53 protein-coding genes, 1 pseudogene and 1 riboswitch (1 of these 55 cut by a window edge) are annotated in these 56,611 nt (G+C 64.0%); of the genes and pseudogenes, 29 read left to right on the forward strand and 25 right to left on the reverse strand.

The annotated features are described in order from the left end of the window. A partial coding sequence (locus AB3G45_RS29105; protein WP_367834014.1) for a cbb3-type cytochrome c oxidase subunit I occupies positions 1–827 on the forward strand: 827 nt, incomplete at its 5' end. Positions 828–852: 25 nt separating this feature from the next. Here the strand turns inward: AB3G45_RS29105 and AB3G45_RS29110 are convergent. The 3 genes from AB3G45_RS29110 to AB3G45_RS29120 form a co-directional block, all read right to left on the reverse strand. Beyond that, positions 853–1,290, reverse strand: a complete 438-nt coding sequence (locus AB3G45_RS29110) for a CopD family copper resistance protein (RefSeq protein WP_367834015.1) — start codon at positions 1,288–1,290, stop codon at positions 853–855. 23 nt (positions 1,291–1,313) lie between these two features. After that, complete coding sequence (ilvD, locus tag AB3G45_RS29115) at positions 1,314–2,987, reverse strand: dihydroxy-acid dehydratase (RefSeq protein WP_367834016.1); 1,674 nt, start codon at positions 2,985–2,987, stop codon at positions 1,314–1,316. Positions 2,988–3,158: 171 nt separating this feature from the next. Beyond that, positions 3,159–3,350, reverse strand: coding sequence for a hypothetical protein (locus AB3G45_RS29120; RefSeq protein WP_367834017.1), 192 nt, complete (start codon positions 3,348–3,350; stop codon positions 3,159–3,161). Between the two features lie 120 nt (positions 3,351–3,470). Here AB3G45_RS29120 and AB3G45_RS29125 point away from each other — a divergent pair, with 120 nt between their 5' ends. The 3 genes from AB3G45_RS29125 to AB3G45_RS29135 all read left to right on the forward strand — a co-directional run bounded on the left by AB3G45_RS29125 (position 3,471) and on the right by AB3G45_RS29135 (position 7,172). Next, on the forward strand, positions 3,471–3,899 hold the full coding sequence (locus AB3G45_RS29125; protein WP_367834018.1) for an Rrf2 family transcriptional regulator: 429 nt from the start codon (positions 3,471–3,473) through the stop codon (positions 3,897–3,899). A gap of 334 nt (positions 3,900–4,233) precedes the next feature. Beyond that, on the forward strand, positions 4,234–4,482 hold the full coding sequence (locus AB3G45_RS29130; RefSeq protein WP_367834019.1) for a hypothetical protein: 249 nt from the start codon (positions 4,234–4,236) through the stop codon (positions 4,480–4,482). Between the two features lie 266 nt (positions 4,483–4,748). Next, complete coding sequence (locus tag AB3G45_RS29135; protein ID WP_367834020.1) at positions 4,749–7,172, forward strand: glucose/quinate/shikimate family membrane-bound PQQ-dependent dehydrogenase; 2,424 nt, start codon at positions 4,749–4,751, stop codon at positions 7,170–7,172. Positions 7,173–7,260: 88 nt separating this feature from the next. Here AB3G45_RS29135 and AB3G45_RS29140 read toward each other — a convergent pair whose 3' ends face one another. The 12 genes from AB3G45_RS29140 to AB3G45_RS29195 all read right to left on the reverse strand — a co-directional run bounded on the left by AB3G45_RS29140 (position 7,261) and on the right by AB3G45_RS29195 (position 21,285). Next, positions 7,261–7,953: an adenosylcobinamide amidohydrolase gene (locus tag AB3G45_RS29140; protein WP_367834021.1), complete on the reverse strand. Its 693-nt coding sequence runs from the start codon at positions 7,951–7,953 to the stop codon at positions 7,261–7,263. Continuing rightward, positions 7,937–8,971 (reverse strand): hypothetical protein, encoded by a 1,035-nt coding sequence (locus tag AB3G45_RS29145; protein WP_367834022.1) that lies wholly within the window; start codon positions 8,969–8,971, stop codon positions 7,937–7,939. The genes AB3G45_RS29140 and AB3G45_RS29145 overlap by 17 nt, the downstream gene beginning before the upstream one ends. Beyond that, a complete protein-coding gene (locus tag AB3G45_RS29150; RefSeq protein ID WP_367834023.1) occupies positions 8,964–9,761 on the reverse strand; it encodes an ABC transporter ATP-binding protein in 798 nt (265 codons plus the stop codon). The genes AB3G45_RS29145 and AB3G45_RS29150 overlap by 8 nt, the downstream gene beginning before the upstream one ends. Then, positions 9,758–10,759: a FecCD family ABC transporter permease gene (locus tag AB3G45_RS29155; RefSeq protein WP_367834024.1), complete on the reverse strand. Its 1,002-nt coding sequence runs from the start codon at positions 10,757–10,759 to the stop codon at positions 9,758–9,760. The genes AB3G45_RS29150 and AB3G45_RS29155 overlap by 4 nt, the downstream gene beginning before the upstream one ends. Continuing rightward, positions 10,756–11,604: an ABC transporter substrate-binding protein gene (locus AB3G45_RS29160; RefSeq protein WP_367834025.1), complete on the reverse strand. Its 849-nt coding sequence runs from the start codon at positions 11,602–11,604 to the stop codon at positions 10,756–10,758. The genes AB3G45_RS29155 and AB3G45_RS29160 overlap by 4 nt, the downstream gene beginning before the upstream one ends. Then, entirely contained in the window at positions 11,604–13,523 is a 1,920-nt protein-coding gene (locus AB3G45_RS29165) for a TonB-dependent receptor plug domain-containing protein (RefSeq protein WP_367834026.1), read from the reverse strand. The genes AB3G45_RS29160 and AB3G45_RS29165 overlap by 1 nt, the downstream gene beginning before the upstream one ends. Positions 13,524–13,682: 159 nt before the next feature. After that, positions 13,683–13,887: riboswitch (cobalamin riboswitch) on the reverse strand. Between the two features lie 228 nt (positions 13,888–14,115). Further along, the gene (locus AB3G45_RS29170; RefSeq protein WP_367834027.1) at positions 14,116–15,273 is read right to left on the reverse strand and encodes a sialidase family protein; all 1,158 of its coding nucleotides are present in this window, start codon (positions 15,271–15,273) and stop codon (positions 14,116–14,118) included. A gap of 190 nt (positions 15,274–15,463) precedes the next feature. Beyond that, complete coding sequence (locus AB3G45_RS29175) at positions 15,464–16,666, reverse strand: mandelate racemase/muconate lactonizing enzyme family protein (protein WP_367834028.1); 1,203 nt, start codon at positions 16,664–16,666, stop codon at positions 15,464–15,466. Further along, positions 16,666–17,592, reverse strand: a complete 927-nt coding sequence (locus AB3G45_RS29180) for a D-2-hydroxyacid dehydrogenase (protein ID WP_367834029.1) — start codon at positions 17,590–17,592, stop codon at positions 16,666–16,668. Before AB3G45_RS29180 ends, AB3G45_RS29175 begins: the two co-directional genes overlap by 1 nt. Further along, positions 17,589–19,085 carry an aldehyde dehydrogenase gene (locus AB3G45_RS29185; RefSeq protein ID WP_367834030.1) on the reverse strand — a complete coding sequence of 499 codons (1,497 nt, stop codon included), beginning with the start codon at positions 19,083–19,085 and terminating at the stop codon, positions 17,589–17,591. Before AB3G45_RS29185 ends, AB3G45_RS29180 begins: the two co-directional genes overlap by 4 nt. Positions 19,086–19,140: 55 nt before the next feature. Next, complete coding sequence (locus AB3G45_RS29190; protein ID WP_367834031.1) at positions 19,141–20,106, reverse strand: dihydrodipicolinate synthase family protein; 966 nt, start codon at positions 20,104–20,106, stop codon at positions 19,141–19,143. Between the two features lie 138 nt (positions 20,107–20,244). After that, a complete protein-coding gene (locus tag AB3G45_RS29195) occupies positions 20,245–21,285 on the reverse strand; it encodes a GlxA family transcriptional regulator (protein WP_367834032.1) in 1,041 nt (346 codons plus the stop codon). 308 nt (positions 21,286–21,593) lie between these two features. Here AB3G45_RS29195 and AB3G45_RS29200 point away from each other — a divergent pair, with 308 nt between their 5' ends. From AB3G45_RS29200 to AB3G45_RS29250, 11 genes and pseudogenes are all read left to right on the forward strand, one after another. After that, positions 21,594–22,925, forward strand: a complete 1,332-nt coding sequence (locus AB3G45_RS29200; protein ID WP_367834033.1) for an extracellular solute-binding protein — start codon at positions 21,594–21,596, stop codon at positions 22,923–22,925. Between the two features lie 109 nt (positions 22,926–23,034). Continuing rightward, the gene (locus tag AB3G45_RS29205) at positions 23,035–23,919 is read left to right on the forward strand and encodes a carbohydrate ABC transporter permease (RefSeq protein WP_367834034.1); all 885 of its coding nucleotides are present in this window, start codon (positions 23,035–23,037) and stop codon (positions 23,917–23,919) included. A 2-nt stretch (positions 23,920–23,921) separates the two neighbouring features. Next, on the forward strand, positions 23,922–24,797 hold the full coding sequence (locus tag AB3G45_RS29210; RefSeq protein ID WP_367834035.1) for a carbohydrate ABC transporter permease: 876 nt from the start codon (positions 23,922–23,924) through the stop codon (positions 24,795–24,797). Between the two features lie 15 nt (positions 24,798–24,812). Next, on the forward strand, positions 24,813–26,258 hold the full coding sequence (locus AB3G45_RS29215; RefSeq protein ID WP_367834036.1) for an aldehyde dehydrogenase: 1,446 nt from the start codon (positions 24,813–24,815) through the stop codon (positions 26,256–26,258). 40 nt (positions 26,259–26,298) lie between these two features. Then, a complete protein-coding gene (locus AB3G45_RS29220; RefSeq protein WP_367834037.1) occupies positions 26,299–27,513 on the forward strand; it encodes a sialidase family protein in 1,215 nt (404 codons plus the stop codon). A 109-nt stretch (positions 27,514–27,622) separates the two neighbouring features. After that, positions 27,623–28,750 (forward strand): ABC transporter ATP-binding protein, encoded by a 1,128-nt coding sequence (locus AB3G45_RS29225; protein WP_367834038.1) that lies wholly within the window; start codon positions 27,623–27,625, stop codon positions 28,748–28,750. Positions 28,751–29,075: 325 nt separating this feature from the next. Beyond that, positions 29,076–29,186 (forward strand): annotated as a pseudogene (locus tag AB3G45_RS29230) (IS6 family transposase); the annotation flags it as partial. Between the two features lie 207 nt (positions 29,187–29,393). Beyond that, a complete protein-coding gene (locus AB3G45_RS29235) occupies positions 29,394–30,431 on the forward strand; it encodes a transporter substrate-binding domain-containing protein (RefSeq protein WP_367834039.1) in 1,038 nt (345 codons plus the stop codon). 27 nt (positions 30,432–30,458) lie between these two features. Continuing rightward, positions 30,459–31,205, forward strand: coding sequence for an amino acid ABC transporter ATP-binding protein (locus AB3G45_RS29240; protein WP_367834040.1), 747 nt, complete (start codon positions 30,459–30,461; stop codon positions 31,203–31,205). 12 nt (positions 31,206–31,217) lie between these two features. Next, complete coding sequence (locus tag AB3G45_RS29245) at positions 31,218–31,883, forward strand: amino acid ABC transporter permease (protein ID WP_367834041.1); 666 nt, start codon at positions 31,218–31,220, stop codon at positions 31,881–31,883. A gap of 9 nt (positions 31,884–31,892) precedes the next feature. Continuing rightward, positions 31,893–32,546 carry an amino acid ABC transporter permease gene (locus AB3G45_RS29250; protein WP_367834042.1) on the forward strand — a complete coding sequence of 218 codons (654 nt, stop codon included), beginning with the start codon at positions 31,893–31,895 and terminating at the stop codon, positions 32,544–32,546. Between the two features lie 41 nt (positions 32,547–32,587). On the opposite strand, the gene AB3G45_RS29255 is transcribed toward AB3G45_RS29250, so the two are convergent. Next, on the reverse strand, positions 32,588–33,583 hold the full coding sequence (locus tag AB3G45_RS29255; RefSeq protein WP_367834097.1) for a LacI family DNA-binding transcriptional regulator: 996 nt from the start codon (positions 33,581–33,583) through the stop codon (positions 32,588–32,590). A 116-nt stretch (positions 33,584–33,699) separates the two neighbouring features. Then, entirely contained in the window at positions 33,700–35,052 is a 1,353-nt protein-coding gene (locus AB3G45_RS29260) for an acyclic terpene utilization AtuA family protein (protein ID WP_367834043.1), read from the reverse strand. 226 nt (positions 35,053–35,278) lie between these two features. On the opposite strand from AB3G45_RS29260, the gene AB3G45_RS29265 reads away from it, so the two are divergent. Beyond that, the gene (locus tag AB3G45_RS29265) at positions 35,279–35,641 is read left to right on the forward strand and encodes a hypothetical protein (RefSeq protein ID WP_367834044.1); all 363 of its coding nucleotides are present in this window, start codon (positions 35,279–35,281) and stop codon (positions 35,639–35,641) included. Between the two features lie 179 nt (positions 35,642–35,820). Here the strand turns inward: AB3G45_RS29265 and AB3G45_RS29270 are convergent, their stop codons facing one another. Continuing rightward, positions 35,821–37,404, reverse strand: coding sequence for a winged helix-turn-helix domain-containing tetratricopeptide repeat protein (locus tag AB3G45_RS29270; protein WP_367834098.1), 1,584 nt, complete (start codon positions 37,402–37,404; stop codon positions 35,821–35,823). Between the two features lie 207 nt (positions 37,405–37,611). Here AB3G45_RS29270 and AB3G45_RS29275 point away from each other — a divergent pair, with 207 nt between their 5' ends. Genes AB3G45_RS29275 through AB3G45_RS29285 form a run of 3 tightly spaced genes read left to right on the forward strand, consistent with a single transcriptional unit; the run spans position 37,612 to position 41,040 of the window. Further along, entirely contained in the window at positions 37,612–38,376 is a 765-nt protein-coding gene (locus tag AB3G45_RS29275) for an SDR family oxidoreductase (protein ID WP_367834045.1), read from the forward strand. A 52-nt stretch (positions 38,377–38,428) separates the two neighbouring features. Further along, complete coding sequence (locus AB3G45_RS29280; RefSeq protein WP_367834046.1) at positions 38,429–39,463, forward strand: HlyD family secretion protein; 1,035 nt, start codon at positions 38,429–38,431, stop codon at positions 39,461–39,463. After that, complete coding sequence (locus tag AB3G45_RS29285) at positions 39,460–41,040, forward strand: DHA2 family efflux MFS transporter permease subunit (protein WP_367834047.1); 1,581 nt, start codon at positions 39,460–39,462, stop codon at positions 41,038–41,040. The genes AB3G45_RS29280 and AB3G45_RS29285 overlap by 4 nt, the downstream gene beginning before the upstream one ends. Positions 41,041–41,049: 9 nt before the next feature. On the opposite strand, the gene AB3G45_RS29290 is transcribed toward AB3G45_RS29285, so the two are convergent. Then, the gene (locus tag AB3G45_RS29290) at positions 41,050–41,832 is read right to left on the reverse strand and encodes a pyrroline-5-carboxylate reductase (protein WP_367834048.1); all 783 of its coding nucleotides are present in this window, start codon (positions 41,830–41,832) and stop codon (positions 41,050–41,052) included. Positions 41,833–41,834: 2 nt separating this feature from the next. Further along, entirely contained in the window at positions 41,835–42,554 is a 720-nt protein-coding gene (locus AB3G45_RS29295) for a GntR family transcriptional regulator (RefSeq protein WP_367834049.1), read from the reverse strand. A gap of 202 nt (positions 42,555–42,756) precedes the next feature. On the opposite strand from AB3G45_RS29295, the gene AB3G45_RS29300 reads away from it, so the two are divergent. The 10 genes from AB3G45_RS29300 to AB3G45_RS29345 all read left to right on the forward strand — a co-directional run bounded on the left by AB3G45_RS29300 (position 42,757) and on the right by AB3G45_RS29345 (position 51,992). Next, the gene (locus AB3G45_RS29300) at positions 42,757–43,590 is read left to right on the forward strand and encodes a substrate-binding periplasmic protein (RefSeq protein WP_367834050.1); all 834 of its coding nucleotides are present in this window, start codon (positions 42,757–42,759) and stop codon (positions 43,588–43,590) included. Between the two features lie 75 nt (positions 43,591–43,665). Then, positions 43,666–44,433 carry an amino acid ABC transporter ATP-binding protein gene (locus AB3G45_RS29305; RefSeq protein WP_367834051.1) on the forward strand — a complete coding sequence of 256 codons (768 nt, stop codon included), beginning with the start codon at positions 43,666–43,668 and terminating at the stop codon, positions 44,431–44,433. 10 nt (positions 44,434–44,443) lie between these two features. Then, complete coding sequence (locus tag AB3G45_RS29310) at positions 44,444–45,112, forward strand: amino acid ABC transporter permease (RefSeq protein WP_367834052.1); 669 nt, start codon at positions 44,444–44,446, stop codon at positions 45,110–45,112. Positions 45,113–45,122: 10 nt separating this feature from the next. Then, entirely contained in the window at positions 45,123–45,788 is a 666-nt protein-coding gene (locus AB3G45_RS29315) for an amino acid ABC transporter permease (RefSeq protein ID WP_367834053.1), read from the forward strand. 36 nt (positions 45,789–45,824) lie between these two features. Next, positions 45,825–46,703 carry a dihydrodipicolinate synthase family protein gene (locus tag AB3G45_RS29320; RefSeq protein WP_367834054.1) on the forward strand — a complete coding sequence of 293 codons (879 nt, stop codon included), beginning with the start codon at positions 45,825–45,827 and terminating at the stop codon, positions 46,701–46,703. Between the two features lie 32 nt (positions 46,704–46,735). After that, positions 46,736–47,968 (forward strand): NAD(P)/FAD-dependent oxidoreductase, encoded by a 1,233-nt coding sequence (locus AB3G45_RS29325; RefSeq protein WP_367834055.1) that lies wholly within the window; start codon positions 46,736–46,738, stop codon positions 47,966–47,968. 18 nt (positions 47,969–47,986) lie between these two features. After that, positions 47,987–49,456 (forward strand): aldehyde dehydrogenase family protein, encoded by a 1,470-nt coding sequence (locus AB3G45_RS29330; protein ID WP_367834056.1) that lies wholly within the window; start codon positions 47,987–47,989, stop codon positions 49,454–49,456. Next, complete coding sequence (locus AB3G45_RS29335) at positions 49,453–50,484, forward strand: proline racemase family protein (RefSeq protein ID WP_367834099.1); 1,032 nt, start codon at positions 49,453–49,455, stop codon at positions 50,482–50,484. Before AB3G45_RS29330 ends, AB3G45_RS29335 begins: the two co-directional genes overlap by 4 nt. Continuing rightward, complete coding sequence (locus AB3G45_RS29340; RefSeq protein WP_367834057.1) at positions 50,481–51,233, forward strand: SDR family NAD(P)-dependent oxidoreductase; 753 nt, start codon at positions 50,481–50,483, stop codon at positions 51,231–51,233. The genes AB3G45_RS29335 and AB3G45_RS29340 overlap by 4 nt, the downstream gene beginning before the upstream one ends. Before the next feature lie 6 nt (positions 51,234–51,239). Next, entirely contained in the window at positions 51,240–51,992 is a 753-nt protein-coding gene (locus AB3G45_RS29345) for an SDR family NAD(P)-dependent oxidoreductase (protein ID WP_367834058.1), read from the forward strand. A 9-nt stretch (positions 51,993–52,001) separates the two neighbouring features. Here the strand turns inward: AB3G45_RS29345 and AB3G45_RS29350 are convergent, their stop codons facing one another. The 5 genes from AB3G45_RS29350 to fdhF all read right to left on the reverse strand — a co-directional run. Further along, a complete protein-coding gene (locus tag AB3G45_RS29350; protein ID WP_367834059.1) occupies positions 52,002–53,078 on the reverse strand; it encodes a substrate-binding domain-containing protein in 1,077 nt (358 codons plus the stop codon). Between the two features lie 153 nt (positions 53,079–53,231). Beyond that, positions 53,232–53,357 (reverse strand): hypothetical protein, encoded by a 126-nt coding sequence (locus AB3G45_RS29355; protein WP_367834060.1) that lies wholly within the window; start codon positions 53,355–53,357, stop codon positions 53,232–53,234. A gap of 13 nt (positions 53,358–53,370) precedes the next feature. Beyond that, complete coding sequence (locus AB3G45_RS29360) at positions 53,371–54,804, reverse strand: OFA family MFS transporter (protein ID WP_367834061.1); 1,434 nt, start codon at positions 54,802–54,804, stop codon at positions 53,371–53,373. A 78-nt stretch (positions 54,805–54,882) separates the two neighbouring features. Beyond that, positions 54,883–55,119: a formate dehydrogenase subunit delta gene (locus tag AB3G45_RS29365; protein WP_367834062.1), complete on the reverse strand. Its 237-nt coding sequence runs from the start codon at positions 55,117–55,119 to the stop codon at positions 54,883–54,885. Positions 55,120–55,137: 18 nt separating this feature from the next. Next, positions 55,138–56,611 carry the 3' portion of a formate dehydrogenase subunit alpha gene (gene fdhF / locus AB3G45_RS29370; protein WP_367834063.1) on the reverse strand. The gene runs 1,391 nt beyond the window's last position, so 1,474 of the gene's 2,865 nt are visible here — the last part of the coding sequence; the start codon falls outside the window, past its right edge — the gene reads right to left on this strand; the stop codon is at positions 55,138–55,140.

Consider the following 56,611-nt stretch of genomic DNA (forward strand, 5'->3'; position numbering starts at 1 on the left):
GCCATCCGGAGGTCTACATCATGATCCTGCCGGCCTTCGGCATCGTCAGCCACGTCATCTCGACCTTCTCGAAAAAGCCGATCTTCGGCTACCTCGGCATGGCCTATGCCATGGTGGCGATCAGCGCGATTGGCTTCGTCGTCTGGGCCCACCACATGTTCACCGTCGGTCTCTCGCTGGATTCGCAACGCTATTTCGCCTTCGCCTCGATGGTCATCGCCGTGCCGACGGGCATCAAGGTCTTTTCATGGCTGGCGACGATGTGGGGCGGATCGATCCGCTTCGCCACGCCCATGCTTTGGGCGATGGGCTTCGTGCTGCTCTTCACCATCGGCGGCGTCACCGGCGTGGTGCTCGCCAATCCGGGCATCGACCGCGTGCTGCACGATACCTACTACGTCATCGCGCATTTCCACTACGTGCTGTCGCTTGGCGCAGCCTTCGCCATCTTTGCCGCCTGGTACTACTGGTTCCCCAAAATGAGCGGCTACACGATGAGCGAGACGCTCGGCAGGCTGCATTTCTGGCTGACCTTCGTCGGCGTCAACCTCGTCTTCTTCCCGCAGCATTTCCTGGGGCTTGCCGGCATGCCGCGTCGTTATGCGGACTATCCGGATGCCTTCGCCGGCTGGAACTTCGTCTCCTCGATCGGCTCCTACATCTCGGCCGCCGGCCTTGCCGTCTTCTTCTTCGCGGTCGCGGAAGCCTTCGCGAGCAAGCGTATTGCCGGGGACAATCCCTGGGGCGCCGGAGCGACCACGCTCGAATGGACCCTCTCTTCTCCACCGCCCTTCCACCAGTTCACGGCACTGCCGCTGATCCGGTAGGAGGGGCGGTGCGGGGGCACCGCCATCAGGCCAGGTGGAACATCGCCTTTGCCAGGAAGACGATCAGGACGACGTGGAAGAACACGCTGAGATGGATGAAGCGGACATGTCTGGACCTGAGCTTGCCGCGCGATCCCAGCGTGACGGCGGTGATGAAATGCACCAGAACGCTAAGCGCAAGCACGATCTTGATCGAAAGCAGCATCGCAAAGCTGCTGGCCAAGGGACGGGCGAGGTCTTCGCGGTACTGCCAGGCCATGAGGGCGCCCGCTGAATAGAGGACCACGATGACGAACGGCATCAGGCGGCGGGCGCGGCGACCGACCTCGGTTTCCACCGTTCGCATGACGTCTCGCCCGACGGGCTTGCGGATGCCTTCGAGGATGAGGACCTCGAAGAAGACGGTTCCGACGAACATGATCGCGGCGAAAAGATGCAGCGTGACGAGAGCGAAATGGGCCATGGCGGGCGAGGTCTCCTGCGTTCCTAGCCTGTGATCGCGCCTTCGTTGGCCGGGCGGGCAAGGGTGGCGAATTTCGCGAGCACGCCGCGCCTGTAGCGGGGTTCGGGCTGCTTCCAGGCGGCGCGGCGTCGTGCGATCTCGGCTGCGTCCACCTCCAGCCGCAGGAGGAGCTTTCGCGCGTCGATGGTGACGATGTCGCCTTCCTCGACGAGCGCGATGGTGCCGCCGACAAAGGCTTCCGGCGCGACATGGCCCACCACCATGCCCCAGGTGCCGCCGGAAAAACGCCCGTCGGTGATGAGGCCGACGCTTTCGCCGAGCCCGCGCCCGACCAGCGCGGCGGTTGGCGCCAGCATTTCCGGCATGCCGGGCCCGCCCCGGGGGCCGAGATAGCGCAACACCAGCACGTCGCCCGGCCTGATCCTGTCGGAGAGGATCGCTTCCATCGCCGACGGCTCGTCGTCGAACACCCGGGCGGGGCCGGTGATGACAGGGCTTTTGAGGCCGGTGATCTTGGCGACGGCCCCGTCCTCGGCGAGATTGCCCTTCAGGATGGCCAGGTGCCCCTCGCGATAGAGCGCCCTGTCGATCGGCATGATGATGTCCTGGTCGGCGCGCGGCGCATCCGGCACGCCGGCAAGCTCCTCGGCCAGCGTCCTGCCGGTGATCGTCAGGCAGTCGCCATGGAGGAGCCCCGCCTTCAGAAGGATCTTCAGCACTTGCGGGATGCCGCCCGCCGCGTGCAGGTCGACCGCCATGTAGCGGCCGGAGGGCTTCAGGTCGCACAGGACCGGGACCTTCCGGCGCACGCGCTCGAAATCGTCCAGCGTCCAGTCGATTCCGGCGGCATGGGCGATGGCGAGATAATGCAGCACCGCATTGGTGGAGCCGCCGATCGCCATGACGAGCGCCACCGCGTTCTCGATCGATCTGCGGGTGACGATGTCGAGGGGCTTGATGCCCTTCTTCACCGCCTCGACCAGAACGCGGCCGGACTGCGCCGCGCTGTCGCGTTTCTCGCGGTCGGGAGCGGCCATGGTGGAGGAATGGAGCAGCGACATGCCGAGCGCCTCGAAGGAGGAGCTCATCGTGTTGGCGGTGTACATCCCGCCGCACGAACCGTTGCAGGGACAGGCGTTGCGTTCGATGCCTTCGAAGTCCTCCTCGCTCATCGAGCCCGCCATGAAGGCACCGACGGCCTCGAAGGCCGAGACGATGGAGAGCTCCTCGCCCTTCCACCGGCCCGGCTTGATCGTGCCGCCATAGACGAAGATCGCCGGCGCGTTGACGCGCAGAATGCCGATCATCCCGCCGGGCATGTTCTTGTCGCAGCCGCCGATGGCAAGGACGCCGTCCATCCATTGGCCCTGTGCGCAGGTCTCGATGCAGTCGGCGATGACCTCGCGCGAGACCAGCGAGTATTTCATGCCTTCCGTCCCCATCGACATGCCGTCGGAGATCGTCGGCGTGCCGAACATCTGCGGGTTGGCGCCCGCCGCCTTGATGGCCGCGGCCGCCGCGTCGGCCAGCGGCTGGAGCCCGGCATTGCAGGGCGTGATGGTGGAATAGCCGTTGGCGATGCCGATCATCGGCTTGTCGAAGTCGGCCTTCTCGTAGCCGAGCGCGTAATACATCGCCCGGTTGGGCGAGCGTGCGACCCCTTGCGTGATGTGCTTCGAGCGTTCGTTGAAAGGCATGGGGAAACCTCGGGAGGAAGACGTGCACCGTTTCGTCGACCGGCGGTGCTGGCGGCCTGCATCCGGTCCTGGAGCATTTCCAGGCGAAGCGAAATCGCTTCGGCGTCGGATAATGCGGCAAAAACAAGAATCTAGAGCATTTCCGGTGAACCGGAGTTCACCGGAAATGCTCTAGGAGGGCGCGCGCTTCGTGACCGGCCGATCGCGATGCGGCAGGTTGATCCAGCCGGGAGGATCGCTGGCCGGAAAGGATTCCCACGACGCCTGCGCGACGGCGTCCCATCCCGGTTCCGGCCCTTCGGTTTCGCTCACGTCGTCGTCCGCGATCTTTGCACGCCGGCGGGTATCCTTCTGCCTGGCCATGACGCTTCTCCTTGTCATTCGGGCGTAAAGATATATTCTATATGTATGTTATTCCTCTGCCGGAAGGAATGCAACGGCGAAAGCCTCTTTCCATCCTTGAAGACCGGGAGAAGCCGCCGGATGCGACTGACCAACTTTTCAGACTACGCGCTGCGCGTCCTGATGCTCGCGGCCGCGCGGGCCGACCGGCTGATCACCATCGAGGAAACCGCCGCCGTCTACGGGATCTCGCGCGCGCATCTGATGAAGGTGGTCAACCAACTCACGCGGGCCGGTTTTCTCAAGGCGGTTCGCGGCCGTTCCGGCGGGCTGACGCTCGCCAGGGCTCCCGGACAGATCAATCTCGGCGACGTCCTGCGTGCGACGGAGCCGGATTTTGCGCTGGTGGAGTGCTTTACCGCCGACAACCATTGCATGCTGACGCCGCGCTGCCGCCTGCGCGGCGTTCTCCACGAAGCGCTTTCGGCATTCATCGTCACCGTCGAGCGCTATACGCTCGCCGACCTCGTCCTCAGCCCCGAGGATTTCGGCCTCCAGCCGGCGGCGTGAGGCGAAAGGCATGGCAGGCGGCTCAACTCGCAGCCGCGACAAAATTGCCCTTGTTTCCCCTCCATAAAAGATACATTCTAAATATATCTTTTATGGAGGCAGACATGGTGCCGGCAAGCGAAGTCGCTGACGGCCGGGTTGGGGCAGGAACGCCTGACCGCGCGGAACGTCTCGAGATGCTCTTTGCGATCTGGAGTCAAGGCCTCGGGACTTGCCCGGCCTGGTTGGTCACGGAACTCGGGGAGTGCGAACGCGCGGACCGTGCGCCCGTCATAAATGAGGACGGGCGCGCCATGGATGATATCCCCACAAAGATCGAGCAGAGGTGAGCTTCATGCCGCGCAACTTCCAGGAATACGTCCGCCCCAGGGACGATGCCGAACGTGTCCGTCTGGAATCGCTCGTGCGCGCGGATTACGACCGCTCTCATCCGGGCGACACCTTCGACGACATGAAGCGGCGCGCCGTCTTCGCCCGGGAGGACAGGGGCCTTTACCGGGACTGGCTCGCCATCGCGGCGGCCCGCTCGGCCGGACTTTCCGCGCGAGCCGCCGCGAATGAATTTCCGATCGCTGCGGAATAGGCGCAACCACCTCGAAGCGCGGGCGTTGGCTCGATATGCAGGCGGAAATGGATAGCGTCGCGGAAAAGCTGCGCGCCGAGGTTTTCTCGGCGGTAGTGCTCTGTGGAAGGCGCAGTTGCAAGCCTTCTGTGGTACGCATGATGATATGTCGAATTTTGCAACAGAATCTGGCCCCTCGTAGATAGTCGAAGAGAATTTCGCAAGCCCTCTTGCCGAACGTCATGTGCGGTCTGCATGTTGAGGGCCGATGAACATAGGAGGCGCCCATGTCGAGCACGATGCAGATAGGTTCCCTGGCGAGAGCTTGGCTTGTTTTGCTGGGAGCGATCATCGTTGCCGCAGGGCTTTTCTTCACCGTCGCGGGCGGCAGGCTCGCATCGCTTGGTGGCAGTTTCTATTTCGTTGTCGCGGGCGTTTTCCTTCTCTCCTCCGGCTTTCTCATCGCTCGCCGCAGGCCGTCCGGCGCCCTGCTGTTCGGCCTCGTTTTCCTTGTGACGGTCGCGTGGGCGCTGTGGGACGTTGGCCTTACCTTTTGGCCGTTGAACTCGCGCCTCCTGGCGCTTTGCGTCGGCGCCACCGTGGTGGCGCTCTCCTATCCGGCGCTGAGGCTGTCGGTGGGCCTCTCGCCGGTCCGGGGGCCGTCTCTCGCGCTCGCCGCGGTGCTGGCGCTCGCCTCCGCCGGCGGCATGGCCGGCATGTTCGTGCCGCATCCGCCCGTCGCCTTCTCCGGCACGCCGGAAGCGCTCACCAAGGTCGATCCAACGAACGAACAGAAGAACTGGGAGGCCTATGGCAATACGTCCGGCGGCAGCCGGTTCGTCGCCCTCGACCAGATCACCCGGGACAATATCGCCGATCTCAAGGTCGCCTGGACCTACCATACCGGCGACACGCCGATCAGCCCCGACGCCAACGGCGCGGAAGACCAGCAGACCCCCTTGCAGGTGGGCGAGCGCGTCTTCCTCTGCACGCCGCACAACAACGTCATCGCGCTTGATGCCGATACGGGCAAGGAGATCTGGAAAACCGAGATCAACGCCAAGTCGTCGGTCTGGATGCGTTGCCGCGGCCTTGCCTATTTCGATGCGACCCGGCCGCTCGTCCAGCCGACGGCGGCGGGCGCAACACCGGTGACGGACGTCACCGTTGCCGAAGGCGCGCTTTGCCAGCGCCGCATCCTTATGAACACGATCACCGCCGAACTGATCGCGCTCGACGCCGACACCGGCGCGTTCTGCACGGGTTTCGGCACCAACGGCCGCGTCGACCTGAAGATTGGCCTCGGCGACGCGCCCGATCCGAGCTACGTGCTGACCTCCGCCCCCACGCTCGCCGGCACCACCCTTGTGGTCGGCGGCCGTATCGCCGACAATGTGCAGGTCGACATGCCGGGTGGCGTCATGCGCGGCTTCGACGTCGTGACAGGCGAGCTGCGCTGGGCCTTCGACCCCGGCAATCCTGATATCAACACGTTGCCGGCGGAAGGCCGGACCTATACGCGCTCGACGCCGAACGTCTGGGCCTCCATGTCCTACGATCCGGCATCCAACACCGTATTCATGCCGGTCGGCAGCCCCTCCGTCGACCTTTACGGGGCGACCCGTACGGAACTCGACCACAAATACGGCGCCTCGATGCTGGCGCTCGACGCCACGACAGGCCGCGAAAAATGGGTCTACCAGACTGTTCACAACGACCTCTGGGACTTCGACGTGCCGATGCAACCCTCCTTCATAGACTTCCCGAAGGCGGACGGAACGACGGTTCCCGCGCTGGTGTTCGGCACCAAGGCGGGGCAAATCTATGTCCTCGATCGCGCCACCGGCCAAGCTCTTACCAAGGTCGAGGACGTGCCGGTCAAGCCGGGCACGATCCCGAACGAGCCCTATTCCGCCACGCAGAAGCTTTCGGTCGGCATGCCGCAGATCGGCGCTCAGACGCTGACGGAGAGCGACATGTGGGGCGCCACGCCGTTCGACCAGCTCCTGTGCCGCATCGCCTTCAAAAGCATGCGTTATGACGGCGTCTACACCGTGCCGGGGACGGATCTTGCGCTGAACTTTCCCGGCTCCCTCGGCGGCATGAACTGGGGCGGCATCTCCACCGATCCCGTGACCAATACGATCTTCGTCAACGACATGCGCTTGGGCCTGTGGATCCGGATGGTGGAAGCAGCACCCAGCGAGGCGGTCGCCAGCGGCGGTGAATCGGTCAATACCGGCATGGGCGTCGTGCCGATGAAGGGCACGCCCTATGCGGTCGACAAGAACCGGTTCCTCTCGGCGCTCGGTATCCCTTGCCAGGCACCGCCCTTCGGAACGATCACCGCGATCGACATGAAGACTCAAGGCATCAAGTGGCAGGTGCCTGTCGGCACGGTCGAGGACACGGGCCCGCTCGGCATCAAGATGGGCCTGCCCATCCCGATCGGGATGCCGACGCTCGGCGGCACGCTCGCCACGCAAGGCGGTCTCGTTTTCATCGCGGGAACCCAGGATTACTATCTGCGCGCCTTCGATAGCGCGACAGGCAGGGAGGTGTGGAAAGCACGCCTGCCCGTGGGCAGCCAGGGCGGACCGATGAGCTACAAGTCGCCGAAGACCGGCAAGCAGTATATCGTCATCTCCGCTGGCGGCGCGCGCCAGTCCCCCGACCGCGGCGACTATGTGATCGCCTATGCCTTGCCGTGATCTGTCCCGGGAGTCTGACGGCCCTTTCCATGCTGCTTCCGGCTCTGGGATCCGTCCTCTTGTCCGTCGGGTTTGGAGGCATCGCTTCTTATACCCCGGATCGCTCCGCAAGCCAGCGCAGGCCTCCCTCGGTAACAGCATCGTAGACTGCCCGCCCCAGGGAGAGGCCAATATCGGTATGAAGTCCGGCGAACGGCATCTTCGTGCCTTCGCAAGGGTACGCGACAACGATGCAATCGGTTCCTGTGCCGGTCACGATGCGCCCGCTGCGCACGAGACCGAGATCCATCACGGCGGCGGTGCGGGCCTCGGTGGCGATCGAAAGCGCCTCCAATTGTGCTGCTTCGGACAAGGACGCATCGACATGGGCGAGTAGGTTGATCGTGCCGATGGGGGTGCTGCTATCGAAGGGCTCGCCGATCCGGCCGGCATTGGAAAGGCCGACCGTGGCAAGGCACGAAGATGTAATGTCGCCCGCGGCGGCGCTCGCCAGATGATGATGGGCGAGATCGCGCGATGTCATGAGATGCACGGCCTCGGCGTGTCCTTCTTGGCTCATGCGTTCGCGCAAGAGTTCGACGGGATCGACATAGAGAGGCAAATCCCCGTCCCGAACCTCGAGCCAAACCACGGAACGCGAGACGACGAACCCCGGACGGGTCAGCGACCAGCTCAGCATGGTCTGCGGCGCATCGAAAGCCGCAACGAGAAAAGGGGGATGCCTGCGGATCGAGAAGGCGTGGTTCCGCGCGTTGCCCACCGTTTCAATGACCGGGTGCATCGTCGTCTGCTGTCGCTGTGTCGGACACCTTGTCGAAAACCTCGCGCCACAGGACGACCAGCTCGCCATAGGCATGGCTGGCGAACCGCTCGGCCAGACGATGCTGCTGGCGCAGCGTCAGGCGCAACGTCGCGCGGCCGAAGCGGTCCGACGGCGCGGTGAACGCGGCCGGCTCCAGCTTGCGGCCTAGCGCATCCAGCACGGCCTTGCGCAGCAGGGGCAGGTCGGGCCGGGCGAATTGGTCGTAGAGCGCCTGAAAGCGGGCATGGTCGTCGATGTCGAATTCCGTGTCTTCCCCCATGCCGTCCATGACCGGATTGGCCGGATGAAGATAGCCGAGCGGCACCAGATGGTCCGGGATTGGCGTGTTGGCCGAGTGGGTACGGCCCGATTTCAGGAGTTGCGGCAGGAGATGGGTGTGCGGGCCGGGCGGCGAGACGCCGCCGGTATCCGGCCCGCCGATCTTCTGGAACACCTCCACGCGGCCGATCCGCGTCAGCGCCACGCGGTGCGGATGGGCCTTGAGGATCGCGCCGCCGGCCGGGTTCGCCGGGTCGAACAGGCTGCGCCCGGCATTTTCGCGCAGGAGGGCGAGGAGATCGGGGTCCTCGGTGCGGATGCAGAAATCGCATTGCGGCAAGGCAAGGCCCATGTCGAAGAGAACCGCCTTGCGATCCGCAGGACGAACCGCCTCCTCGTCCGACCCGAGTTCCGCAAGGGTGTCGCGCCGGTTTCCGGCAGCTTCCCTGGGGGGCAGGCAGAGCGCGAGGGCATGGCTCCAGCGATGCGCTTTCGGGCTCAGCGTCTCGTAGGCGACGGGTTCGATGCGGTCCACCGTCGCTGCATTCAGGCGGATCGCGCCGCGGCGGGTCGCGCGCGCGAAGAGCCCTGGTGCATCCGCCTCCAGGTATTCGCCCTTTTCCTGATGGAACTCCGCGACGGCGCCGAAGGAGCCCATGCTCCAGCTCGCCCTCTCGTCGACGAGGTGGCTTTGCAGAATATCCCGGAGCTCAGCCATGGTCGTTTTCATCCTTCTTCTGCGACAGGTCGACAGGCTGCACGATCAGGCCGCTGGCGGCGGCGCCGATGAACGCCTCGACCGAATAGACATCTTCCAGAGTTCGGGCCGTCAGCACGGCCTCCGGCAGGCCTGTGGCATGGCCGCGGCCGCCATGCAGCAGGAGCAAGCAGTCGCACCAGCGTGCGGCGAGCGTCAGGTCGTGCATCGACGCAATGACGATGCGGCCTTCCGCAGCCAGTTCCCTGAAGAGCCGCATCAGGGCGATCTGGTGGTGCGGATCGAGCCCGGCCAGCGGTTCGTCCGCAAGCAGCACCGGCGTTTCCTGGGCAAGCGCCCGGGCAATGAGGACGCGTGCCCGCTCGCCGCCGGAAAGGCTGGTGACGGCGCGGTGGCGGAAGGGGATGAGGTCCATGCGCACGAGCGCTGCCTCGATCGCTGCTTCGTCGCGCTGCGAGGGCGCGGCGAAGCGCGCGTGATGCGGCAGCCGCCCGAGCGCCACCACGGCCTCTACGCTCATCGCCCAGGCGGTCTCACGTTCTTGTGGCAGGTAGGCGAGGTGGCGAGCTCGCTCGGATGGCTTGAGAGCGGTAAGATTGACGCCGTCGAGATGGAGGGTGCCGCTTGCCGGGACAAGGCCGAGGCAGGCGCGCAGGAACGTCGATTTGCCGGCACCGTTCGGGCCGATGAGGCCGGTGACGCTGCCTTTGCCGACCACAAGCGACACGCCGTCCACGACCCGCTTGCCAGAAAGCGTCGCTGACAGGTTTGCGACGGTGAGAACGCTCACAGCGCGGTCCTCCTGTGCGACCAGACGAGCCAGAAGAAGAACGGTGCGCCGACGACAGCCGTCAGCACGCCGAGCTTGATGTCGCGATCCGGCGCGATGACACGCACGAGAATGTCGGCGGCAAGCAGCAGGGCAGCACCGCCCAGCGCGCTTGCCGGCAGAAGTCGTGACGGTTGTGAACCGACGAGGGGACGCAGCACATGCGGCACGACGAGGCCGACGAAGCCGATGGCGCCCGAAACCGCGGTAGCGGCCCCAACCGAGAGTGCCGTGCCGACGATCGCAAGCCATTGCACGCGCCTGAGATCGACACCCATGCTCGCAGCGGCGTCGGGGCCGAGGGCGAGCGCATCGAGCGCCCGGCCGAGGCGAAGCAGCAGCAGCCAGCCGATCGCCGTAAAGGGCAGCATTAGCCAGACATGGGGCATCGAGCGGTCGGTGAGAGAGCCGAGCATCCAGAACATGATTTCCATTGCCGCGAAGGGATTGGGCGAGAGGTTCAGCACCAGCGAGGTCGTCGCGCCGGCAAGACTGGAAATGGCGATGCCGGTGAGAATGACGACCAGAGGCCGTCCATTCCCACCCGCCATTGCGGTGAGGACGAGAACGGCCAGCATCGCGCCCGCGAGCGCCATGAGCGGCAGAGCGAGCACGAAAAGCGCGGAAAGGCCGGTATAGATGGCGATGACGGCGCCAAGCGAAGCCGAGGCGCTGACGCCGATCAGCCCCGGTTCGGCCAGTGGATTGCGCAGATACCCCTGCAGCGCCGCCCCGGAAAGGCCGAGCGTCGCGCCGACCAGCAAGCCGAGCACGGCGCGGGGCAGGCGGATTTCGCGCATCACCAGAACCAGCAACTCTTCGCCGCCACCGAAGAGCGCGCGAAAGCTGTCGGAAAAGCTGACATCGGCCGGACCGATGGTGAGCGAGAGGAGAAAGAGTGCGAGGGTCACCGCCGCCAGGACAGCAATGGTGGTGCGGTAATGGGAGTGGATCGTCATGGCGCTGTTTCCTTAGTCCGGCGCGCGGCGTCCTGGAGCATACGGGCGGCCTCAAGGGTGAACGGCCCGCCACAGACGGTCAGCCGGTTTTCGAGCGGCGCCTCGGCGATGGCGGAAACGAGCGCGCGATAGGCCGGATGGGCAAAGTTCTGCTCGGCGAGAGCAGGCCCTTCGGCCTCCGAGCGACCGCCGGCCATCAGTTCGGGGTTGGAGAGCACAAGCAATTCCAGCGGCAGGCGGGCGGTTCCCGCCATGCCCAGCGTCTCAGCAATGTTGTCGAGGCCGGCGCGTTTCACCACTTCGGAGACGAGCGTGCCGGAACCGGCCGTGTAGCCGTTGGCGAAATAGAGAGCCGTGCGCAGCCGCGGCGTCTCGCTGACTGCGAGCGCCTCGATCTGCGCATCCATGCCGGCAACCAGCGCCTTCGCCCGCTCGGGATTGCCAAGCAGGTCGCCCATGCGGGCAAGGTTCGCACGAACCTCGTCGAGGGACGCTTCGGGTGGGAATTCCTCGACGCGGAAGCCGAGCCGGCGCAATAGCGAGACGGTTGTGCGCGTCGAGTAGGTGCCCGCGAGCACGAGGTCGGGCTTCATCAGGAAGATTTCCTCCGCCAGCCCGTGATTGACGGCATAGGCACGGGCTTCCTCCGCCATGGCCGAGGTGCCGGCGTCGCGCGCCAGATAGGAGACCGAGACAAGCTGGCCGGGCCGCGCGACGAGCATGGCCAGCTGGTCCGTGCAGACGTTCATCGACACGACCCGCCCGGGAAGGGCGTCGGCACGGACGGCCGGGACCGGCCAGAGGAGGCCGGCAAGGATCATCGCATGCCAACGCCTGCCGCCCATCAGAAGGTCGCCTTCATGCCGGCGAAGGCCGTGAGACCCGGCGTGTTGAAGCCGTAGACTTCCTGGTAGTCGCGGTCGAACAGGTTGTCGATCCGGCCGAAGATCTCCATCGTCTCGTTGACCTTGAAGCTGCCGCCGACATTGACGACCGTGTAGCCGCCGAGCGTGACGCGCGGCGGAACGAAGGTGGCGAAGACCGCATCCTCCATCTTGCCGTTGAATACCGCCTCGGCGAAGACGCGCGCCCGGTCGTCATGGAACAGATAGGCCGCGTTCAGCGAGCCCGTATGGCGCGGGCGGCGCACTTCCGCAAGGCGCGGCCCGCCGGCCACCGTCTGCTCGCTCGCGTCGGTATAGGTATAGGCGCCCCCCATCGTGAAGCCGTTGAAGAAATCGACGGTCGCGGAAACCTCGACGCCCTGCCGGCGGCTTTCGCCGTTGCGATTGACCGGCGTCGACGTGAAGTCGGGATTGTAGACCGTGGCGATCTCGTTTTCGAGGTTCTGGTTGAAATAGGTGACGTCGACGACGAGGCCGCCGTCGAAGAAGCTTTTCTCCACGCCGACGTCCCAGCCGAGGCTTTCCTCCGGCTTGAGGTTCGGGTTGCCCCTGAACGTGCCGGGGATATAGCCGAACTGCTCGTAGAAGGTGGGGTTGGTCACGGCCGTGCCGATGGAGGCATGGAGCCGCGTTTCCGCTTCCGGGATCTGCCAGGCGGCGCTCACCGTCCAGGTCGCGGCATCCGAGAAGGCGTCGTTCCAGTCCTGCCGGGCGCCGGCGTTGAGATAGAACTGGTCGAAGAACTCACCGCGATATTCGCCGATCAGCGAATGGGCGATGCGGCTGAAGGTCTCGGCAAGATGCGAGGGCGAGAAGGTCTCGCGCTGCCATTCGTAGCCGGCGGTCACCTGATTGACCTGATTTTCCAGCGCGTCGTAGCGATAGGAGGCCTGGTAGGTCGCGTTGTAGCGGTTGCCGTCGTTCCAGCTGTCGCCGAAGTCCTCGGAGTGGTTGAAGCGATGGATGTCGTTGCCGGAAAAGCGTGCCTTCTGTGTCAGCGCGCCGTCGTGCGCGGTGTTGGTAAGGCCGATCGAGCCGAAGAACTCCCGGCTTTTCATGTAATCGTCCGCATCATATGTCATTGCGGTGTCGTAGTGCTGCGGATCCAGATCGCTGCGGCGGTTGACGTAGCGCAGCGTGCCGTCCACCACTGTATCGGGCGACAGATCTACGGTGAATTTCCCGTTCAGCGTGCCGTTGCGGTCGCCGTCGTCTTCCTTCCCGATGTCGGAAATGTTGAAACCTTCCGAACGGCGCAGGACGCCGGCGAGCGAATAGTCGAAATTTTCGCCGCCGCCGCGTGTGGAGAGCGCGCCCATCACCGTGCCATCCGTACCGACTTCTGTCCGGGCCGTGGATTTGGTTGAGTTGCGCTCGCCTTTTTTTGTGGTGATGTTGATGACGCCGGACATGGCGTTGGCGCCCCAGAAGGTGCTCTGCGGGCCACGCAGGATCTCGATGCGATCGATATCGTCGGCAAGCAGGCTGCCGAAGTCGAATTCGCCCTGGCCATTGTCATTGACCTCGACGCCGTCGATGACGACAAGCACTTGATTGCCTTCCGCGCCGCGCACGCGCACCTGCGTCAGGCCACCGTAGGGCCCTGTCTGCGATACGGCAAAACCCGGCACGAACCGAAGCGCATCCGCCACGTAGCGAACCTGGTTCTTCTCGATCTCTTTGCCGGTGATGACGGTGACGGCGCGACCGGACTTTCTGAGTTCCACCGAGGTGAGACCGTCGGCAATCACGATCTCGTCGAGCATGGTCGGCGTTTCGGTTGCTGGCTGATCCTGCGCCAGGACGGGCTGACACCATACGATCGCAAGCAGGGAAGCCCCTGCCAGATAGGTCTTCATATTTCCCCCACGGCAGGCTGATCCCTGCACGGTTACCAACCGCGGGCGAGTGAGGATTTCCGGAGAGCTGACGCTTCCATAAACCGTCCATCGACGCGGCGACATCTTCGACAATGTCACCGCTACGGACGGCCGCGCCCGGACACTCCCCGTATCCTGGCATGGGTGACCGGCACAGGCAGGTCTCCTGACTTCCGCGTCATCGCTTGTCCCGCCTTCCCGCGCGTTCGCGCAGTGGCATCATGAGGCAAGCTCGGCGGTTACAGTTGCGGGGGCAGTCACGGTTTCGGCCCCTGATGGGTAGTCCTCACCGTGTTCCCTTTTCATCCGTCATGCTGACGGAACCTATTCCGTGGCCAAGCTTATCGGCGGCCTAAAGTTGGGTCAAGGGATGCATGGCATTTCCCACAGTCTGGACCATTTTGCGCTCATATGATTGCGCTGGCCGGACTGCCGGTTCGCCATCGCGATCCGTTCGACGCAGGTCACCGGTAGAGAGGCAGCCGCTCCATCCATTCAGCCCGCCTGCACATTCCCAGCCGGAAGTCGTCCAGGCGCGCTCAGGAGAATCAACATGACATCGCCCGCAGGGTTATCTTGCGATATCCCAGGAGGTGCCGTGGATACCGGTCACGCCGCTTGGGTCCTCGCCGTAATAAACTGTGAAAAAGCCCCCCTCTTCCGTAGCAATGGTCGCAGGGTAGCCGAGGTTCTTGTTTGGCATCGCACCGCGAATGCAGAACGTCCTGGCGATATCCCAGGACTTTCCCTCGTCATTCGACAATACGGCCCTAATTCCGAAATCGGGAAAACGCCAACCATACGTCATCAGAATTCGACCGTCATGGAGCTGCAGTAAGTGGGCCGGGTAGCCTTTGATCGGCAGGGGAACCGGTGCAGTCCAGGACAGACCGCCATTCATCGATTCCGCCTGATGAAGGGAGCGTGTCGCATTGTCCCTGAGAACAAGAAGCAACTTTCCCGACCTACACGCCAACAATGCGGGCTCTTCGAATTCATGCGCGTCGCCATGAGCGATCGCCGCGGGCGGATACCAGCTTCTACCGGCGTCAATGCTTTCAACGGAAAAAACCTGGCGGTAGTTGGGAACGTCGCTCAGGGGCAGGAGAATCCTGCCATCGTGAAGTTCGACGGCACCGCGCATTCCGTAGCCGCCGGTTCGCGGCGATGTGTCGATTTCAACCTCGTCACCGAAAGTCATCCCGCAATCGTCGGAAAAATGGACGAAGGTACGACCGCCGCCGCGGACCCACGGAGCAACATGCTCGAACATTTCCGGTGGCATATTTTCGGCGGTGTGCTCGGGGGAGAGCTGCCAGCCCTTCATGAATGCCTTGGGGTAGGTGAGGCCCGCCTGATCGATGCGCCGTCGGGCCTTTTCTAAGGGTAGCCATTCGAATTGCCATTGATTGAGCATCAAGCGGCCATCGGACAACACGGTAAGCCCGGCACATTCGGTGCCAGACCGGTTGTAATCGGGAACCACCAGAGGAGCGCTCCACGAACGGCCCTGATCCCGCGAGCGAATGATGACATTGTGATAGAGCGGCTCTTCAGGGGGATGCAGTACAAACGGTCTACGTGGGGCACGATTGAAGACGACGACCCAGGCGCCATCCGGTGCAACAACAATGTGCGGATGCGCGCAATAGGCGTATGCCTCGCTATGAACCACGCCATGGCGAGCGTCGGAAACGTCGACCAATCCATGCTGCGCTTTCTCACTCATGGCCGCGCCGTCCTGATTGTTTGTGGTTCCTTGGATGAGAAAGCATGCCGGGTGCCGGTACAAATCGTCGGCCGGGAGCGCTGAAAAAATGAATGGGAGCCCGCTTGCCATGGCGGGGGAACGCCGCATCGGTTTGCGGCGCCCGCCTTGTGGCACTTTTCAGCGCGGGGTCCAGCACTCTGTCATCGGCTCAGCCCCGCTGCCAATAGCTGTCCGGCGGTGGTCCCCAGTCGTTAAGGACACAGGAATAGACGGCGGTCTCGTCAAACGGGTAGCGGGCTTCCATCTCGGGCGTAAGCGTCAGCCCCAGGCCCGGAGCGGTCGGGCGAATGAGCCGGCCGCCTTCGATCCTGCCCTGATCACCAATCATCTCGCTACCGAGCGGAAAGGCGAGCATCGGATACTCGACCAGTTTTCCGCCGGCGGCAAAAGCAGCATGGTAGCTTGCCATGATGGCCGCTGCGCCCCCCCAGGCGTGGACGACGACATCCACGCCCTTCGCCCTGGCTGCAGCGAAAACGTCGATCACCGCCGAAATCCCTCCCATCACCGAGGCGTCAGGCTGTACGAAATCGTAGACGTCGGCATTGATGCGCTCGATCATTTCCTTCGGCGTGGTGATGATCTCGCCACCACATACGGGCACGTCGATGCGGCTTCGCAACTCACGGAAGCCTTCGGGGCAATCCGGGCCGATGGCTTCTTCGACAAAGACCATGCGATAATCGGTGAGCGCGTGCACGGCATTGACGAATTGCACGACGTCTTCGACCTCCTGTGGGGGATCGGCCAAATTCTGGCACATGTCGACGCCGACACGAATGCCGCGCTTGCCGGCCTCTTCGAGCACCCAGGCGGTACGCAGGATATCGCGCTTGACCGAACGGATCTTGTAGATCTCGATCCCGAGCGAGGCCAGCAGATCGAGCTCGCGCAGAAACTGTTCCTTGGCGTCACAACAGCCCCCGCTGCCGTAGATCTGGATGGAGTCTGCCTGTGCGCCACCGAGCAGTTCGAAAACCGGGATTCCAAGGCTTTTTGCCTTCGCGTCCTGCAGCGCCGTTTCAAACGCCGCTATGACATGACGCGCAGCGCCTTGCAGAGACCAGTAGTCGCAAAGGCTGCGAAGGTCCTTCACCCGCCTGTCAATGTCAAAGCCGTCCTTGCCGAGCACATAGGGCTCGCAGAGGTTGACCATGGATTGGAAAACCAGCGGCGCGAATACTGCTAGATAGCCCTCGCCTATTCCCGTGACACCATTGTCCAGCGTGATCTCCACCATGCCGATCGTGCGCTTGGGGCCGTTCGGAAAGCACTCCTTGATTTCGGGATCATCTGCATCGGCATAGGGCGAGCTCAGCAGGACACAACGTACTTTGGCGATATTGGGCATCAGTATCCTCTATTGAAATCAACCGCGTCGTGAAGCGGCTCGCCTCGGCGGTATCGGACGAGATTGGCAAGAAAGACGTCGATTTTGCGATCCAGCTCATCGGTCGAGCCGCCACCGGAATGCTGCGTTAGAAGCGTGTTCGGACATGCCCAGAGGGGATGGTTTTCCGGCAGCGGCTCGCTGCGCGTGACATCGAGTACCGCACCGGCGAGCCTTCCCTCAGACAGGGCGGCGACCAGCGCCATCTCGTCGACGATAGATCCACGCCCGAGATTGGCGAAAATGGCATGCGCGGGCAGCAACGACAGGCGGGCCGCATCGAACAGATCGCGCGTCTGTGCGCTATCCGGTGCGGTGCAGACCACGATGTCGGCCCTGCGTAGCGCCGCATCGAGCGTCTCGGTGGGCGTGCCGCTGCGGATCGTCGTAATCCGGCAATGGAAGGCTGCCAGAAGTTCCGCCAGCCGCTGGTTGATTGCGCCAAAACCCACCATCACGACGTGGGCGCCCCGAAGCATTCGCAGGCGGCTGCGCAGAGGATCGCCCTGCCAGGTCTTGCTGTCCTTCAGGTGGACAAGCCGGTCGATTCCCCGCCCGAGCGCCAGAATGCCGGCCAATGCGGTCTCGGCGACAGGATCGGCAAAGAAACCTGCCAGATTCGTCAGGATCAGGCCGGGATTGACTGACCGGTCCAGCTCGGAATACTCGCCGAAGCCGACGGACTCCAGCTGTACCCAACGCAAACCCGGCGCCGCGGCTAGCCAGCATGCCGGCGGATTGCCGAACACGATCTCGCATTCATCCAGGCAATCGTCCGAAAGGTCCGTCCCCGGTAGAAAAACCCGCAAGTCATCCGAGCCGATCGCATCGCGCAGCCGTTGCTGCTGGTGTGGCGGCAGTTCGATACAGAGGGCGATCTTCTTCATGCGGGTGGCCTGCTGTTGATCCAGATCGTCTTCGTCTGGAGATATTGGTCGAGGGCTTCCGTCCCGTTGTCGCGCGCCAGCGAGCCCGAGCGTTTGTAGCCACCGAACGGTGTCTTGACGTCTCCTTCGGAGAAACTGTTGATCGAGACCGTGCCGCAAGGAAGGCGCCGCGCCATGTAGAGCGCACGGTCAATGTCGCGGGTGAAGACGGAGGCGTGCAGGCCGTATTGCGTGTCGCACGCCAGTTGCAGCGCTTCGGCCATGTCATCGACCGCAAGAACTCCGAGCACCGGCCCGAAAATCTCCTCCCGCGCGATCGTCATGTCCGGTTTCAACGCTGCAAAGACGGTTGGCGCGATAAAGTAGCCGGGACCATCGCATCGCCCGCCGGTCAGCAATCGGGCGCCCTCGCTCCTGCCGCGCTCAATATAGCCGAGGACGCGCGCCATATGCTCTTCGGTTACCATCGCGCCGATATCGGTCTGTGGATCGAGCGGATCACCGACCTTATAGGCTCTGGCGCGGGCAGAGACCTTCTCCAGGAAAAGATCGGCGACCGACGCGTGGACGATCTGGCGCATGTTGGCGGAACAATTCTGTCCACCGTTCCAGAACGCGGCTCTCGCGGCTTCCTCGATCAGATCGTCGGTCAAGTCTGCATCATCGAGGACAATGAGTGGGCTCTTGCCACCCATTTCCAAGCCGACAACCTTCAAGTTGCTTTCCCCCGCATAGCGCAGAAAATAGCCGCCGACTTCGGTGGATCCGGTAAATGAGACGATATCGATATCGTTGTGGCGCCCGATGGCCTGGCCGGTCGTTTCACCGCCCCCCGGAATGACGTTCAGCACGCCGTCTGGCAGTCCCGCGGCCTGGGCCAGCTCCGCAAGACGGATGAGGGAAAGCGGCGTCTGCTCGGCCGGCTTGACGACGGTCGAGCATCCTGCGGCCAGAGCCGGGGCCAGTTTCCATGCCGCCATGAGCAGCGGGAAATTCCAAGGCAGGACGAGCCCGACGACACCGGCCGGCTCCTTGACGACAAGCGCCAACACATCTTCCCCGGTGGGAGCGACCTTGCCGAACGTCTTGTCGGCAAGCTCGCCGTACCACTGAAAGAACGTCGGAACCTCGTTGGCGATCTCGTGCAGGCAGTCGGTGATCGTCTTGCCGCTGTCGAGACTCTCGAGAACGGCAAGTTCGTGCGCGTTTTCCCGAACCAGCCCCGCAAGGCGCAGAAGCACCTCCTTGCGTTTCTCCGGTGCGGCACGCGACCACCGACCGTCGTTGAAGGCCCGACGCGCTGCTGCGACGGCCCGGTCCACATCCGCGCTGCCGCAATGCGCAACCCGGCAGAGAATCTGCCCTGTCGCCGGGTTGATTGTCTCGAACGTTGCGCCGCCCGTGGCGTCGGTAAATGCCCCGTCGATGAACGCTCTTGCGTTTATTCGCAATGCGCCTGCGATATCTCGTGCCTGCTCAAGGGAAAGTGCCATCCCGGTAGTCTCCTTCATGTCGCGGGTGCAGGTCGGGCCCGTCCGGCAGCGATGGCTATCGCTTCAGAACGCCTGGAACACCGGTTTCGAGCATCATCGTTCGCGCTTCCTCACGATAGAGATCACGAACGTCGCGCGTTGGCGGGCGGCACCGGCTGGACGGCAAGCCGATGAGTTCCATGCATAGTTTGTCAAGATATCCGTCCCCGCTCGTATGTTCACTCTCGATCTTCATCCAAAGATGGTAGAACGGCATGGCCTCGTCTGTAAGCATCCGCTGGACTTCCGGATAATCGCGCTGGCCAAGGCGATCCATCAGCTTCAGTCCCCATTCGGGCCAGTAGTTGCACAGGTGCACCTCGAAGGCGCGCGCACCCATCATGTGGCTCATCGTGAAGAACAGATTGTTGTCGATGATGCTGAGGCGTTTCGAGAAATGCTTGCAGACATGCTCGAATTCCATGGCGTCGGTTCGCGGCGCAGCCCACTTCAACCCGACGACGTTGGGGATGTCGGCGAGCTTCTCGACCATGTCGAACGAGACGTTCTTGCTGGTCCAGAAGGTGTTGTAGATGATGATGCCGGTATTCGGTGCAGCCTCGGCCGCCGCCTTCACAAATTCAAAGAAGTCCTGTTCCGTATGGGAGAAATAGAAGGGGCAGGATACCTGGATATAATCCACCCCGATCGCTTCGGCCGCCTTTGCCAGCGTGATCAGGTCGCGCGTGGAGGTTGTCTGCGCTCCCATGGCTACCGGTGCAGCGCCATTGACCTCCTCGACGATCGCGCGGGCGACGGCACAACGCTCGTCGATGCTCATCGCCGAGAAATCACCGGCCGCACCAGCTGCCAGCAAAACGGCGTTTCCTTCGGCTGCGCCCCGGCTCAGAAGAAAGCGGCTATGGGCGCGTGTGGCGTCCAGGTCCAGTTCCAGGTCATCATCACGGAACATGGTCGGCACAGTGATATAACAACCTTCAAGCCTATCACGGAGCTTGTTCAATCTTTGCAAATTCGACACTGGAAATCCTTCCGCTTTTCCTCACCGTCGGCGGCCCCCTGGAGGCCCGCTGAACGATCGGCTAGAGACTAGCTTCAGGTCCCGGGTTCCGAATTTGCATATTGCGACAATAAATTGATGGGTCTTCGCGGCCCCTTGTTATCTCTTGTAATTTCGAGATTCGCTCAGCGACCAGGTGACGTGCGATCTGAAACGTGCCATCTCCGCGGGTGAATAGCTGGAGCGGAACTCGCTTGGCGATTGTCCGAAATGGGCTCTGAACGTCCGGGTGAAGATTGCCGGCGAGCTGAAGCCGCACAAGAGTGAAATTTCCGAGATCGCCTCACTGCTGTAGAACAGCATTTCGCGCGCGCGCTCCAAGCGAACCCGCATATAGTACTGCCCGATGGAGGAGTCGGTTTTCTTTCGGAATATCCGCTCGACATTGCGGCGCGGCTGGTTCAGTTGCTCGGCAATTTGAGCGACGGAAAGCGGGCTTTCTATATTCGCCTCCATCAGCCGGACAGCACGGCTGACGGGGTCGGGCGCCTCCTGCTGGGGCGCACCCGCGGAAGATCGTTGCGGGCCATCTCCCCGCTGCTGGTGGGGATATACGAAGCCGTTGGAAATATGCCTTGCCAGGACGGCGCCATACTCCCGCTCGATGAGGTCGAGGACCATATCCAGCACGGAAATTCCACCGGCACAGGTGATGAACGGCGGGTCGATGATGTAGCGTCGCTCGACGATATCACTGTCCGGATAGCGCTCTGAAAACAACGGCATCGCCTCCCAATGGCAAGTCGCGCGCCTCCCCTTCAGCAGGCCCGTTTCCGCAAGGGCGAAGGCACCGGTGTCCACTCCGGCCAGGATTACGCCATGGGCATTGAGCCGCTGCAACCAGCTCACCAGCCGTTTCGACAGGTAGGACGTTGCATCATTGCCGGAATACACGAAAACCAGATCAAAGTGGAAATCCGAGTAGATGCTGGTATCGGCCCCGATGCTCATGCCAGCGCCGGATTCGACCGGGCTGCCGTTTTCCGAGATGAAGCTCCAATTGAATAGACGCTTTCCCGCGTTCTGGTTGGCGACCCGGAACACCTCGATCAACGGGATCAGCCCGTAAAGCGAGAATTGCGGCGCAAGAAAAATTCCCACTTCCTGATATTCGCGAATGGGGCGACCTAGGCGTTGCATACTTTCCCCCATGGCTCATGCGGCTGCGCGCAATTAGTTCTATTTTTGTCTCGAAATGCAAACTCAATTTTTGAAACACTGGCAATCTTGGCGGTGAGCGGGGAACCTGCTGAAAAGCTGTTGAACGCATCCATCCGGGGCACGGGTCGAGCCGGAGAGTGTATAGAGCCTAAATTGAAAGCATCGCGTCTCTTGGTTTGAAGCGCGTCGATAGGTACAGAATTATGTAATATTGCACTTTTGAAAATAAAAAATCCATGCATGCACAGCTTGTTTGTCTATTACAACCGAAAAAAGGGAGCATGAAAATGACAGTATTTTCGAGATCTGGGATCAATCGAAGAAGTTTTCTTAAGGCGGCCGGAGCTGTTTCTGGCGCTGCAGTCGCTACTCCCTTCATCGGTGGGAATGTATTCGCATACAACAAGCCGATAGAACTCGTACATTGGAGCTGGCTGGCGGCATCCGATGGCGAAGTCTGGGCCGAAATGATCAATGCCTTCAACGAAGCCTACAAGGGCAAGGGCATCCAGATCAACATACAGATCATTCCCGAGGAACAGTACATCACCAAGGTGCTGACCGCGGCCGCGACGGGTCAGGCGCCGGACTTCGGCTGGGGGACGGCCGGAAAGGCCGCGCAAATGGCGCGGGATGGCGTCATTGTTCCACTCGACAAGCTTGCCGCCGCCAGCGGTCTCGATCTCGCCGACTTTTCGGAAACATCGCTTACGGCCGCGCGCTATCCGAAATACGACAACCAGATGTTCATGATCCCGATGGATCTCATGAGCCTGCAGCCCGAAATAAACATCGACCACGTTCTGGCCGCTGGCCTCGACCCGAATTCATTTCCAACGAACGCAGACGAACTGCTGACCTGGGCGAAGGCCTTGACGCAAACCGCCGGAAACAAGGTCACCCGTTCCGGCATCATGATGACAGGCTCGGGCGTACAGCCGACCGTGACCTGGGGTATCGTGGCCGAGCAGATGGGGTTCGAACGGGCAAGCGCAGACCTCAAGACCGCTTGCGTCAATCCGGAAGCCGGCATCAAGGCCATGGAATGGATCCTCGCGCTGTTCGATGAACACAAAGTTTCGACGCGCGACGTTACGGATCGTTACAAGGCGTTCGGAACCGGTGAGGGCTCGATCTTCTGGACCGGCCCGTGGACGTTGAACGGTTTCGTTCAGCAGGGGCTGAATTTCCAGACATTTGCCATGCCGAATATCGGCGGCACGCGCAAAACCTATTTCGAAATGGGTGGCCTGGAACTTTACGCACAAGCAGATGAAAGCCGCTACGAAGCGACGATGGAAGCCATCCGGTGGCTGTCGGACAACAGCTTCAAGTGGACCACGGTCGGTCGTGGCGCATCGCCGCGAAAGTCCATCGTCGAGCGGCCTGACTACAAGACGGCCGGCATTCCCTGGGACAAGCGCGGTGCCTTTGTCGATGGCATGGACTTCGCAACGATCCTGGAGGTTCCGGTTACCGAGGGTGCGGAATTCACAATCTATTCCGGTGGGAACTACCTCGCAAAGACCCTGGAAAACGTCTGGATGGGGCAGAAGTCGCCCGCCGATGCGATGGCACAGCTGCAGGAGCGTTGGCAGAAGAATCTCGACAAGGGGTGAAAACGTTACGTCCGGTGGCCGGCTTGCCGGCCACCGTCCCTCCCATGAAACTGAAAATGATTGCGACGCACCTATGTCTCGACCCTCTTCATCCAGTTCACCAAGCACATTGGTCAGCCCTTCAGACGAGAGCGAAGTTCAAAGGATCGAGTGGACGGGATATCTGTTTGTCGCTTTCTTCACGATCCCGTTCTTTCTCTTCAATATTCTTCCTGTTCTCTTCGGCGGTTACGTCGCCTTCACCCAATGGAGCATCATCGGTGCGCCGGAATGGATCGGGCTGGACAATTTCCGGGAGGCCATTCGGGACGAATGGGTCGCAAACTCGTTCAAGAACGTCCTTTGGTACGGCTTGATTATCGTTCCGGGGGTGACCGTCTGCGGATTGACGGCGGCAATCTTCGTCAACCAGCGCTGGCCGCTGTCATCGCTCGCCCGCACCTTCTTTTTTGCGCCCTATGTCGTATCGGCGACGGTCATCGGTTTGATCTGGGTGTGGCTGCTCGATACCCAGTACGGGCTGATCAACCACTATCTCGGCTATCTGGGCATCTCGAACGTCGAGTGGCTCACCTCCACGCAATGGTCGCTCGTCGGCGTCAGCGTCGCATCGATCTGGTGGGACATGGGACTAGCCTTCATTCTGTTTCTCGCAGCCTTGCAGGACATCCCCAGGGATCTGGTCGAAGCTTCGATCGTGGATGGTGCCGGCCGGCTGCAGCGGTTCTATTTCATCGTCCTGCCACTTTTGCGCCCCGTCATCAGCATGGTCGTCACCTTGCAGATGATCAGTACGCTCAGAATTTTCAGCCAGGTCTATGTCATGACGAACGGGGGACCTGCAGGCTCCTCCGACTCGCCCATCCACATGATCTACAAAGAGGCAATCGTCCGTCACCAATTCGGCTCCGCCTCGGCAATCGCCATCCTGCTTTTCATCATCATCGTGGCGGTGACCCTGGTCCTGCGTGTTCTGGTCAAGGAAAGGGCGTGACAATGAAAAAGCCGCGCTTCGACGTCCCCAAAGTCCTTGTGGATAGAAACCTGAAATATTCCGATATGCCGCTGTGGATACTCGGCTGCTTCATCGCCTTCATCTGGTCGCTGCCATTCGTCTGGATGGTGTCGACCTCCTTCAAGCTGCCGCAGCATGTGATGACGCGCGACATCGAATGGCTCCCGCGTGTCTTCACGCTCGCCAACTATATCAAGGTGTTCGAGTTCCCAGTCCTGCGCTGGGCCTTCAACAGCCTCGTCCAGGCAACGATTTCGACATCACTCTGCGTGTTTTTCGGCGCGATGGCCGGCTACGCGCTCGCAAGAATGCGCTTTCCCGGCAACGGGCTGTTGTTTGCGATATTCGTGGCCTCGTTGATGATCCCTGTCGAGGTGACGGTTGTGCCGCTGCTGCTCGCCATCATCAAGGTCGGCTGGGCCAGCACCTACCAGGCCTTGATCCTGCCGACGGTCGCCAATGTCTTCAGCGTGTATATCTTCCGGCAGTTCTTCCTGGGTTTCCCTCAAGAACTGGAAGAAGCGGCGCGGATGGATGGCGCGAGCCCCTTCAAGGTCTTCTGGCTCATCGCCTTGCCTCTGGCGCGCGCGCCGGCAATCGCTGCAACGGTCATCATATTCACGCTGAACTGGAACAACTTTCTCTGGCCCCTGCTGGTGACCTTCGACGACAGCATGAAGACCCTCCCGGTGGGCATTGCGCAGTTCGCGCCGGTCGTCGGAAGTCATACCCAATTGGAAGGCTTCTCGGTCTCGATGGCGGCCGTCACGGTCCTGTCGATCCCCAGCCTGATCGTTTTCTTCTTCCTGCAGAAATATTTCATTCAGGGAATATCCCAGGGCAGCGTCAAGTCGTGAGGTGTGGACGTAAAAATGATGAATAAATCCGAACTGAAAACAAAAATGTTTATCGGCAACGAGTGGCTCGACGCCATTGGCGGCGAGACGTTTGAAACGATCAATCCAAGTACGGAGACGGTGATCTGCTCGGTCCCCCGCGGGCAGAGCGGCGATGTAGATGCAGCCTGCAACGCGGCACAAGCAGCTCTCGAAGGCCCCTGGGGGCAGATGACGCCCTTCGAGCGCGGCCGAATGCTGTTCAAGCTCGCCGACCTGGTGGAGGAGAACCAGGAGCACCTCGCCCTTCTCGAATCCATCGACGTGGGCAAACCCATCGGCGAAGCCCGGGGTGACATGAGGGGCGTTGCCGGCTGCTTTCGCTACAATGCAGGCGCCGCGGACAAGCTGGAGGGCGCGACCATCCCGCTCGGTCGAGAATTCGTCGACTTCACCTCCCTTGAGCCAATCGGCGTGACCGCTCACATCGTTCCCTGGAATTTCCCCCTCGCAATGGTCGCGCGCTCCCTTGCGCCGGCGCTGGCGGCAGGCTGCACCGCCGTGGTGAAGCCCGCCGAGCAGTCGCCGTTGACGGCCCTTGCTTTCGGCAAGCTGTGCCTTCAGGCCGGGCTGCCCGCCGGTGTCGTCAATGTGATTTCGGGTTTCGGTCACGAGGCGGGCGAGGCACTCGTGCGGCATCCGCTGGTGCGCGGCGTCACCTTTACAGGGTCGATCGAGACGGGAAGAAAAGTCTATATCGCGGCCGCTGCCGGCATCAAATCGGTCGTTCTCGAACTCGGCGGCAAGAACCCCATGATCGTTTTTGCCGATGGTGACATCGACCGGGCGACGACCGACGCGCTGGATGCAAGCTTCGGCAATAGCGGACAGGTCTGCTCGTCGTCATCGCGCTACCTGCTGCACAAGGACATCAAGGAAGCATTCCTGGCATTGCTGGAAAGCAAGGTCACGGCATTGACCGTCGGGATGCCGGAAGACAACCCGACGCTGGGGCCGCTGGCCTCCAAGGAACAGTACGACAAGGTGATGCGGTACATCGAGCAAGGCCGCAAGGAGGGGGCCAGGCTCAGGTTCGGCGGCGGTCGGCCGGCAGGCCTGGACACGGGATATTTCATCGAACCCACCGTCTTCGACGACGTCGATCCGGCGATTTCGATTGCGCGGGAAGAGATATTCGGCCCCGTTTCGATCGTCCACACCTTCGAAGACGAGGCGGAGGCGATACAGCTCGCCAATGGGCTGGAAACCGGCCTCGTCGCCGGCGTCTACACGCGCGACATAAGCCGTGCCCATTCGATTACGCGCAAGCTCGATTTCGGCTCCGTCTGGATCAATGGCTGGTTCATCGGAGGGTTTCAGGCGCCCACCGGCGGTGAAAAGCACAGCGGCATCGGCCGTGAGCGGGGGCTGCCCGGCATCATGAATTACCTGATCACCAAGAACATCGGAATTCGTCTCTGACGAACCGTCCATAGCTTAGCAAGAGAGGAACAAGCACGCTATGAGCCCAATCAAGGACATTACTCATCACGTAATGGTCAAGAACCCCGAACATTGTGTCAATCAGACCATGACGCGCGTCTTGCGCAACGGCGACTTGGTCGCTGTCTACAATGAGGAGCGCTACCCTTACCACCATGACAGCGGGCGCACCATGATGGCTCGTTCGAAGGACGGCGGCCAGACCTGGAGCGAGCCGAAGATCATCATCGACTGGACCGAGACCACCGGAAACTGGGATGCCGGCATCTGCGAACTGGACGACGGCACGCTTCTGGTGAACTTCACCATCACTGGCTTCTTCAAGCGTGGACAGAAGCCGACGCAGCCGTCCTGGTCCGCAGCGCCCAACACCGGCAAGTGGGGTGACTGGACATGGGCGTTCAAGATGCAGAGCTGGCTTGGCACATTCGTCGTCAAATCGAAGGATGGCGGCGAAACCTGGACATCCCCCATCCCGGTAAACGTGCGCCCGCTCAAGCATGGCGGATGCCGTTCCGGTTGCTGGCAGCTGCCTGATGGCGGCATCCTCATGGGGCTTTATGGCCGCATCCGTGGCTACGGCGAGGAAGGCGAGGGAGAAACCACTCGCTCCGCACTCATGCGTTCTGACGACGGCGGCGACAATTGGGAATATTATTCGACCCTGGCCTACGACGCGGCGAACATCATTGACTATGAAGAGCCGGATATCCTTCGCCTGAAGGACGGTCGCCTCGTCTGCTTCCTGCGGACGCATGTGAATCCGAGCGGCGATTCGAAGAACATGGTGATGATCGTTTCGGAGGATGACGGCTTTTCCTGGACCCCGCCGAAATGGACCAACATCTGGGGCTATCCGGCGGAACTGATCGAGCTTCATGACGGCCGCTACCTGATGGTCTACGGATATCGGCGCCCGCCATACGGCGTTCGTGGCATCATCTCCGAGGATGGCGTCAACTGGGACGTGAAGAACGAATTCGTCATTCGTGAAGGGGGCGTTCCGGAAAGGTCGATCAACAGCAAGCCGACCTCAAGTCTCGGTGGTGACAACGACACGGAAGGATACGGCGCGGGCAAGATCGATTTCCATCATCCCGGCATTTACCAGCACATTGGCTATCCGAGCGTCGCACAGAACCCCGACGGCTCCATCGCCTGCTCCTATCATGAATGGAGCGATGACCCTGTACCGCTTCAGTATCTGAGGACCACCAGGTTCCGGCTGACATAACAGGTTTGGCATTTCGGCCGCAGACCCACGCAGGGGATCCGTATCCGCTGGTGTGTTCTGCGGCCGATAAACTACGGCCGAAATCGGCGTCAAGGGTATCGGAGGCAGCATGGCACGGCTAGAAATCGACGGCATAAAGAAGCGGTTTGGAAATTTCGAGGTTATTCACGGGCTGGATCTCGAGATCAAGGACGGGGAATTCGTTGCCTTCGTTGGCCCCTCCGGCTGTGGGAAATCCACGGCGCTGCGCATGATCTGCGGGCTTGAGACACTGAGCGAGGGGGACATTCGCATCGATGGCGCTTCCGTGAAAAACGTTTCACCCTCGAAGCGCGGTGTGGCGATGGTTTTTCAGTCATATGCGCTCTATCCGCATATGACTGTCTCGGAGAACATGGGCTTCTCGTTGCGGATGGAGGGCGTTCCCAAGCTCGAAAGGCAGGAAAAAGTGCTGGAGGCGGCCAGGATCCTGCAACTGGACACGCTGCTTCATCGAAAGCCGAAGGAACTTTCGGGCGGACAAAGGCAACGGGTGGCGATCGGTCGGGCAATTGTCCGCAAACCGAAGGTGTTCCTTTTCGACGAACCCCTGTCGAATCTTGATGCAGAGCTACGCGTGCAGATGCGCCTCGAACTCGCCCGCCTGCACCGCGAACTTGAAACGACGATGATCTACGTGACGCACGACCAGATCGAAGCGATGACGCTTGCCGACAGGATCGTGGTGCTGCGAGCAGGAAAGGTAGAGCAATTCGGTACGCCGATGGACCTCTATCACCATCCGGTAAACATGTTCGTCGCCGGCTTTATTGGCTCCCCGAAAATGAACTTCCTCAAAGCGAGCGTCGAGCGTGTGACGGGGAAGGCTGTCGAGGTGTCATTCGAGGGCTTGCAAGGCGGCCCGCTCGTTTTCCAGTTGGCTGAAGGTCAAGTTCAAGCCGGTGACGCCCTGACGCTCGGAATCCGCCCGGAGCACCTGCACGTGGATAAACCAGATGGCCCCTCGATCGACATAAGGTTCGATTTTGTCGAACGTCTCGGTAGCACGAGCTATGCATACGCTTCCGGGTTCAAGGCCGGTTCCATCATCGCGACGGCAACGCCCGAAATCAGTGACATCCGGATCGGCGATTTCCGAAAGGCAGGCTTCGTGCGTGACAATTGTTTCCTGTTCGATCACGGTGGTCAAACGATACCGCAACACCGAAGGGCGCCGCGGACGGGACTGTCGGGTTAACCGGGGCGAAAGCAGGTGACGTCCAGCCGGTCGGCGATGATCAGGCCCGTTGCCGGTGGCAAGCTTCATCGTTTCCAAGCTTCTATGATTTCCCACGCAGCATGGCCCTGCCTCCGAACGTCGCTCGGCCTGCCCTTCGTGGGAGATTTCACGGAAACTGTCTGAGAGAATTGCGCAAAATGCGCCTGAATACCGAATGGCGAGCCACACGGCATGGGCGATGACCTGAGGCGGAAACCGGTGGCGTTTTAGCTGACGGGCGAGGCGCTCATGCGCTTGCATCTATCGCAGCGGGTGCGAACGAGCGGTTATCGTCACAACACCCATGCCTGTGGTCGATAATTGATCACACAAGGGGCTGAACAATCACGCCGGAAACTCACATTTGCCATTGCGAAAGCGGGAACGGCTGATGCATCGGCTTCGATCGCCAGGCTGTTGATTGCCACTGAGAACCGAGCGTCCTTCGTCTTCACCTCGTTTTGGGAAAACCAAAGAGGCGAGGCCAGCGAGGCGGCGTCTCAGTCGGCGGCCGGCGCTTCGCACGCGATTGCCAGGGAACGTTCGTATCGTCGCGGCGTTCAGGTCGACCGTCTCCGGGAAGAAAGAAATATCCGGATGTTTTCCTTGATGGATTTCCATCATGAACACGCTTCCTATGGTCGATCCTTGGCATACTATCAGGCCGCGGATGAAGGAGGAAAGTCCGCTCGCCCTGGCGGACGGAGCAAAAGCACCGTTGCCTCGTGACGCCGGTGTTTCGGTGTCATTGGGAGGCTTTGCCCGCTCCCGCACAGCGTCACCAAACAAGGAGGAATCCATGCTACATATTCTCAGAGACTTCGGTCGGGTATGCCGCACCCGGTTGGGTGGTTACATCGGCGCCATGGCGCTTTTCATTGCGCTGGCATCGCTGACGACGGCCACCAATGTATCGGCGCAGACGCTTGAGGCCGTGAAAAGTGCCGGCAAGCTCAGGGTCGGCGTGCAGGCAGCAAACATGCCCTGGGGATTTGCCGACGCGAGCGGCGCCACCGTGGGATACGACATCGATGTCGCCACGCTGCTCGCCAAGGAAATCGGGGTCGAGCTGGAACTGGTGCCTGTCACCGGCCAGAGCCGCATTGCGCAGCTTGTCACCGGGAAGGTCGACATCCTGTTTGCGGTGCTCGGCATGTTCCCCGACAGGGCGGAAGTGCTGCAGTTCACAAAACCCTATGCGGGCCTGTCCTATTGGGTCATCGGCCCGAAGGACAAGACGATCAAGGATTTCCCCGATCTTTCCGGCATGAAGATCTCCGCGTCGAAGGCTTCTGCTGAGGAAAAGGTCATCACCGAAAAGGCGCCGTCCGATGCGACGATCGTCCGATACGATGATCCGCAGAGCTCCATCCTTGCCCTCATGTCGGGTCAAGCGGACGTCATCGTCGGGAACAGCACCTACATCGGCAATTTCACCCGCATGAACAGAGCGGAATTCGAGAACAAGATCCAGCTTGGCGCGCAGTTTCAGGGCGGCGGTATTCGAAAGGACGACAAGGAGTTCCTGGATTTCGTCAACGCCTTCCTCGACAAGATCATGACGAACGGTGAGCTCGAGAAAATCAGCCAGAAGTGGCTTCTGGAACCTCTTCCGCAATTCCCCGAGAGCATCGAGGGCATTTCCTGGAAGATCGATTGAGGCCAAGCGAAAGACCGAGGTGAGGGCATGAGCAACGCTGGAACGAACGCCGTATCGATCCGGGGACTGAACAAGTACTACGGAGCGTTTCATGCCCTCAAGAATGTGGACCTCACGGTCGCCAGCGGTGAAAGGATCGTCATATGCGGTCCGTCCGGATCGGGAAAATCTACCCTCATCCGCTGTATCAATTGCCTGGAGGAGGTCCAGGGCGGGACGATCGCGGTCAACGGCGCGCGCCTTGACGGGACCATGTCGCAGGTCAAGCGCATCCGCTCCGATGCCGGCATGGTCTTCCAGCAGTTCAACCTCTTTCCGCACATGACCATTCTGGAGAACTGCGCGCTGGCCCCGCGGCGCGTTCGCGGCCTGTCGCGCGAGGCGGCGAATGCGGTCGCACGCCAGTATCTGGAGCGCGTGCGGGTGCAGGACCAGGCGGACAAATATCCGGCACAGCTTTCCGGCGGACAGCAGCAGCGCGTGGCGATCGCGCGGGCGCTTTGCATGGCGCCGAAGCTGATCCTGTTCGATGAGCCCACCTCGGCGCTCGACCCGGAAATGGTCAAGGAAGTTCTGGACACCATGACCGAACTGGCGCGAGAAGGCATGACGATGATCTGCGTGACCCATGAAATGGGCTTTGCGCGAAAGGTTGCCGACCGGATCATCTTCATGGACGATGGGCAGATCGTGGAGGAGAATTCGCCTTCGGCATTCTTCGACAATCCTGAGCATGACAGGACGAAAGCGTTCCTCGCGCAAATCCTGTCTTGAGCGAGCCAAGATATGCAGTACGATTTTGATTTTTCGGTGGTCTTGGATCAGGCAGATCGGCTTCTGCTGGGGTGTCTGTGGACCCTTGGCCTTTCTCTCCTGTCCATGTGCGTGGGTATGGTGGCAGCTGTCGCGATCATCCTGCTGCGGACGTCGAAGAGCAGGCTCCCTGCCTTCCTTGCCGGCGTCTATGTCCAGCTGTTCCGCAATACGCCGTTTCTCGTGCAGATCTACTTCATCTATTTCGGCTTTCCGGCCATGGGCATCCGCTTCGATTCCAACACGGCGGCACTGATCGCATTGTCGGCCAACTTCGCCGCCTATTCGTCGGAGATCATACGTGGCGGCATAACGTCCGTACCGCGAGGCCAGACCGAAGCGGGCCTTGCCCTCGGCCTGGGCACGTTGGAAACCTTCTTCTACATCGTGCTGAAGCCCGCCGTGCGAAAGGTCTATCCTGCGCTGGTCAGCCAGTTCGTCCTGCTGATGCTGATGACAAGCGTCGCCTCGTCCGTCGGAGCGACCGAGCTTACAACGTTCGGGCAGGAGATCGAGTACGCGACATATAGAAGCTTCGAGGTCTATTTCACGCTTTCAGTCATCTATCTGTCGATGGCGGTCATGCTGTCTTTTACCCTCTCCCGCGTCGACAAATATATCTTCCGGTATCCCCTTTAGGAGAAGACCATGGTTCGTAATCTGGTCGTGAATGATCTGTGGCTGATCCTGGAAGGCGCCAAGTGGACGGTCTACATTTCGCTGGCCGCCTTCTTCTTCGGCGGGATGATCGGCGTGATCATTGCGGCGTGTCGGGCCTCCGGCGTGGCCATCGTTTCCCGTGTGGCACAGGCCTATATCGAGGTTTTCAGGGGGACGCCCCTGCTCATGCAGCTCTTCATAGCCTTTTACGGTCTTCCGATCATCGGGCTCAATCCCAGCGCATGGACGTCGATCGTCGTCGCCTTCACCTTTCACGCGAGCGCCTTTCTCGGCGAAATATGGCGCGGCGCCATCCAGTCGGTTCCGCGCGGTCAGTCCGAGGCGGCGCTTGCACTGGGTCTGGGATATATCGACCGCATGCGGTATGTCATTTTCCCGCAGGCAATCCGCATTTCGCTTCCCGGAACCGTTGGCTTCCTTGTGACCTTCATCAAGGGTACGTCGCTGTGCACGATCGTCGGTTTCACCGAACTCAGCCGGGCGGGCGTCATAGTCTCCAATGCGACGATGCAGCCGCTTCTTGTCTTCGGCGCCGTGGCGGCGCTGTATTTCGCGATCTGCTGGCCGCTGTCCATCGCCAGCGCCAGCCTGGAAAAGCGCTACCTGGCGGCAACGCGATAGGGATTGCCGAATACGCGCACCTTTGGCGTGCGCCCCTGACCCTAGCTGGACATGGAAGACACGATGTTTTCCGGGCTGAACACGGTGAAGGGCACGATCATGCTCGCCGGTATCGACCCGATATAGCCGAGCTCGCCGAGTATCCTGTCGATCGCTACACGCAGCTGCAGTTCAGGATTCTGGTCGATGGCCAGCGTCATGACGCCGCGTGCGAGCAGATCGCGGGACTGGTCCGTCAGCTCGTGGCCTATGAAGAGCGTCTTTCCAGCCCGGTCGGCTCTTGCCAGTTCGTCGCCGAGTTCGGCGGAGCCGCCGCCCGTGCTGTAGACCACCAGCGGCGGCATGGTCCCCGTCAACTGTCGCTTGAATGCGTGCAGGATGGGCGTCCGCTCGATCGGCCCTTCTATCAGAGCCGATATCGTCAGGTGCGGCGCATGTTGTTTAAGTGCGGTTTCAAAGCCATGCAGCCGCTGGCGGTGCACGCTGTAGTCCGGGCCACGGTAAAGCACGACCACCGGTCCGGGCTGGCTGGTCATTCGCGCGGCGAAATAGCCGGCTGTGCGTCCTGCCGCATTGTTGTCGATGCCTGTATAGGCGAGGCGGCCGGAATCGGACATGTCGTTCACGAACGTGACGACCGGGCGCCCGCCGGCCGATGCCGTTCGCACCGCCTCCACCGTTTTGGGCAGCTCCGATGCGTAGACGACAAAGGCGTCGGCCGTGGAATTCTGGATCTGGGCCGCGACCTCCGTTAGGCTGTCCGGATCTGCAAATATACGATGCAGGGTGACTTCGCGGTCGAGTGTGGACGCGATCTGCAGCACGGCCTCGTTGACGCGCCGGAAGAACTGCGTGACCGGCGGTGGAAAAATGACCGCAACGCGAAGTCTTTTTCTGTAGGGATTGGGAAGTCGGCGGGCAAGCTCAAGCTGTTGAGCGGCCACGATGACTTTTCTGGCGGTTTCCGGTTTCACCCCGCCGCGTTCGTTGAGAACGCGATCGACGGTCGCAATCCCGACACCGGCGAGCCGAGCCACGTCATCCAACCGGCTCGGCTTCGCCTTTCGCGATGGCCCGCGCATGCGCACTGCTACCTAGTTCACGACAATTCCCTGAAGAAAACCGTACGACAGGGCCTGCCAACTTGCCAGGGTTAATTCGCGACGTGAACCTCATACCGCACGGCATCCTGCGGCAGGAGCGTGGAGTGATAGCCCATGATTTCCTCGATGCCGCCCTGATCGGTGGGGCGCGGCCAGAAGACGCCGGCAGGTCCGTTGCAGGGCAGCAGGGACACGGCTGTCATAACGTCGGCGGCTTCCGCCCGCGTGAATGCGCGACCCGACACCCGCAGCTCCACCTCTCTCACGGCGTCGGGATCCGTACCCCAGTCGAACAGCGCATTAAAGCCGATAAAATCGAAGCGCAGGCGGTCCTCGGAGAAGCCATGCCGTTCGACAAGCTGCTTGCGGCAGATCTCGGCGGCGAGTCTTGCCTTTTCCAGGGCGCCCACGCCGCCGAAAAGCAGCCGTCCGACGCCGATATAGCCTTCACGAACCGCAAGCCCGATCTTCGCCGTGTCCGTCTTCGGCTTGCCGCCCGTGCCTTCGATCCGGACGCGGTCCGGCCCGACCTGCGTGATCGTTGTCGTCGTGAAATCGACGATGGCATCCGCGTGGATGTAGCGTGACGGATCGCCGATCTCGTATACGAGCTGCTCCCGGCAGGTCTGCTCGTTGATCACGCCGCCGGTTCCCTCGACCTTGCTGATGACCGCGCTGCCATCGGCCTCGACCTCGAGAATGGGAAAGCCGAGGCGCTCGAGGCCATCGACGTCCTTGCGGCCGGGATCGGCGTAGCAACCGCCGGTGACCTGCGCCGAGCACTCGACGAGATGGCCGAGGCCCAATCCGCGGCCGATCTTCTCCCAATCGTCGAACGACCAGCCGAATTCATGCATCATGGCCGCGAGGTATTGCTCTGAATCGCCGGCGCGCGGTGTGATGACGATGTCGGCGTCCTGCGCCAGTGCGGCGACGATCTCGCGGGCGCCGCCATAGGCGACAGCACCGAGAAACGCATTGCCGAAAGCAGACAAGGGCGCGTTCGTATCGGCGATCACCGGGTCGAGCTGCCGCAATTGGTCTGTCACCTCGCCGCCGCTGACATAGGCGACCTTCAGGTGTCCGTACCCCATCTCGCTGCAGACCTTGCTGATGGCAACGGCGGCGCCTTTCGGATCGAGAATGCCGGCATTGGCGATGATCTTGGTCCCTCGGCTGACGCAGGCCGGCAGGATTTTCCGAAGCTTGGCTTCGAAAAGCACATCGTAGCCGGGAATGCCGTTCTCGCGCCGCAGGAAGGCCTTGCTCAGCGCCACCTCGGATTGGCAATCGAACACGATGTAGTCGAGATCCCCGCGTTCGGCCAGAATCTGGGCCCCGTAGATATCGTCGCCTTCATGGGCGGAGCCTGCTCCGATACGAATGGTTTTTGACGAGCCCATATCATCCTCCTCTATGTGCTTCAGGGCGCCGGACGGCAGCCCTTCTGTCGTGCCGACGCTACCGCCCGACCATCAGGCTCGCACGCGAAATTCCGATGGAAATCAATCAAGCCGCGGCCGGGCAGGGGTGATGGAATTCCATCAGGACGCCGGGTGCCAAACGGGTGTCGATCTCCTATGACCTTAGGACGTCAGAAGGGGCGCCAGCATCGCCCGAGGAGGAAAAATGAGCCAAGCACCCCATCGCATCGTCTTGCGCGATATTTGCCATGCCCGCTCGGGCGACAAGGGCAACTCTGCCAATGTCGGCATCGTCTGCTTCGACGCGAAAGACTACCCATGGCTGAAAAAGAACCTGAGCGCGGAAGCGGTGAAGACGTTCATGAGCAGCGTCGTGAAGGGCAGTGTCGAGCGGTACGAACTGCCGAATGTCGCCGCGCTCAATTTCATGCTTCACGAGGCTTTGGGCGGCGGGGCAAGTCGCACGCTTCAGCTCGATATCCACGGCAAGGGTTTCAGTTCCATCCTTCTCAGCATGGAACTGCTCAGCGAGGACCTTCCGCCGAGCCTTCAGCAATCCGCTGCGTGACCTCGAACCGAATCCTGGCCAGTTCCAAGGCCGGGCGGACCGCAACAAGCCTCCTCGGCTGCGGTCTTGGGAGAGGTGGCTCCCGGCCACCTCTCTTTTTTATGCGCTCAACGGATTTGATCTGACACTTCGCTCACTCGGCGCAACGGTGACAACTGAGCAGGGACCGCAAGAATGCTCTATCGTTCCGGCAGCCCGGCCAGGCGCAGGGCGTCGGAGAACCGCTCGAAATCCTCCGGCCGGTGAAGGGGCATCCAGTCCCTGAGATTGGCGAGGGTCAGCGACGGATCGAGCGCGCGCAGGCGTGCCATCGCCTTCGCGGCCTCCTGCCCATGGCCGGCGAGCGCGTGGCTTGCCGCCTGCAGGGCGACGGCGACGAGCAGGCTGGGCAGGTCGACGAGGGCCTTGTCCGTCCAGGCGAGGGCGCGGTCGTAGCGGCCGGCGAAGAAGTTCGCGAGCGCCATTCCGGCCTGCATGCGGAAGATCTCCGGGTCCAGCGGGCTCAGGCGGAGGGCGTGGGCGATGTCTTCGGTGCCGCTGTCGAGTTCGCCGCGGAAGACCCGCAGGACGCCGCCCAGGAACCAGGCGAGGGCGAAGTTGGGATTGAGCAGCCGCGCCCGCTCGACGAGGGCGATGCCGCCGTCGAGGTCGCCGGCAAGGTGGCCGAGCGCGTGGCCGCCCCGGGTCAGCGCCACCGCATCGTCGCGGCCGCGCTCCACCGCCAGCCGCGCCAGCCGCGTCCCCTCGGCGATCTCCCGCTCCGGCTCGTCCATCCAGCCGTTGAGCTTGCGCCAGAAGTAGCACCAGGCCGCCCCGCCATGGGCCGAGGCGAAGTCCGGATCGAGCTCGATCGCCCTGTAGAACAGCGGCAGGGCCGCGTCGATGGCGCCGCGCGTTCCCCTGTGCAGGTTGGCCATGCCGCGCAGGTAATAGTCGTAGGCGTCGAGGCTTTCGGTCGGCTTGCGCTTGGCGCGCTCGATCTCGGCCCGTTCCAGCTGCGGCGCGATGGCGCCCACGACGCTTTCGGCGACCCGGTCCTGCAGCGCGAACAGGTCGTCGAACGTGCCTTCGAAGCGCTCCGCCCACAGATGCGTGCCCGTTATCGCGTCGATGAGCTGCCCGGTGATGCGCACCCTGTTCGCCGCCCGGCGCACGCTGCCCTCCAGCACGTAGCGCACGCCGAGTTCCCGGCCCACGTCCTGCACCTCCACCGTGCGGTCCCGGTAGGTGAAGCTGGAATTGCGGGCGATGACGAACAGCCAGCGCACGCGCGACAGGGCGAGGATGATGTCCTCCACCACGCCGTCCGTGAAATATTGCTGCTCCGGGTCGCCGCTGAGGTTCTGGAAGGGCAGGACGGTGATGGAGGGCCGGTCGGGAAGGGCGAGCGCGGGCGCCGGCCGGGGCTCGCCGCGCGCCTCGCCGGCCGGCGCCTCCGGCGCTCCTTCCGCCTCGTCGAGGCTGACCTCGCCGACGAAGCGGAACCCCTTGCGCGCCACGGTGCGCACCAGGCGCTGCGCCTCGCCGCTGTCGCCGATCGCCTTGCGCACGGCGTTGATATGGCTGGTGATCGTCGATTCCGAGACGATCCGCCCGGCCCACACCGCCTGCAGCAATTCGTCCTTGCCGGTCACCCGGTCGCGGTTCGCAACGAGATGGAGCAGGAGGTCGAAGGCCTTCGGGCCGATCGCCACGGCCTGTCCGCGGGCGGTCAGCTCCCGGCGCCCGGGATCGAGCACATAGTCTGCGAAGATGAACCGCACGTCGCCGTCCCCCAGCCGGGCGCGCACCCGCATCGCCGGGCCGCCCGCAAATCCTTCCGCGCCTTGATACCCGCAACGGGCCTGGACGGAAAGCCAAGCTTTTCGCAAGGGTAATTCAAGGAGGCGCCAAGGACTTCCCGGCGGCGGGGCGGCATTCTGGCTTCACGTCGACGGCAAGGGTTGCGGTCGGGAAAGCGGAGAGAAGCCATGAAGATCGTTGTGATCGGAGGCACCGGCCTCATCGGCGCGAAGCTCGTGACCGACCTGAAGCGGCGCGGCCATGCGGTGCTCGCGGCCTCGCCGAACACCGGCGTCAACACCATCACCCGCGAGGGCCTGTCGGCGGCGCTGGATGCGGCCGAGGTCGTGGTCGACGTCGCCAACGCCCCCGTCTGGGAGGACCAGGCGGTCCTCGACTTCTTCGAGACCTCCGGCCGCAATCTCCTGGCAGCGGAAGCGGCCGCGGGCGTGCGCCACCATGTCGCCCTGTCGATCGTCGGCAGCGAAAGGTTGCCGCACAACGGCTATTTCCGGGCGAAGGTCGCGCAGGAGAACCTCATCAAGGCGTCGGGCATCGCCTATACGATCGTGCGCGCCACGCAGTTCTTCGAATTCGTCGACGGCATCGCCCGGTCGGCGACGATCGGAAACGAGATCCGCCTGTCGCCGGCGCTGATCCAGCCGATGGCCTCCGACGACGTCGTCGCGGCCCTTGCCGAGGTGGCGCTCGCCCCGCCCGTCAACGGCACCGTCGAGGTCGCCGGCCCCGAGGCCCTGCCGCTCGACGAACTCGTCCGGCGCTTCCTGCGAGGAACCGGGGACCCGCGAACGGTGGTGGCCGACATCCGCGCCCGCTATTTCGGCGGCCTGCTTTCCGATCGCTCGCTCACGCCGGGGGACGACGCACGTATCGGCACGGTCGGCTTCGATGCCTGGCTTGCGCGCGAGCGCGCCCGGCTGGCCGTCTCCTAGGGCGACCCTTCCACGGAAATCCAACTATCCCGGCAACGCCCTGGAGGCCGTCATGGCACATATGAACAAGAGGAAGATGATCGGCCTGGCGCTGTGCCTTTGCGCGGTCGTCGTCGTGGGCGCGGGCTGGGCCCGGGCGCATCTCGGCGAAGGGGCGGCGACCGACAACGCCTATGTCCGCGGCGACGTCACTGCTCTCGCCCCGAAGATCGGGGGCTACATCACGGCGGTGGACGTGCAGGACAACCAGGCCGTCGAGGCCGGCGACATCCTGTTTCGCATCGACGACCGGGACTATCGCGCCAAGCTGGCGCAGGCGCTGGCCAATGTCGAGGCGGCAAAGGCGCGCCTTGCCAATGTCGATGCCGAGGTGGACCTGCAGCACGCCCTCATCCGCCAGGCCGAGGCCCAGAAGCGGGCCGCCGAGGCGGAGGTGACCCTGGCCGGCAAGGCCGTCGACCGCCACCGCACCCTCAGCCGCAGCAACGCCGTCAGCCAGGCCAAGCTCGACGAGAGCGAGGCGGCGCGCTCGCGGGCCGAGGCGGGCGTTTCCGCCGCGTCCGCGACGCTGGAGGCGCAGGTGCAGCGCATCGCGGTGCTCGCCGCCCAGCGCGGCGCGGCGGCCGCCGCCCTGGCGCAGGCCGAGGCCGCCTGCGACCTCGCCGAGATCGACCTTGCCGGAACGCTGGTGCGCGCGCCCGTGCGCGGCGTCGTCGGCAACCGCCAGGCGCGCGTCGGCCGGCTCGTCGCGCCGGGCACGCCCCTCCTGGATATCGTCCCGCTCGACGGCGTCTGGATCGTCGCGAACTTCAAGGAGACGCAGCTTGCGCGCATCGCGCTCGGCCAGGCCGTCCGCATCACCGTCGACAGCTATCCGGACACGGCGTTCGAGGGCGTCGTGGACAGTTTCGCGCCGGGCAGCGGCTCCTCCTTCAGCCTGCTGCCGGCCGACAACGCGACGGGCAACTTCGTGCGCGTCGTCCAGCGCGTTCCGGTGAAGATCCGGCTGGCCGGCAATCCGCTGCCCGGCCGCCTGGTGCCGGGCCTGTCGGCGCGGGTCGAGATCGACGCGGAGAGCGGGCCATGACGACGGCGGGCACCCTCGCGCCGCCGGCCCGCCCGGCGGCGGCCCTCGGTTTCCTCGTCCTTGCGGGCATCGTGCTCGCCGCCCTCACCGAGGCGATAGCCGGCACGGTCCTGTCGCTCGGCCGCGGCGACATCATCGGCGATATCCATGCGACGCCGGACGAGTTCGCCCTGCTGGATGTCGGCTATACCGGCGCCAAGCTTACGGGGTTCCTGCTCGCCCCCTGGATGACGAGCCGGTTCGATCCGCGCGGCGTGCTCGTCGGCGCGACCTTCGCCATGGGCCTTGCCTGCGCCGTGGCGGCCCTCACGACCCGGCTCGACCTCCTGGTGGCGCTGCGGGTGGTGCAGGGCCTTTCCGGCGGCGTCCTGCTCGTCGCCGGGCAGGCCATCGTCTTCCTCGCCTTTCCCCGCTCGCGGCAGCCGGTGCTGCAGGCCCTGTTCGCGCTGGGGGCCGTCGTCGCCCCCGCGACGCTCGCGCCGGCCCTCCAGGGATGGCTGCTCGACAGCCAGTCCTGGACATGGATCTTCTCCAGTGTCCTTCCCCTGACGCTTTCGGCCTGCGGCCTTCTCCTCACAGGCGATTGCCCGGCGCCCGCCCGCGGCGCGATGCGCCGGTTCGACTGGATCGGCTTTCCGCTGGTCTCGATCGCGTTCTTCTGCCTCGCCTATGTCCTCAGCCAGGGCAGCCGGTGGGACTGGTTCGAGGCGCCGCGCATCCTGTGGCTGACGGTGACCGGCCTTGCCGCCCTGCTCGCCTTTCTCGGCCATCAGGTGGCGGAGCGGAAGGGCGGCCTGCTCGATTTCTCGCTGTTCCGGTCGAGCGAATTCTCCTTCGCCTTCATCGTCAGCTTCGTCGCCGGGGCGGCCCTGTTCGGCAGCGCCTTCCTCATTCCGGCCTTCGCCGTGTCGGCGCTCGCCTTCACGCCCACCGATGCCGGGCTTCTTCTCCTGCCGAGCGGCGCGCTGTTCGCCGCCGCGCTGTTCGCCGCCGCCTACCTCATGCAGGCCCGGGGCCTCGCCCCCTTCGCGACGGTGCCCCTCGGCATCCTGATGATCATGGCGGCCATGTGGATGCTGTCCGGCTCGAACGGCGACAGCGGCGCCGCGGACATGATGCCGGCAGTGCTCCTGCGCGGCCTCGGCCTCGGCTTGCTGTTCCTGTCGATCACGCTGATCGCGTTCGGCGGGCTTGGCGCCCGCAACCTCGCCGCCGGCATCGGCCTGTTCAGCGCCGGCCGCCAGCTCGGCGGCCTGATGGGTGTCGCCGCGCTCCAGACGATGATCGACCGCGATATCGCCGGCAATACCGCGGTGCTGGTGTCCGACGTGGCGCGGGGCGCGCCGGCGGCGATCGAGCGTCTGGCGACCGTGACCGCCGCGCTCGAGGCGAAGGGAATGGGGGCGGCCGCCGCCGGCCGGGCGGCGGTGGCGCTGACGGCCCGGGCGGTGTCGGGCCAGTCCGCCGTCATCGCCTTCGACACGGCCTTCAACGCCGTCGCGCTGCTCTTCCTCTTCGCAGCACCCGTTCTGGTCGCGTTCAAGGGGATCCTGTCGCGGCTTGCCAGGGCCGGTTGACGGCCGGCCTCAGCCGGAGATGCGCGCCAGCACGCGGTCCAGCGCCTCCCTGAGGGCGTCGGAGCCGCCCTCCGTGTCGAAATCCCGGAAGACGTGCTCGTTGAGGCCGCCCCTGGTGGCGAATTCGCGGCTCATCTCGATGAACGGGGCGTCCTTGCCGGCAAGGAGCGCGGTGTCGGCAAGGCCGGCGAAGAGCGGCGCCAGATAGGCGCGGCCCTTCTCCTCCGGCAGGCCCTTTTCCGCGAGCCATTCCGTCGTGCGGTGCATGATGCCGAAATAGGTGGCCATCAGGGCGCTGGCGGCGGCGAGGAGGTCGTATTCCGCTTTGGTCTCGCATTCCACGGCATTGCCGAGCACGTTGAAGAGCGCGGCCGTGTCCCTGTCCGGCGGATAGACGGCGGTGACGCCCTTGCGACGGGCGACGAAGGGCAGGGGGATTGCCTGCGAGAGGCGCACATCCGCGCCGATCCAGTCGGAGAGCGCTTCGCGGCCCGTGGCGGCGACGACGCTGATCACGCTCTGCCCGTCCCGGAACGTCAGGGGGCGGACGACTTCCTCCGCGATCTGCGGGCGGATCGCCAGCACGACCGTGTCGCAGCCGTCGACGATCGCCTGGTTGTCGCTGGAGACGAGCACCTGCGGAAAGTCGGCGGCAAGCGCTGCCGAAATATCCGCGCTGCGCTGGGAGACCATGACATGGGGCAGGGCGGCGGGCTTTGCGAGAAGGCCGCGCACCATGGCGTCGGTGATGGCGCCGGTTCCGATGAAGCCGATCTTCTGGGGGAGCGACATGGCTATTCCGCCGCCGCAAGGGGACCGAAGGCGACGTCGGTCGTGTAGTTCTCGCGCAGGAACGCGATGAAATTGTCCTGGAACTGCCGCGTATGGGCATGGGCCAGTTCGTCGGCGCGCTCGACGTTCTTCGCCCGGATCGCCTCCAGCATCAGGTCGTGCTCGTCGGTCAGGAGATAGCCGTCGCCGGTGCGCTCCAGATATTCGAAATGCAGGTGCAGCATGCGCTGGCCCTGGTTCAGGAGCCGCTCGTAGAAGGAGGCGAGATAGGCGTTCTTGCCGGCATAGGCGACGGCCATGTGGAACTGCTTGTTGGCCTCCGACATCTTCAGGTGCTGCCCGGTCTTCACCGCCGCCTCGAATTCCTTCTGGCGCCGCGCGATGATCTTCAGGTCCGCCTCCGTGCGCAGCGCGGCGGCAAGGCGCGTGTTCATGCGCTGGGCGACGTCGAGCGCCTCGACATATTTCGGGAAGCTCGCCACCTCGATGGGGGCGACGATGGTGCTGCGGTTGGAGAGCGTGACCACCAGCTCCTCGCCGGCCAGCCGGATCAGCGCCTCGCGGATCGGCGAGCGCGACATGGCGAAGCGTTCGGCCAGCGTCGTCTCGTCGAGCAGCTGGCCGGGCGGCAGGGCGAGCGCCAGGATCTCGTTGCGCAGCGTGTCGTACACGCTTTTCGAGCCCATGCCGCGCACCCGCTTCAATTCAATTTCCTCAGACACTTACGTCCCTTTCCGCATTTCGGGGCCATTGGGCCAGAAAAACCGGCGCGCAGCAATCGTAAAATTTCCGCTTGACTTTGTCGACACGCTGACGACATAAATTGATCAGTCGACACGGAGCCGACAGAAAAAGACCATAAAAACGGCCGCAGCCGACGGGTGGAACCGCGCTATCCAGCGCTTGAAAAAATGGGGATTGCACATGCTTTCGACTGTGATGACGTCCGCTCTGCGGGCGACGGCCGCGCTCGCCCTTGTGGCGGGGCTTTCGACGACGGCCGCCATGGCCCAGACCGCGGAAGGCTACTGGCAGGGTGTCCAGAAGAGCGGCGCGCTGCGCTGCGGCGCCGCCGTCGCCCCGCCCTATGTGATGCGCGATCCGGCGAGCGGCGAATATTCCGGCTTCTACGCCGACCTCTGCCGCGAATTCGCCGAGGTGCTGCAGGTCAAGCCGGAATTCGTCGATACGACCTGGGACAATATCGTGGCGGGCCTGCAGGCCGGCAAATGGGACGTGTCGCTGGCGCTGAACCGCACGCCGGCGCGCGCCATGGCGGTGCAGTTCTCCATCCCCGCCATGGAGTACCAGATCTCGCTCGCCTACAACAAGGACAACCCGAAGATCCCGGCCGGCGCGACCTCCGTCGCCGATATCGACAAGGCCGACGTCACGCTCGCCGTCATGTCCGGCACGGCGCAGGACAAGGCGATCTCCGCCGCGGTCAGGACCGCGTCGATCCTTCGCCTTCCCACAAACGACGAGACGCGCCTTGCCGTCGTCTCCCGCCGCGCCGACATCCTCGTCGACGCCTCCGACACCAACCAGCTCTTCACCCAGTCGAACCCGGACTGGGCAGTCGCGCTCAACCCGACGCCGGCGCTCGCCAAGCAGGGCGTCTCCTTCGGCCTGCCGCACCAGCTTTCCGCCGCCGATGTCGAGGTGGTGGACATCTTCCTGGAGGAGCGGGTGGCGACCGGCCATGTCGAGGCGCTGATCCGCAAGGCGGTCGACCAGGTCCTCAAGGCCGGCAACTGAGGCCGGGAACCGAACCATGCCGGAGCCGCCCGCGCGGCGGCTCCGCTTCCTGTCTCACGGAGGAGAGTTTGCCCGATGCCCGATAGCGCCCCGCTGGTTAGGATCGAAGGACTGCACAAGAGCTACGGCGGCGTCGTCAAGGTGCTGCAGGGCCTCGATATCGAGATGAAGGCGGGCGACCGCGTCGTCGTCATCGGCCCGTCCGGCGGCGGCAAGTCCACGCTCCTGCGGGTGCTGATGGGGCTGGAGCAGATCGACAGCGGCTCCGTCTCCTTCGCCGGCAAGCCCTACATCTTTGCCGAGGGCCGCAGGACCGCGATCGACGCGAAGGTCCGGCGCTCGATCGGCATGGTCTTCCAGCACTATACGCTATTTCCCCACCTCTCCGTCATCGGCAACCTCGTCCTGGCGCCGATGAAGGTGCGGGGCGAGAAGAGGGCCGCGGCCGAGGAACGGGCCATGGCGCTCCTCACGCGCTTCGGCCTCGCCCAGAAGGCGCGTTCCTACCCGGCCCAGCTCTCCGGCGGCCAGAAGCAGCGCGTCGCCATCGCCCGCGCGCTGATGCTCGATCCCAAGCTCATGCTGTTCGATGAGGTGACGTCGGCGCTCGATCCGGAACTGGTGGGCGAGGTCGAGCAGGTCATTCTGCAGCTCGCCGAGCAGCAGATGCCGATGGTCATCGTCACCCACGACATGTGGTTCGCCAAGAACATCGCCTCGCGCGTCATCTTCTGCGCCGGCGGCGTCGTCGTCGAGGACGGCCCGCCCGAACAGGTGCTCGGCTCGCCGAAGGAGGAGCGCACGCGCGAATTCATCGAGCGGGTGTTCCACATCCGGCATTGAGGGGCGGGCCATGACCTACAGTTTCGACTTCGCATCCGTCTTCCGCAATCTCGGGCCCCTCTGGGACGGCCTCCTCGTCACGATCCAGCTCACCGTCGCGGCCAATGCCATCGGGCTGACGCTCGGCTTCGCGCTGGCGCTGCTCGTCATGAGCCGCTGGGCGGCGATCCGCCTGCCGGTCATGCTGTTCATCGAGTTCTTCCGCTGCACGCCGGCCATCATCCAGATCGTCTGGTTCTTCTATTGCGTGCCCATGCTGTTCAACGTCTTCCTCGGCTCGGTGACGATGGGCATCCTAGCGCTCGGCCTCAACCTGGCGGCCTTCAATGCGGAAGCCTACCGCGCTTCCATCCAGGCCGTTCCGAGGGAACAGCTCGATGCCGGCGTGGCGCTCGGCCTGAGCCCGTTCCAGCGGATTCTCTACATCGTTCTACCGACGGCGGTCCGCAATTCGATCCCGGTCCTGCTGACCAACGGGATCGGTATCTTCCAGCAAAGCGCGCTGGTCGCCATCGTCGCCGTGCAGGACCTGATGTACCAGGGCAAGACGCTCGCCACGCAGACATACCGCCCGATCGAGACCTTCACCATCGTCGCGCTCGTCTATTTCGCCGTGTCGTTCCCGGTCTCGCAGATCGTCGGCTATCTGGAACGCCGCCGCGAAGCGCTGGCGAACTGAGGAGAGACCGATGACCTTCAATTTCGCGATCGTGCTCAAATTCCAGGACGCGCTGCTGCTCGGCCTGTGGACCACGCTCAAGCTGACCCTGATCTGCATCGTGCTCGGCTGCATCCTCGGCTTCCTTCTGGCGCTCGCCCGGACCTCGAAGAGCGCCATCCTGCGGGGCGTTTCCAGCGTCTATGTGGAGTTCTTCCGCGGCACGCCCGTGCTCGTGCAACTGTTCTGGATCTTCTTCTGCCTGCCGCTGGTCCTCGGCGTCGAACTCTCCAACATGGCGTCCGGCGTGATCGCGTTGACGCTCTATATGGGCGCGATCAGCAGCGAAACGTTCCGCGCCTCGCTGAAATCCGTCGGGCGCGAGCAGCTGGACGCCTGCGTGGCGCTCGGGCTTTCGCCCTGGGCACGAACGACCAGCGTCGTCCTTCCGCAAGCCGTGCTGCGCGCCGCGCCGACGCTTCTGTCCAACTGCGTCAGCCTGTTCAAGGAAAGCGCGCTCGTCTCGGCCGTCGGCATGGCCGACCTCATGTTCGTCGGCCAGAACATCTCCAACAACACGGCCCGCCCCATCGAGGTGCTGACCGTCGTCGCCCTCATCTACTTCGCCATCGCCTTCCCGCTGACGCGCGCCGTCACGGTCGTCGAACAACGTATTCTCAAGCGGCTGGCCGTCTGACGTGTCCGCCATCAGAACCCTCGAATGGAGATCCCCATGAAACTGTCCGGCGTCATGCCCGCCCTCGTCACCCCCTTCGATGCCGCAGGCCGGGTCGATTTCAAGGCGTTCGAAAAGCTGCTCGTCCACCTGCGTGAGGCCGGGGTCACCGGCTGGGTGCCGAACGGCTCGACCGGCGAATATTTCAGCCAGTCGACCGAGGAGCGCCGCGACGTGCTCCAGTTCGTCAAGGACTTCGCCCGGCCCGGCGAAATCCTGATCGCCGGCACCAACGCGCCCGCCACGCGCGAGGTCGTCGAGCAGACGGCGCTCGCAAAGGACATCGGCTACGACACGGTCCTTCTGGCGCCGCCCTTCTACACCCGCCCGACCCAGGAAGAGCTGATCAGGCACTATGAAGCGGTGCTTGCCGCCGTCGACGTCGATCTCGTGCTCTACAGCTATCCCGCCAAGGACGGCTCGGACATCAGCTTCGACCTGATGGACCATTTCGCCGACAATCCGCGCGTCATCGGCATCAAGGAAAGCTCGGGCGTGCTGCAACGCGCGATCGACATCGCCAGCCGCTACGAGGGCCGCATCCAGCTCGTTTCCGGCTCGGACGACATCGCGCTCGATTTCATGTTCTGGGGCGCGGAAAGCTGGATCTGCGGTCCGGCGAACTGCATGGCCAAGGCCTGCTGCGATCTCGACCGCGCCTACAGGTCCGGCGATCTCGGCAAGGCGCGCGAGATGATGAAGACGCTCTACCGGGCGATGAACATCCTCGAATCCGGCAAGTTCGTGCAGAAGATCAAGTATGGCTGCGAATTGCAGGGCCTGCCGGTCGGCGAATGCCGCGCGCCGCTCGGTCCCCTGACGGACGCGGAGAAGGCGGAGTTCCGCGCCGCCATGCAGCCGATCCTCAGCTGGTAGGCCGGTCCTCGGATCGAACGGGAGGAAACGGCATGACCACGGTCGTGATCGGCGCGGGCATCATCGGCACGGCCATCGCCTACGAACTGCAAAAGCGCGGGCGACGGGTCGTGCTCGTCGAGCGGGACGCGGTGGGGCGCGGCGCGTCCTACGGCAACATGGCCTCGATCGCCGTGACCGAGTTCATGCCCGCCTCGCGCCCGTCGGTCTGGCGGCAGATCCCCGGCTGGATGCTCGATCCGGAAGGGCCGGTGCGGGTTCGCCCGGCCTATATGCCCAAGCTCCTGCCCTGGTTCGCCCGCTTCGTCGCTGCGTCACGGCCAGGCAAGCTGCGCCGGCTGGAGGCCGAGGGCGCGGCGCTCTGCAAGCGCGTCTATGACGACCTGCTGCCCTTGCTGCGGGAAACGGGCCTCGAAGGCGAGCTGACGGAGGAGGGCTGCCTCTCGCTCTACAGGGACGAGGCGGAGTTCCGCGCCGACCGCGAGCATATCGGGATCCTCGAACGCTTCGGCTTCGCGCACCGCCGCCTGACGGGAGAGGAGGCGCGGGAGCTGGAGCCGGAACTGTCGGACAGCATCGGCCTTGCCGTGCTCTTCCCGCAGAACCGCAGCCTGCGCGACCCTTTCCGGCTGGTGACCGCTCTTGCCGACCGCTTCGCCGCGCTCGGCGGCGAGATCCGCCGCGGCGCCGTCGCCGGCTTCGACCGGTCGGGCCGCATCACCGCCGTCCGGCTCGCCGGGGGCGATTCCATTGCCGCCGACGCGGTGGTGATCGCGGCCGGCGCCCATAGCGGGCTCCTTTCGAAGATGCTGGGCGAGCCGATGCCGCTCGAAACCGAGCGCGGCTATCATACGCAGATCATGGCGCCGGGCATTTCCATGCGCCATTCGATCATCTGGCCGGCCCGCGCCTTCATGGTCACGCCGACGGCGGGCGGCATCCGCGTCGGCGGCACGGTGGAGATGGCCGGCCTCGATGCGCCGCCGGACTATCGCCGCTCGAAGATCACCGTGCGGCGGGCGCAGGCGGCCCTGCCGAACCTGCGCTGCGAGGATTTTTCCGAATGGATGGGCCATCGCCCGGCCTTGCCGGATACCGTCCCGGTCATGTCGGCCTCGGCGAAGGTGCCGGGCGTCTTCTACGCCACCGGCCACGGCCATCTCGGCGTCACCTATGCCGCGACGACCGCCCGCCTGATGGGCGACCTGATCACCGGCGCCACACCGCCCCTTGACATGCGCCCCTACCGCATCGACCGCTTTTGAATCCCATGTGAGGACACCATGCAGAACACGCTTTTCATCGATGGAAAATGGGTCGCCCCGGCCGACGGCGCCATGCTTCCGGTGATCGATCCGGCGACGGAAGAGGTCTTCCACCACATCGCCGCCGCCGGCGCGGCAGACGCCGAGGCAGCCGTGAAGGCAGCCCGCGAAGCCTTCGACAACGGCCCCTGGCCGCGCCTTTCCGGCAGGGAGCGCGCGACATATCTCCGCGCCATGGCTGAGGGCATCCGTGATCGCCTGCCGGAACTGGCGCGGCTGGAGACCCGCGACAACGGCAAGCCGCTGCCCGAATCCGAATGGGACCTGGCGGATGCCGCCGGCTGCTTCGATTTCTATGCCGATCTCGCCGAGGAACTGGACGGCGAGGTCGAAGAGGTGAAGCTTGCCGATGCGCGCTTCGTCTCCAGGGCCGTGCGCGAGCCGCTCGGTGTGGCTGTCGCCATCGTGCCGTGGAACTATCCGCTGCTGATGGCTTCCTGGAAGGTCGCGCCGGCGCTCGCGGCCGGCTGCACGATGATCCTGAAGCCCGCCGAGACCACCTCGCTGACGGCGCTGGAACTCGGGCGCATCGCCGAGGCCGCGGGCCTGCCGAAAGGCGTGCTGAACGTGCTTTCCGGCAAGGGCTCGGTCGTCGGGCAGGCGCTGGTCGAGCACCCCGCGGTCGACAAGGTCGCCTTCACCGGCTCCGGCCCGGTCGGTTCGCGCATCATGGCGGCGGGCGCGAAGGACATCAAGCGCATCAGCCTGGAACTCGGCGGCAAGTCGCCCTTCGTCGTCTTCGCCGACAGCGATATCGACAAGGCCGTCGAATGGATCATGTTCGGCATCTTCTGGAACCAGGGCCAGGTCTGCTCGGCCACCTCGCGCGTGCTGGTGGAGGCCCCGCTCTATCGGAAGCTGCTGGAGCGGCTGATCGAGGAGGCGGGGAAGATCAGAATGGGCAACGGCCTCGACGCGGGCACGCTACTCGGCCCGCTCGTCAACAGGGGCCAGTACGAGGACGTGCTGCGCCACATCGACCGCGCCGTCGAGCAGGGCGCGACCGTCGCCTGCGGCGGCCGCCACGACGGCTTCGACAAGGGCTTCTGGGTCGCCCCGACCATCCTCACCGACATGGCGCTCGACAGCGACGCCTGGGTCGAGGAGATCTTCGGCCCCGTCGTGTGCATCCACCCCTTCGAGACGGAGGAGGAGGCGATCCGGCTTGCCAACGATTCCCGCTTCGGCCTCGCCGCCGCCGTCATGTCGGCGGACGACGCGCGCTGCGAGCGCGTGGCAAAGGCCTTCCGCGCCGGCATCGTCTGGATCAACTGCTCGCAGCCGACCTTCACCGAGGCGCCCTGGGGCGGCTACAAGCAGTCCGGCATCGGCCGCGAACTCGGCCGCTGGGGCCTCGACAACTATCTGGAGACGAAGCAGATCACCCGCCTCGTCAGCGAGGAGCCGTGGGGATGGTATCTGAAATGACCTTCGACAAGGCGCTCGATATCCTGCTCGTCCATTGCCAGGGCGAGAGCGGCAATGTTCTTCTCGCTGGTGCGCCCGACATTCCGGGTGCAACCATCCTCGACAAGATGAACCACCTCAACGACGTGGACCCCTCGCTGCGTCTCTTTCTGACGCGCGAGCCGCGCGCGCAGGTCGTGCATACGACGAACCTGCTTTTAGCCCCGACCCGGCCGGATGCCGATGCGGCCTTCATCGTGCTGCAGCCGGACCGCGCCCATCCGATGTCCGGCTCCAACTGCATCTGCGTGGTGACGGCGCTGCTGGAGAGCGGCCGCGTGGCGATGACGGAGCCGGAAACGGTCGTGCGGCTGGATACGGCGGCCGGGCTGATCGTCGCTCGCGCCCGCTGCGAAGGCGGGCGCTGCCTGTCGGTCAGCCTCGACAACGTCCCGGCCTTCGTTCATGCGCTGGACGTTACGATCGACACGCCGGAATGGGGCATGATCACCGGCGACATCGCCTTCGGCGGCGTGTTCTATGCGCAGGTCGACGTTGATCAGGTGGGGCTGCGCATCGTGCCGGAGGCGGCCCGTGCGCTTGCCGAGGCGGGCACCGATATCAAGGCGCTGCTGGCCGGGCAGGTCGAGGTCGGGCTTCCGGAAATCCCCGGCCTCGACGGGATCGCCTATGTCATGTTCCGCGAGTACCAGCCGGACGGCTCGGTCCTCACCTGCACGACGCTGAAGCCCGGCCGGGTGGATCGCTCGCCCTGCGGCACGGGCTCCTCGGCCAATCTGGCGATCCTCCATGCGCGGGGCCGCGCGAAGACCGGCGACAGTCGCGTCTCGCGCAGCATCATCGGCGGCGAGTTCACCGCCGAGATCCTCGGGGAGACCACGGTCGGCGGCCGCCCCGCCGTTCTGCCGCGCATTACCGGCCGGGGCTATGTCTTCGGCCGCCAGCAATTGCGGCTCGATCCGCAGGATCCGTTCGGGGTAGGCTTCGCCCTGTCGGATACCTGGGGGCCGCAGGTGGGGGACCTATGAGACTGTCGGGACAATCCATCCTCGTCACCGGCGCGACGGGCGCCATCGGGCAGGCGATCTGCCGGGCGCTCGTGGTGGAGGGGGCGAGCGTCGTCGTCCATTACGGCCGCAACCGCGCTGCCGCCGAGGCGCTGGTGAAGGCGCTGGACGGCAGGGGCCGGGCGGTATCGGCCGACCTGTCCGACCCGGCCGGGCCCGAAAGGCTGTGGGAGGGGGCGCTTGCCGCCGCCGGCCGGCTGACCGGCCTCGTCAACAATGCCGGCATCCGCTCCGAGGTCGCCATCGATGCGCCGATGGCGGAATGGCAGCGCGTCTGGGCGCGCGAGATGCGCGTCAATTTCCTCTCGGCGGTCGATCTGTCGAAGCTCGCCATCGAGCATTTCCGCGCGAATGGCGGCGGGCGGATCGTCAATATGGCGAGCCGCGCCGGCCAGCGCGGCTATACGTCCGGCGCCATGGCCTACGGCGCCTCGAAGGCCGCGCTGATCAACCTCACCAAATCCATCGCGCAGAGCCACGGGCACGAGGGCGTCACCGCCGTCGCGCTCGCGCCCGGCTGGGTGCGCACCGAAATGGCCGAAGCCTATATCGCCGAGCACGGCGAGGCGGCGGCCCTTGCCGGCATCCCCATCGCCCGGATGGCCGACCCGCAGGAAATCGGCGAGATCACCGCCTTCGCCTTCCGTCCCTCGCAGGCCTCGCTGAACGGCGCGGTGCTGGACGTGAACGGCGGCAGCTACATGAGGTAAATTCCCATGCGTTTCAAGGACAAGGTCGTCATCGTCACCGGGGCTGCCGGCGGCATCGGGCGCGCGATCAGCGCCCGTTTCGCCGCCGAGGGCGCTGAGGTCGTCGTCACCGACATGAACGGCGAGGGCGCCGAGGCGACCGCCGCGCAGATCGTTGCCGAAGGCGGCAGGGCGCGCGCCTTCGCCAGCGACATCTCGGCCGCCGAAGGCTGCCGGGCGATCGTCGAGAGCGTCATCGCCACCGAAGGGCGCATCGACGTCCTGTGCAACAATGCCGGCATCAACCGCCGCGGCAACCTCCTGGCGCTGACGCCGGAGGACTGGCGCCTCAGCTTCGCGGTCAATGTCGACGCGATGTTCCACCTCTGCCAGGCGGCGCTGCCGCACATGGTGGCGGCGGGCGGCGGCGCCATCGTCAACACCGCCTCGCAATGGGGGCTTCATCCCGCGCCCGACCACATCGCCTACAATGTCACGAAGGCGGCGGTGGCAAGCTTCACGCAGAACCTTGCCCGCGACTACGCGCCGGACGGGATCCGCGTCAATGCCGTCTGCCCGGGCGAGATCCACACGCCCATGCTGGAGGCCGGGGTGAGGCGTTCGGGCCGCACCATCGCCGATCTCGACAGGCTGGTGCCCTTCGGCCGCATCGGCAGGCCGGAGGAGGTCGCCGCTCTGGTGGCTTTTCTTGCATCCGACGAGGCCGCGTTCATGTGCGGCTCGCTGGTGGAGATCACGGGGGCGCAGGCGGTCGCCTGAGGGCGGCCGTCAGGAATGGCTGCGCAGGAAGCTCTTCACGGTCTTCACCACGCCCGCATCCGAGACCGAGTAGCCGGGCAGGGTGCCGACCGCGCGGCGGTATTCCGGCCCGCTGATGATGTCGATCAGCCGTTTGGTGACGTTGGAGCGAAGCACCGGCTCGCGACAGACGAAGAAATAGTCTTCCGTGACGATGTGGATGAAGTCGAGGTCGAACTGGACCGCCGCCGCCTCGACGCCGAAGCCGGCATCGGCCATGCCGCGGGCGACATGGGCTGCCACCGCCGCGTGTGTCAGCTCCACGTTCTGGTAGCCGGTGATGACGCGGCCGTCGATCTTCTCCTGCGTCAGGAGATGTTCCAGGAGGGTGCGGGTGCCCGAGCCGTGATCGCGGTTGACGAAGGTGATGCGCGGATCGCGCAGCGCGTCGAAACCGGTGATGGCCAGCGGATTGCCGCGCTTGACCATCAGCCCCATGTCGCGCGTCACGAAGCCGATGACGCGGAACACGTCCGGATCGAGCCAGGCCTTGAAGGCCGTGGCGGCGCGGCGGCGCAGCGCATCGTGCGGCAGGTGGATGGCGGCGAGCTCGCATTCCTTCGCCATCAATGAATCCAGCGAGGCCTGGTTGGTCATGTAGCGCAGGTCGACGCCGAGATCGGGCTCGAGCAGCAGGAATTCCCGCAGCTTCGCGATGGCGAAGCCGTGGCTGGCGTGGATGCGGATCGACGGCGGCACCCGCGGCAGGAGGCTCGCCAGCTCCATCTCCAGTTCCTGCGCGATATTGTGCAATTGCGGGTCGAGGCGCGCCTTCAGGTGCTGCTCGGCCCATACCAGCTTGCCGCCGAGCGCGGTCAGCTGCGTGCCCTTGCCCCGGTGGCGCTCCACCAGCGGCTCGCCGAAGAAGGACGACCATTTGTCGACGAGGTTCCAGGCGTGCCGATAGGACATGCCGGCATTGACGGCGGCGGTCGCAAGCGTTCCCGATGCCTGGATCTCGCTCAGAAAGCTCAGCAGGACGCGCATCGAATGCGGGGAGCGATCGTTGGTGAAATGCCACGTCGGCTCGATGTTTATTCTTACCATTCGGGTATCACCCCGGCGCGAAGGCACCTGACGGGTCTATCTGACAGGCTCCCGCGCCGGTCGTCAACCGGAACGCGGATGAAACCGGCGGTCGCGGCACGCCGCTCCACCGGGAGGGCGGCCACGCGGAGAACCCTCGTGGCCGCCATGGCGCTACTGGAACAGCTTGGCTGCGTTGAGCAGCGTCTGCGAAATTCCCGCCAGCAGCGGGATGCCCACGAAGGCCCAGGCCAGGGCGATCACGAACGGGGGCGTCTTTCTGGTGTCGTCGCTCTGCATTGCGTATCCTCCCTCAGGCTTTCGCGGTTTGCGAGGCGGCGGGCGACAGGCCGGCGCCGTCCGGTTCGCTCTTCATGTGATACCGCTGGTCGACGGCCTTGACGAAGAAGTTGCAGATGAAGCCGACGACCAGCAGCCCCGCCATGATGTACATGGTGACGTTGTAGGCCTGCGCGTTCGGAATGCCGTGGGTGATGTTGTATTCGCGGATGTAGTTGATGAGGACGGGGCCGACGATCCCGGCCGCCGACCAGGCGGTCAGGAGAATGCCGTGGATGGCCCCGACATAGCGCGTGCCGAACATGTCGCGCAGATAGGCCGGCACCGTCGAGAAGCCGCCGCCATACATGCTCACGATGATGAGGAAGCAGCAGACGAACAGGACCACATTGCCGGTTCCCCCGGCGAAGGGCACGGTGACGTAGAGGATGAAGCCCAGCGTCATGTAGACGAAGTAGGTGTTGCGCCGGCCGATGAAGTCCGACAGCGAGGCCCAGCAGAAGCGGCCGCCCATGTTGAACACGCTCATCAGGCCGACGAGACCGGCGGCGGCGATGGCGGTGATCTGGCCGGGGAACATCTCCTGGCTCATGGCCGAGGCCTGCCCCAAAACGCCGATGCCGGCGGTGGTGTTGAGGAACAGCACGCACCAGATCAGCCAGAACTGCGGCGTCTTGACCGCGTCGTAGACATAGACGTCGTTCTTGGTGATCAGCTTGGTGGGCGTGGCCGGGGCGACATAGCCTTCCGGCTTCCAGCCCGGGGCCGGGACGCGCACGATCGCCGCCCCCACCATCATGAACACGAAGTAGCCGAGGCCGAGGGTGATGAAGGTCCACAGCACGCCGACATCGCTTGCGGTCGCAAACGTGTTCATCAGCCAGACGGAGAGCGGCGAGGCGATCATCGCGCCGCCGCCGAAGCCCATGATGGCCATGCCCGTCGCCATGCCGGGACGGTCGGGGAACCATTTCATCAGCGTGGAGACCGGCGAGATATAGCCGATGCCCAGGGCGCAGCCGCCGATCACGCCATAGCCGAGATAGATGATCCACAGATTGTGGACATAGACGCCGAAGGCGGAGATGAGGAAGCCGGCCGCCCAGCAGCAGCCCGCGGTGAACATCGCCTTGCGCGGGCCGCCCTCCTCGACCCAGCGGCCGAACACCGCGGCCGAAATGCCGAGAAACACCATCGCGATCGAGAAGATCCAGCCGAGGTCGGTCAGCTTCCAGTCGTCGGGCGTCGATTCCGTGAGGCCGAGCAGCCTGGTCATCGGCAGGTTGAACACGCTGAAGGCATAGGCCTGGCCGATGCACAGATGGACGCAAAGGGCCGCCGGCGGCACCATCCATCGGCTGTAGCCCGGCTTGGCTATGGTGTGCTTCCGGTCCAGGAACGGAAGCAGCGATCCCGAAGCGGGACCGGCAGTGTTGGTGTTGGTCATGAGAGTTTCCTCCTCCTAAGACTTGCTCTCAGTTGTTCTTATGGTGGTCCGTCCCCGGCGCGGCGCCTCACGCCGCACCTATGCCGTCGTCGCCTCCGCCTTCCTTTCCGCGGCGATCGCCTCCACTGCCTTGCGGGCGGCGGGCGCAAGCCCCTCGCCACCCGCCTCGATATGGGCGCAGATCCGTTCGATCATGCGCGGCTCCCAGAATTTGCGCAGGTGGTCGGCCACCTCGCTCGCCACCCTGTCCTTGCTCTGGGTGGCGAAGAACTGCTCGATCTGGTTGGCCATCAGGATAAGCTTGTCGGGGTCCATCGATCCTTCCTCCTCCTGCTATTCCGCGGCCTCGGAAGGCGCCACCCTCCGGCTTTTCTGCGAGAAGGCGCTGTACTCCTCCTGCCACTCGGACCGCCCGTTGGAGAGCGAGACCTGCACCGCCGTGCACTTGTATTCCGGACAGTTCGTCGCCCAGTCCGAGGCGTCGGTGGTCACGACGTTGGCCTGGGTGTCGGGGTGATGGAACGTCGTGTAGACGACGCCCGGCGCGACGCGGTCGGTGACGAGGGCGCGAAGGGTCGTATCGCCCGCGCGGCTTGCCAGCTTCACCCATGTCCCCGTGGCGATGCCGCGCTCCTCCGCGTCGTGCGGGTGGATTTCGAGCAGGTCCTCGTCGTGCCAGACCACGTTGCCGGTGCGGCGCGTCTGCGCGCCGACATTGTACTGGCTGAGGATGCGGCCGGTGGTGAGCAGCAGGGGAAAGCGCGGGCCGACGCGCTCGTTGCTGGCGAAATACTCCGTCACCATGAAGTTGCCCTTGCCGCGGACGAAGTCGCCGACATGCATCACCGGCGTGCCGTTCGGCGCCTTCTCGTTGCAGGGCCACTGGATCGAGCCCATCTCCTCCAGCCTTGCGAAGCTGACGCCGGCGAAGGTCGGGGTCAGCCGGGCGATCTCGTCCATGATCTGCGCGGGATGGTCGTAGTGCATCGGATAGCCGAGCGCGTTGCTGAGCGCCACGGTGACCTCCCAGTCCGCCATGCCGGCCCTGGGCTCGATCACCTTGCGGATGAGCTGGATGCGCCGCTCCGCGTTGATGAAGGTGCCGTCCTTCTCCAGGAAGGTGGCGCCGGGCAGGAAGACATGCGCGTAGTTCGCCGTCTCGTTGAGGAACAGGTCCTGGATGACGACGCATTCCATCGCTTCCAGCCCCGCCGCGACGTGGCGCGCGTCGGGATCGGACTGCATGATGTCCTCGCCCTGGACGTAGAGGCCCATGAAGGTGCCGTCGACGGCCGCGTCCATCATGTTGTTGACGCGCAGGCCCGGCTCCTTGGCCAGCGGCGTGTCCCAGTCGACCTCGAACAGCCGGCGCACGCCCTCGTCGGCGACGTGGCGATAGCCGGAGAATTCGTGCGGGAACGAGCCCATGTCGCAGGAGCCCTGCACGTTGTTCTGGCCGCGCAGCGGATTGACGCCGACGCCCGAGCGGCCGACATTGCCGGTCGCCATGGCGAGGTTGGCGATGGCCATCACCGCGGTCGAGCCCTGGCTGTGCTCGGTGACGCCGAGGCCGTAATAGATCGCCGCGTTGCCGCCGGTGGCGTAGAGCCGCGCGGCGCCGCGGATGTCGTCGGCGGCAACGCCCGTGACGGCCGCCATCTCCTGCGGGCTGTAGCGCGGCTGGGAGACGAACTCCGCCCAGTCCTGGAACGCCGCCCAGTCGCAGCGCTCGCGCACGAAGGTCTCGTCGATCAGGCCCTCGGTGACGATGACATGGGCGAGCGCGTTGAGGATGGCGACATTGGTG

Source organism: Shinella sp. S4-D37 (assembly GCF_040812195.1).
Lineage (GTDB): Bacteria > Pseudomonadota > Alphaproteobacteria > Rhizobiales > Rhizobiaceae > Shinella.

Coding starts and splice junctions, on each gene's coding strand:
- AB3G45_RS29360 (WP_367834061.1), bottom strand. CDS start 54,804: ATGACCAACACCAACACTGCCGGTCCCGCTTCGGGATCGCTGCTTCCG.
- AB3G45_RS29165 (WP_367834026.1), bottom strand. CDS start 13,523: ATGAAGACCTATCTGGCAGGGGCTTCCCTGCTTGCGATCGTATGGTGT.
- AB3G45_RS29210 (WP_367834035.1), top strand. CDS start 23,922: ATGAAAAAGCCGCGCTTCGACGTCCCCAAAGTCCTTGTGGATAGAAAC.
- AB3G45_RS29175 (WP_367834028.1), bottom strand. CDS start 16,666: ATGCCCAATATCGCCAAAGTACGTTGTGTCCTGCTGAGCTCGCCCTAT.
- AB3G45_RS29120 (WP_367834017.1), bottom strand. CDS start 3,350: ATGGCCAGGCAGAAGGATACCCGCCGGCGTGCAAAGATCGCGGACGAC.
- AB3G45_RS29320 (WP_367834054.1), top strand. CDS start 45,825: ATGAAACTGTCCGGCGTCATGCCCGCCCTCGTCACCCCCTTCGATGCC.
- AB3G45_RS29170 (WP_367834027.1), bottom strand. CDS start 15,273: ATGAGTGAGAAAGCGCAGCATGGATTGGTCGACGTTTCCGACGCTCGC.
- AB3G45_RS29200 (WP_367834033.1), top strand. CDS start 21,594: ATGACAGTATTTTCGAGATCTGGGATCAATCGAAGAAGTTTTCTTAAG.
- AB3G45_RS29220 (WP_367834037.1), top strand. CDS start 26,299: ATGAGCCCAATCAAGGACATTACTCATCACGTAATGGTCAAGAACCCC.
- ilvD (WP_367834016.1), bottom strand. CDS start 2,987: ATGCCTTTCAACGAACGCTCGAAGCACATCACGCAAGGGGTCGCACGC.
- AB3G45_RS29125 (WP_367834018.1), top strand. CDS start 3,471: ATGCGACTGACCAACTTTTCAGACTACGCGCTGCGCGTCCTGATGCTC.
- AB3G45_RS29275 (WP_367834045.1), top strand. CDS start 37,612: ATGAAGATCGTTGTGATCGGAGGCACCGGCCTCATCGGCGCGAAGCTC.
- AB3G45_RS29250 (WP_367834042.1), top strand. CDS start 31,893: ATGGTTCGTAATCTGGTCGTGAATGATCTGTGGCTGATCCTGGAAGGC.
- AB3G45_RS29185 (WP_367834030.1), bottom strand. CDS start 19,085: ATGGCACTTTCCCTTGAGCAGGCACGAGATATCGCAGGCGCATTGCGA.
- AB3G45_RS29305 (WP_367834051.1), top strand. CDS start 43,666: ATGCCCGATAGCGCCCCGCTGGTTAGGATCGAAGGACTGCACAAGAGC.
- AB3G45_RS29240 (WP_367834040.1), top strand. CDS start 30,459: ATGAGCAACGCTGGAACGAACGCCGTATCGATCCGGGGACTGAACAAG.
- AB3G45_RS29135 (WP_367834020.1), top strand. CDS start 4,749: ATGTCGAGCACGATGCAGATAGGTTCCCTGGCGAGAGCTTGGCTTGTT.
- AB3G45_RS29340 (WP_367834057.1), top strand. CDS start 50,481: ATGAGACTGTCGGGACAATCCATCCTCGTCACCGGCGCGACGGGCGCC.
- AB3G45_RS29195 (WP_367834032.1), bottom strand. CDS start 21,285: ATGCAACGCCTAGGTCGCCCCATTCGCGAATATCAGGAAGTGGGAATT.
- AB3G45_RS29130 (WP_367834019.1), top strand. CDS start 4,234: ATGCCGCGCAACTTCCAGGAATACGTCCGCCCCAGGGACGATGCCGAA.
- AB3G45_RS29365 (WP_367834062.1), bottom strand. CDS start 55,119: ATGGACCCCGACAAGCTTATCCTGATGGCCAACCAGATCGAGCAGTTC.
- AB3G45_RS29315 (WP_367834053.1), top strand. CDS start 45,123: ATGACCTTCAATTTCGCGATCGTGCTCAAATTCCAGGACGCGCTGCTG.
- AB3G45_RS29225 (WP_367834038.1), top strand. CDS start 27,623: ATGGCACGGCTAGAAATCGACGGCATAAAGAAGCGGTTTGGAAATTTC.
- AB3G45_RS29265 (WP_367834044.1), top strand. CDS start 35,279: ATGAGCCAAGCACCCCATCGCATCGTCTTGCGCGATATTTGCCATGCC.
- AB3G45_RS29325 (WP_367834055.1), top strand. CDS start 46,736: ATGACCACGGTCGTGATCGGCGCGGGCATCATCGGCACGGCCATCGCC.
- AB3G45_RS29140 (WP_367834021.1), bottom strand. CDS start 7,953: ATGCACCCGGTCATTGAAACGGTGGGCAACGCGCGGAACCACGCCTTC.
- AB3G45_RS29110 (WP_367834015.1), bottom strand. CDS start 1,290: ATGGCCCATTTCGCTCTCGTCACGCTGCATCTTTTCGCCGCGATCATG.
- AB3G45_RS29285 (WP_367834047.1), top strand. CDS start 39,460: ATGACGACGGCGGGCACCCTCGCGCCGCCGGCCCGCCCGGCGGCGGCC.
- AB3G45_RS29160 (WP_367834025.1), bottom strand. CDS start 11,604: ATGGGCGGCAGGCGTTGGCATGCGATGATCCTTGCCGGCCTCCTCTGG.
- AB3G45_RS29300 (WP_367834050.1), top strand. CDS start 42,757: ATGCTTTCGACTGTGATGACGTCCGCTCTGCGGGCGACGGCCGCGCTC.
- AB3G45_RS29330 (WP_367834056.1), top strand. CDS start 47,987: ATGCAGAACACGCTTTTCATCGATGGAAAATGGGTCGCCCCGGCCGAC.
- AB3G45_RS29290 (WP_367834048.1), bottom strand. CDS start 41,832: ATGTCGCTCCCCCAGAAGATCGGCTTCATCGGAACCGGCGCCATCACC.
- AB3G45_RS29180 (WP_367834029.1), bottom strand. CDS start 17,592: ATGAAGAAGATCGCCCTCTGTATCGAACTGCCGCCACACCAGCAGCAA.
- AB3G45_RS29145 (WP_367834022.1), bottom strand. CDS start 8,971: ATGGCTGAGCTCCGGGATATTCTGCAAAGCCACCTCGTCGACGAGAGG.
- AB3G45_RS29245 (WP_367834041.1), top strand. CDS start 31,218: ATGCAGTACGATTTTGATTTTTCGGTGGTCTTGGATCAGGCAGATCGG.
- AB3G45_RS29260 (WP_367834043.1), bottom strand. CDS start 35,052: ATGGGCTCGTCAAAAACCATTCGTATCGGAGCAGGCTCCGCCCATGAA.
- AB3G45_RS29235 (WP_367834039.1), top strand. CDS start 29,394: ATGAACACGCTTCCTATGGTCGATCCTTGGCATACTATCAGGCCGCGG.
- AB3G45_RS29335 (WP_367834099.1), top strand. CDS start 49,453: ATGACCTTCGACAAGGCGCTCGATATCCTGCTCGTCCATTGCCAGGGC.
- AB3G45_RS29350 (WP_367834059.1), bottom strand. CDS start 53,078: ATGGTAAGAATAAACATCGAGCCGACGTGGCATTTCACCAACGATCGC.
- AB3G45_RS29280 (WP_367834046.1), top strand. CDS start 38,429: ATGGCACATATGAACAAGAGGAAGATGATCGGCCTGGCGCTGTGCCTT.
- AB3G45_RS29155 (WP_367834024.1), bottom strand. CDS start 10,759: ATGACGATCCACTCCCATTACCGCACCACCATTGCTGTCCTGGCGGCG.
- AB3G45_RS29345 (WP_367834058.1), top strand. CDS start 51,240: ATGCGTTTCAAGGACAAGGTCGTCATCGTCACCGGGGCTGCCGGCGGC.
- AB3G45_RS29215 (WP_367834036.1), top strand. CDS start 24,813: ATGATGAATAAATCCGAACTGAAAACAAAAATGTTTATCGGCAACGAG.
- AB3G45_RS29355 (WP_367834060.1), bottom strand. CDS start 53,357: ATGCAGAGCGACGACACCAGAAAGACGCCCCCGTTCGTGATCGCCCTG.
- AB3G45_RS29310 (WP_367834052.1), top strand. CDS start 44,444: ATGACCTACAGTTTCGACTTCGCATCCGTCTTCCGCAATCTCGGGCCC.